Genomic DNA, 56,021 nt, shown 5'->3' on the forward strand with positions numbered 1-56,021 from the left:
ACTTTCCAGCAGAACAGCAGGTGGGCGTGACGGGACAGACAAGGGGACATCCTCCAGGGATTGAGAGCTGGGCTACAGGGAGCGGCGCAAATCGCCCGAAGCATACCCGCCGCAGATGGGGGATGTCATGGGCTGGTGAAGTCCCCGGCGTGGGAACAGACACGGCGCGGCAGAGTGTCCGGTTGATTTGGACATCAGGCCACCGCAGACACACGCACTAGCATGCCCCCATGACTGTAGACGCCGTGATCGTCGGCGCGGGCCAGGGTGGTCTGTCAGCGGCCCTGACCCTGGCCCGCGCCGGACTGCGGGTGCAGGTGCTCGAAGCCCATGAAACCGTGGGCGGCGGCATGCGCAGCCTGCCACTCACGCTTCCCGGCTTCGTGCACGACTACGGCAGCGCCATCCACCCGCTGACGGCCGCCAGCCCCGCCTTCCGCAAGTGGCCGTTGCACGCCTTCGGCCTGGACTGGGTCCACCCCGACGCGCCCGTCACGCATCCACTGGGGCGCGGGTCGGTCACGCTGGAGCGCAACCTGGAGGCCACCGCCGACGCCCTGGGCGTGGATGGCGCCACCTGGACAGCCCTGATGCGTCCGCTCCTGAACGACTGGGAGGGCCTGCTGCACGACATCCTCCGCCCACTGCCGCGCGTGCCGTCGCATTTCTTCACGCTGGCGCGCTTTGGCATCCGGGGGTTGCCGCCCGCCCAAGGACTGGGCAAGCTGCTGTTCCGCACGCCGCAGGCCCGCGCGCTGTGGGGCGGGCTGGCCGCGCACAGCGTGCTGCCCTTCTCGGCTCCGGGCACCTCGGCCATGACGCTGGTGCTGGCGCTGCTGGCGCACGCGGTGGGCTGGCCCTTTCCGCGTGGTGGGGCGCAGGCCATTCCGGACGCCATGCGCGCGTATCTGGAATTTCTGGGGGGTGAGGTCATCACGGGCGTACACGTGACTTCCGCCGCCGACCTCCCCCCTGCCCGCGTGACGCTGGTGGACAGCAGCCCCGCCGTGTTGCTCGATCTGCTGGGTGACCGTGCCCCCAACTCCTACCGCGCCGCGCTGAAGAGCTACCGTTACGGCCCCGGCATTCAGAAACTGGACTACGCCCTGGGTGGCCCGGTGCCATGGACAGACCCGCGTGTGGCGCGTGGCGCAACCGTGCATCTCGGCGGCACGCTGGACGAGGTGGCCCGTTCAGAGGCCGCCGCCCCCACCCACGTCGCGGAGCGGCCCTACGTCCTGGCCGCCCAGCACACCCTGTTTGACGCCAGCCGAGCGCCCATCGGACAGCACACCTTCTGGGCCTACTCGCACGTTCCCAATGGCAGCGACGAGGATATTGGCCGCCGCATGGAGGAGCAGATTGAACGCTATGCGCCGGGCTTCGGCGATCTGGTGCTGGCCCGTCACCGCACCACCGCCCCCATGCTCCAGTCCTACAGCCCGGTGTTCGGCGGCGGCGACGTGAACGGCGGCAAGGGCGATCTGTGGGGACTGCTGGCCCGACCGGTGCTGGGTTCCACCCCATACCGTACCCCGGTCAGAGGCTTTTACCTGTGTTCCAGCAGCACGCCCCCAGGCGGCGGCATTCACGGGATGGCCGGCTATCACGCCGCGCTGGCCGCCCTAAAGGACGAGTTCGGGATTCAGGATTCGGAGGACTGAAAAGAGCGGTCTAGCCTCAGCTGACTTTGGCGGCTCCTGACGATGGCACGCGGTCAGGCGAAGGCGCTTCAGAAAGCCTGGTCCAGCACAGGTCAAATGGGCGAGGAGATGGGAGGAACCGGGCTTTAGCCTCCGCGTGGGCGGCTCAGCGCAGTCAGATCCTCCAGCAGGATGGCCGCCGCTTTCTCGCCGCTTTCCATGGCGCCCTGGATGCCGCTCATGGAGGTGGCTTCCGAGGCCAGCAGGACGCCGGGCAGATTCGTGGCATGACCAGGCAGCGTGGCGGCGTAACCGGGCGGCTGCGGATACTGCGCGTGTGGGATCCGCTCCACGGCCAGCGTCCGCAACCCCGCCACTGCCGCCCCGCCGTACCACGTTTCCAGCTCGCGGCGCACGCTGGCATCCAGCCCGGCGTCATCCTCCGGGGGCAGGCCCAGCACCGTCACTGTCAGCAGATGTTGCCCGGGCGGCACCCGTCCCGGCAGAACGTTGCTCAGCCACTGGGCGTTGTTGATCAGGCCTGTCTCGGCATTCAGCAGCAGCCGGGGCTGGTCATCGACCCGGCGTTCCGAGGCGTAATACAGGTACGTGCTGCCCAGGCTCCCACGTGAAACGTCCTGGCCCAGCAAGGCCGCCGCCGTGTTCGGATCAGTGGCGACGATCACGCTGCGGGCGTCCAACTCACCGTTCGAGGTCTGCAGCGTGACGTGTGACCCATGCGCCCTCAGACCGGTGACGCGCACGCCGACCTGAATGTCCAGCCCTGCGGCCAACTGGGCCGGAATGGCGCCCATGCCCGCGCGGGGCAGGGCCGCGCCGCCGTCGATCAGCATGCGGAAGTAATAGCGGAACAGCCGCGCGGAGGTGTCCAGGTCTCGCCGCAGGAAGATCCCGCCGAAGAAGGGGCGGAAAAAGTTGGTCAGGGCCGCCTCGCTGAAACCCTGCCCCCGCAGGTAGCTCTCGGTGGTCTCATCGGGGCCAGCCAGCAGGGTGTGCGGGGGCAGGGTCAGCACTTCCAGGGCCAGTTTGCCCACCCGCAGCTTGTCATCCACACCCAGCACGCCCGTCGTCAGGGTGCTGGGCAGCGCCGCCAGATCGCGCCGGGGGTCGCCCAGCACGTCCTCTCGCTCGCCACGCCGCACCGCGGCCGATGGGGCAATGGCCACCAGATCGAGAGCATTCAGATCGAGGTGACGTTTCACCGCCGGGTAACTGGGAAACAGCACCTGATACCCGGCGTCCAGCGTGAAGCCGTCCAGCACGCGTGAGCGCACCCGCCCGCCCACTGCGCCGGAGGCCTCCAGCACCCGCACCCGCCGCCCGGCCCGGCTCAAGATTCGCGCCGACGTCAGCCCCGCGAGGCCCGCGCCCACCACCACTGTGTCGTGCATGGGCAACAGGGTACGGGAAAACCGCTGCGGCGGACCGAAAGAAAAGCCCCAGCCAATGCCGGGGCTTTTCTTGTGTCCCTCCCTCGCTGTTCAGTCCGTTGCCTGGGCCCTGCGCTGGTTCTCACCCTTCGCCGCCAGTTGTGTCTGGCGGTCCAGCAAGGGGCGCTCGGGCAGCAGCAGCGCAGTGATGAAGGCCAGCGCCACCAGAATGGCCGACACCAGGAAGACCTCGTCAATCGCGCCCACCATGACATTCCTCAGGGCCGCCGTGATCTGGGCCAGCAGTTCCGGCTGCCCCAGCTTCTGCAACGCCCCGCCCAGTTGCGCGCTGGCCTCCGGGCTGGTGAGCAGGTTGGGGCTGGCGATGGCCTCCTGCAAAGGCGCGGGCAGGGTCCGGGCGGCAGCGGGAAGCTGCGCGCCCAGCTTGCCTGCCAGCTGCGCGTTGACCAGCGCCCCGAACAGGCTGACCGCCAGCGTGCCGCCAATCTGCCGGAAGAACTGGTTGCCGCTGGTGGCACTGCCCAGCTTCTCGCGGGGGGAGGCGTTCTGCACGGCCAGGGTGAGCTGGCTGTTGACCGGCCCCAGGCCAATGCCCAGCAAGACCATGGTGCCCACCGCCAGCCAGATCGGGGTGCTCAGGCTCAGGGTGGAGGCCAGCACCAAGGCGGCGGCGGCCACGAAAGCCCCGGCGACGATCAGTTTCTTGTAGCGCCCGGTCCGGCTCACCAGCTGGCCCGACAGCGTGCTGGTCAGGATCATGCCGCCCATCAGCGGCGCCAGGGCCAGACCGCTACCCGACGCAGAGCTGCCCCGCACGCCCTGCATGTACAGCGGCAGGTACAGGATCGCGGCGTACATGCCCGCGCTCACCAGGAAGCCCGCCAGCGAGGCAGTCGCGATGCCCCGGTCCTTCAGCAGCCCCAGATCGAGAATGGGCTGCGCCTGACGGTTGCTGTGGAAGGCGTAGCCCACGCCCAGCACCAGCGCCCCGGCCAGCAGGCCCAGAATGGGGGCGCTGGTCCAGGCATACGTGCCTCCGCCCCAGGACATCGCCAGCGTCAGCGTGGTAACCGCGCCGGCCAGCAGCGTGGCCCCCAGGGTGTCAAAGCTGCGGCCCGTGCCAGGGAGCTGTGCGGGCTTGGGCAAGCGGAAGAAGCGCCAGATGAAGTACGCCGCCAGCAGCGCGAAGGGCAGGTTGACGAAGAACACGCTCCGCCAGCCCAGGTGATCGGTCAGGAAGCCGCCCACCAATGGCCCCACCACGGAGCTCACGCCCCACACGGCGCCCGTGTAACCCTGGTACCGCCCACGCTCGATGGGCGTGAAGAGGTCTGCAATGGCCGTGAAGCTCATTGCCATCAGGGTGCCGCCGCCGATGCCCTGCACGGCCCGCAGGATGATCAGTTGCTCCATGCTGTGCGCGAAGCCCAGACCCACGCTGCCCAGCGCAAACACCGCGATGCCCAGCAGAATCAGCGGGCGGCGGCCCACGCGGTCACTGATGGTGCCCACCACCGGAATGGTGATGGTGGTGGCCAGCGAGTACGCCGTGAAGGCCCAGGCGTACAGGTGAAAGCCGCCGAGATCGCTGATCACGCGCGGCATGGCACTGCCCACCACGGTCAGGTTGAGGCTGGCCAGAAAGAGGACGGTCAGGATGCCGACAAAGGCCATTACCTTGTCGCGCTCATTGAGGCCGGAGTGGTTCTGAACCGGTGGACTCGTCACTGGGGTACTCATGCGTTGACCTCTTCGGCGGTTGAATGTTCGGACTGGGCCTGTGCAGACCGCGGTTCTTCAGGCAGGGGGGCGTTCAGGGCGTCGTGCAGATCCTGCATGGCCTTCAGGGCGGCGTGAACCCGCTGGGGCGGCAGGTGGCCGAAGTGCGAGGCGACGATCGCCTGTCCCGTCTCGCGGGTGCGGGCGCGGGTGGCCTCGCCCTGGGGCGTCAACCGCAACTGGAAGCAGCGCAGATCGGCCGGATCGCTGACCCGTTCCACTAGGCCCGCCGCCACCTGTTTGGACACGATGCGCGTCACCGTGGGGGCGGGCAGATTCTGCTTGCTGGCAATCCGGCCCGGTGTCTGTGCTCCGTCCATGATGGACGCCAGCACCAGCAGTTCCTTGGTGTTGAGCCCCAGCGCGGTGGCCAGCGGCTCGTCCAGCGCCTGCCGGAAGCGCCGCGACAGCCGCAGGGTCAGGCGGATTAGGTCATACAGCTCGGTGCTCTGCAATTCTGAAGAGGGGGAAGGAGGTAGATTCATTTCATCTGGAAGTATTTCAGATGAAAGAGAATGGGGCAAGCATATTCTGTCCCTTGGCGGGGAACATGATGGAAGCCCCAAGGCCGGCGGTTAGGGGTTAGGGGGAGAGGATCCGCACCCCGGCGACCCCGTCCAGTTGCTCGGTCAGCCACGCGCCGCGCGTCAGATGGGCTTCGAGCACGTCCGGCAGCCACGGCAAGCAGTCGCCCGGCAGGGCATTGGGAGCGAACCAGCCCACTTCCGAAGTGTGATCTAGCGGTGTCGGTGCGCCGGCCCACACGTGGGTCAGGAACAGGAAGTCGGTGCCCTGCATTCCATCAATGTCGAAGCGGGACACCCCCAGAGGCCTCAGAGAGTCAGGCTCCACCCGCAGCCCCAGTTCTTCCTGCACCTCGCGCACGGCGGCCGACATCAGTGCCTCGCCGCGTTCCACGCGTCCGCCCGGCAGACCCCACAGCCCGCTCATGTAGCCGGTGCCGTCGCGGCGGCCCAGCAGCACGCGCCCGGATTCGTCCTGCACGACAAGCCAGACGATCAGATAAAAGGTAGCGGTCATGGCGCAGTCTAGGCACGGGGCAGGGGTGCGAAATCCGGCGGAGGCTCGCCCCCCTCATCCTTGAGCGTCACCCCACTGAGTTCCCGGCGTAGCGCTTGCCGGATCAGATGTGCCAGCCGCCACGCGGCCACCCGCACACTCAGCCCCGCCGGGCGAATGTTGGACACACAGTTGCGGGCAGAGTCACGCGTCAGCAGCTGGGGAGCGAAGGTCAAGTAGGCGCCCAGGCTGTCCGGGCTGCTCAGTCCGGGGCGTTCGCCGATCAGAACCAGGACGAGTCTTGCGCCCAGGGCCAGCGCCACCGGGTCCCCCAGGGCCACCCGTGCCTGCCGGGCCAGGACGACGGGACCGACGCTCAGGCCTGCCGAGCGCAGTTCGGGCAGGAGCAGCGCCAGCAGAGGCGGCACATGCGCCAGCGCCCCCGCCGAGAGGCCATCGGCCACGACAACCACGACATCGCTGGCGACTTGCCCTTCCAGCGCCGCCAGCGATTCGGGGGCCAGCGTGCGCCCCAGATCAGGGCGGCGCAGGTATTCGGCACGGTCTGCGGCACGGCTGTGCACGTTCAGAACCACCTCTCCACGGGCGGAAAGGACTGCAGCCAGGGTCTCAAAATCGGCGGGAGCGTGAACCGCGTCCCGCGCCGCCGCGTGCGCGGCATTGAATCTCAGGAGTTCCCGTGTCGGCAGCGAGGTTCCTGCCCGGCCCAGCGCGATGCGGGCGTCGGTGAAGTGCCTTAGCGAGGACCACGGAGTCAGATCGTCCGGGTTCAGGCCGTCCGTCATCCGCCCAGCCTCGCCGTCGCCATCAGCTCGCGCAGTTGCGCCCGGCCCGGCAGCGTCAACCCTCCATCCTGGCTCAGCCCTGCGGATTCCAGCCACGCGGCGAACTCTGGCGCGGGGGGGCGGTCAAACATCCGGCGCAGGTACCACGCGTCGTGAAAGCTGGTGCTCTGATAGTTCAGCATGATGTCGTCGGCCCCCGGTACACCCATGATGAACGTCACGCCCGCCGCGCCCAGCAGGGTCAGCAGGGTGTCGGTGTCATCGCCATCGGCCTCGGCGTGGTTGGTGTAGCAGATGTCGCAACCCATCGGCAGACCCAGCAGCTTGCCGCAGAAATGATCCTCCAGCCCCGCCCGGATGATCTGTTTGCCGTCATAGAGGTATTCGGGGCCGATAAAGCCAACCACCGTGTTGACCAGCAGCGGGCGGTAGCGCCGCGCCACCGCGTAGGCGCGGGCCTCCAGCGTGCCCTGATCGACACCGTGGTGCGCGTCCGCCGACAGCGCGCTGCCCTGCCCCGTCTCGAAGTACATCACGTTGTCGCCGAAACCGCCGTCCAGTGCCGCACCACGCCGCAAGGCCAGCGCCGCCGCGTGCGCCGTATCCAGCAGGTCCAGATTGATGCCGAACCCGCTGTTGGCCGCCTGCGTCCCCGCCACGCTCTGAAACACCAGATCCACCGGAGCGCCGCGCTCCAGCGCCTCCAGCGTGTTGGTCACGTGGGTCAGCACGCAGCTCTGCGTAGGCACGCCCGTCCGCTGGCGGAACTCGTCCAGCAAGCTCAGCAGGTCCACGCAACTGTCCACGCTGTCCAGCGCGGGATTGACCCCGATCACCGCGTCGCCGCAGCCGAACATCAGGCCATCCAGAGTGCTGGCCAGAATGCCGCGCGGATCGTCAGTGGGGTGGTTGGGCTGCAGGCGCGTACTGAAGCGTCCACGCAACCCCAGCGTGGTGCGAAAGCGCGTGATGACCTCCACCTTGGAAGCGACCAACACCAGATCCTGCACCCGCATCAGTTTGCTGACGGCGGCCACCATCTCCGGTGTCAGGCCGGGGGCTAGGGCCGAGAGCACTTGCGGGGTGGCCTCGTCGCCCAGCAGCCAGTCCCGGAATTCACCCACGCTCAGGTTCGAGACGGGCGAGAAGGCCGCCGCGTCGTGGCTGTCCACGATCAGGCGCGTCACCTCGTCGGCCTCGTAGGGAATGAGGAGTTCCTCTAAAAAGAGACTTAGGGGCAGGTCGGCCAAGAGCTGGCGTGCCGCCTCGCGCTCCTGGGCGCTGCCCGCCGCCAGCCCCGCCAGTTCATCGCCGGCTTTGGCTGGACTGGCACAGGCCATCACCCGCCTCAGATCGGGGAAGCTGAAGTGCGAGTGACCCAGCGTCAGGTGGTACGTGGGCGGCTCCGGCACGAGGAGAGGGGCATGCACCAGTTTAAGGGGACGGGAGAGGCGGGGATGGGCGTGCGCCCTCCAGCCCCAGCCATACACAGCAGCTTCCGGAACCTTGTCGGTCCCCAGATCCCCCCTGTGCCCCCAATTCAACGGCTGGTCAGCCAGAAAGTATTAGTGAATAATGGCTCAGAAATGAAAAAAATGATGAAGATGGTCCTTTCCACGGCGGTAGCCGGCCTCCTGACTTCGGCGCTGGCCACCGCTGTGGTGTCCGAATCCAATCTGACTGGCCTCAAGCTCCCCAAAGGCGCGATCGAAGTGACCGATCAGAAGGCCATCGCGGACATGGCCGAATACATCGAGGAAGTGGCCGGTGGCATGGGGGGCACTTGCGAATACTCGGAGTTCTTGGTGTGGTTGGACAGCGATCCGGATGCCATCGCCGATGCGCTGGGCCAGACCATTGTGGCGGCCAAATTCAAGATTGAAGACATCGATGCCGGCGAGATTTCCAAGGGCAGCACCTATGAGGAATTCTCCATGGTCAGCAGCAAGGAGAAGTACGCCGCCGTCTGGGTGGACAGCCCCGACAGCGTGGTTCTGGGCTGGTGCAACGTCGTGAAGTGATTCAGTTGGGGCGACAGGAGGGCCAGCGTGGGAAACCGCGTCTGGCCCTTTTTATGTTCTGGTGATTCGCTCCCGGCGACAGCGGGGACTGGCATGGGGAAGGTTCATGGGTCTGCCCCTCAGGGCCACATGCCCACAGCTCCGCGACGGTGTAAGCGCAACGCTCTCAAGCAATTGCCGCCCCGATCTTCTGCAGGAACGCTCAGGTTCCCGGTCTGTTTCCTCGCCCAGCCGCCACTCCGGTGACCAGCACCACCGCCGTCATGACCAGCAGGAACAGCAACGGCACCTGCCAGTCGCCCGTCCAGTCATGCAGCGCCCCGAAGATAAAAGGGCCGGAGGCCGCTAGGGCGTAGCCGAAGCCCTGGGCCATCGCCGAGAGTTGGGGCACCTGCGCCACGTGGGCGGCCCGCACCGCAATGAACATCAGCGCCAGCGGAAACATGCTGCCCGCGCCCGCGCCCATCATGAACAGCCACGGCAGCGGCGTCAGCGGAGACAGCAGCAGGCCCGCGATTCCCGCCCCACTGAGCAGCGCCGTGCCCACCGCCAGTGGGACCAACAGCCGGGGCCGCGCCGCCAGGACCGGCACTGCCAGCGTGAAGGGCAGTTGCACCACGTTGGCAAAGGCCAGCAGCAGCCCGGCCTGCGCCGCCGTGAAGCCCTCATCCTGCAAGACCTTGGGCAACCACGTCAGCCACGTGAAGAACACCAGAGATTGAAAGCCCATGTACAGCGTCACCGACAGAGCGTAGGGGTTGCGCCACACTGACGGCCCTTCCTTCGCGGGCGCGCGAGCGTGCGTCTGCCGCCCGGAGACCGTGGGAAGCCACGCCAGCACCCCCAGCACCGCCAGCCCGATCCACACGCCCACTGATGAGCGCCACGCGCCGCCCAGCGCAGTCATTAGCGGCACGGCCACGCCCGAGGCCAGCGCCGCGCCGCCCACCACCGCCAGGGTGTACAGCCCAGTCATGAGACCCACGCGCGTGGGGTAATCGCGCCGGATCAGGCTGGGCAGCAGCACATTGTTCAGGGCGATGCCCGCTCCCACCAGCACCGTGCCGGTCAGGATGATGGGCAGCGTCGCCCCGAGCCGCAGCACGCTCCCCAGGCCGATCACGGCGGTGGACCACAGGATGATGGTCTCGTTGCTGTAGCGGCGGCTCAGCAGCGGCGCAAGCGGGGCCAGCACGCCCCAGCACAGCAGCGGCAGGGTGGTCAGCAGGCTCAGGGTGGCCGCACTGACCCCCAGCTCGGCCTGGATCTGCGACAGCAGCGGCCCGAACCCGGCAATGGGCGGACGCAGATTGAGCGCCACCACAACCAGCCCCAGGATCAGCAGCGGGGCGGCGATGGGTTTGCGCTGCTTCGTGGTCCCCCGTGTCCCGTCCAACGGCTCGGGGGCAGCGAGATCAGGACGGCTCATGTGCCAAACCTAGCGCGTCCACTCACCACTGCGGCTGCGCCAGTCAACAGGCATGAAGATCACAACCCAGGGCAAGGCACGCTCAGGGCTGGGCAACTCTGCTACCTTGGCCCTGCGTCACCGGGGGTGCCTGCCGTTTACGGGCGGGCTGAGAAATACCCCAACGAACCTGATCCGGGTCATACCGGCGGAGGGAGCGTGACCGGACAGCCTCAGAGGATCTGCGGATCTGTCCACCGCTTCCCCTCGTGACGCGAGGGGGCTTTTTTATGCGTATACAAGGTGTTTTGACGGCAGCTTTGCTTCTAACGGGTGCGGCCAGTGCCCAGACCAGAGGGGCACCCACCCCCCTGACGGTCATCACCCACGATTCCTTCGACGTGGACAAGAAACTGGTGGCGTCCTTCGAGACGGCGAACAACGCCAGAGTGCGCTTCGTGAAGGGCGGTGACGCCGGGGAACTGCTGAACCGCCTGATCCTGACCCGCCGCGCTCCGCTGGCCGATGTCGTATACGGCCTGGACAACAGCCTGCTGGCCCGCGCCCGCAGCGCCGACCTGTTGCAGCCGTACAAGTCGCCCGCACTGGCCAGGGTTCCCGCCGCCTATCGTCTGGACGACGCAGGTCTGCTGAACACCGTGGATTACGGTTTCGTGGCCCTCAACTATGACCGTGAGTACTTCCGGAAGGCGGGCCTGGCGCTGCCGAAATCGCTGGACGAGCTGAAGACTCCGCAGTACGCCAGATTGACTGTGGTAGCCAGTCCGGCCACCAGCAGCCCCGGCCTGGCCTTCCTGCTGGCGACGGTCAACCACTACGGCGAGGCCGGAGCGTGGCAGTGGTGGCGCGAAGCCCGTCTCAACGGTCTGAAGGTCACGCGCGGTTGGAGCGACGCCTACAACAAGGAGTTCACGCGCAACGGGGGCCGTTATCCCATCGTGCTGTCGTACGCCAGCAGCCCCGCCGCCGAGGTGTTCTACGCCGACAACTACGACGCCAGCAAGCTACCCGCACAGGCCCCCACGGGCAACCTGTTCCTTCCAGGCAGCACATGGCTGCAGCTGGAGGGGGTGGGCATCCTGAAAGGGGCCAAACAGCCTGCCCTGGCCCGCAAATTCGTGGATTTCATGCTTGACAAGGGTGTGCAGGCCGACATCCCTACCCGCATGTGGATCTACCCGGCGGTGGGCGGCACCCCCCTGGATCCCGTCTTCAAGTTCGCCACCCAGCCGGAACTGGCAGCGGTCAAACCCGGCCTGACCGCCAATCCGCAGCGTCTGGTGGATGCCTGGGTAACCCAGGTATTGCGGGCGCGGTAGCCGGTCTCACCTGAGCAGGCTTGACCCTCCTGCAACAGAGGGGGTCAAGCCTGCTCTGTCCGGTGAGAAGAAGGGCTCAGCGTTTCGTGGGGACCCGCAGGGTGATGTAGTACATCCCGAACAGGCCAACAAGCACCCAGCCCACCTGCCCGATCAACACAGGAATGCGACCCAGACTGAATCCCACCGCCACGGCGATGCAGATGCAGGCGATCCACTTGGCGCGCAGCGGCATACCCCTGCCCTCGCGGTAGTCGCGCACCAGCTGGCCCACCACCGGGCGCGACAGCAGCCACGCCTCCCAGCGCGGATCGCCACGCGCGAAACTGGCGGCGGCCAGCACGAACCACACGGTGCCTGGAAAGCCGGGCAGCACCAGCCCCACGAAACCAAGCGCGCACAGCACGAACCCCAGCGCCACCCACAGCGGCTTGACCGGGCGGGCCTGAACGTGGGCCGAGGAGGGCGAGGTAGGCGGCGGCATATGCGCCAGGGTAGTTCGTCAGGCCGTGTTTTTTCAGGGCTCTCATCACTTATGCATCCTTCACCCGTGTCTGTTTGGGGCGTAGGTCAGGAGGAGAATGGCCCGTGACCCGTCCATGACCGCCAGTGCCGCCGCCCACTTCACGCGCCACGGTCTGAGCGCCGCTGGCCTGCAGCGTGCCGGGACAGGCTTTTCCAACGAGGTCTGGCTGACCGAGACGGCTGTGCTGCGCCTTAGCCCACACGAGAACCATGCACGTGAAGCGGCTATTGCCCTGGGCGCGCTGGCAGCGGGAGTGCAGACGGCCAGACCCCTGTTCTGGGGGTCTGGCTACAGCCTGTGGCAACGGCTGCCCGGCGAGATGCCCACACCCGCCCAGCTCACCCCTACTTTCTGGAATGCCGTGCTGGATGATCTGGAACGGCTCCACACCGCACCACCCGAACCGCCCAGCCCCCGCCCATCGGAGTGGTGGGTGGGCGATGCCGGGTTGGTGGCCGCAAGTCACGCGGACTGGACGCCCGCCGAACAGGACGCACTGGAACGAATGCTCTCCACGCCCTATGGGCTGACCGCGCCCGTCTTCGTTCACGGCGACGTGTATCGCCACAACCTGTTGGCCGCCCCAGGGGGCCACTACGCCGGGCTGCTGGACTGGGGCAACGCGGGCTGGGCTACCCTGGAACACGAATGCGCCGTGCTGGATGAGGTTGAACCTGCCCTGAGGCGCTGGGCCGCACGGATCGATCCTGGGCTGCTGTGGCGGCTGCGACTGGAGTTGCTGCTGAGGGTCGTGGGGGCGGGCCGCCTTCCGCCCCAGGCGGTGCGCGAGGCCCTGGCCCGATGCGAGCAATTCCAGGGGTGACTGAGCCCGGCAATCTTTTCCCCTGAATCTGCGCTGACGCTGTAGGAACAGGATGCGCGCTGGACGAACTGATTAACCGTTTCCTTTCGGTGGGCCTCATGACGGCGCCAGGACAGAATCGTTAAACTTTGTCTCCAACACAATCCCTCGCCCTTTTCCCAATTCCCACGGAGTTGCCATGACCATGAAGTTTTTGCAAGGCGGCGCACTGCTGCTTGGCCTGACCGCGCTGCTGGCCGGCTGTAATACCCCCAATCCCACGCCGCCCTCGCCCACCTACGAGTGTCCGGTGGGCGCTGAGATCACGCCGATTTCCAGCATTCAGGGCAACGGGGCCGCCAGTCCGCTGGTGAATAAGGTGGTGACGCTACGCGGCGTGGTCACGCAGGATGCCCAGGCGGGCCTCAGCGGCTTTTTCGTGCAGGATGTGACGCCGGACAGCGATCCGCAGACCAGCGAGGGGCTGTTCGTGTACACCGCTACCAAACCCGAGACCGTCACGGTGGGGCAGGTGCTGGAGATCAGCGGCACGGTCAAGGAGTTCTCGGGGGGCACCCAGCTCGACACTGTCACCACCGTGACCTCCTGCGGGGAGACGACGCTGCCCACCCCCACGAAGCTGACCTACCCGCTGGACGCGCCGGACGCACTGGAACGTGTGGAGGGCATGCTGGTCACCGTCACCAACACCATGACCGTGACCAACACCTTTACGCTGGGCCGTTACGGCGAGCTGGGCCTGTCCAGCAACGGACGGCTGTTCAATCCCACCAACGGGAATGAGGAGAGCGGCAGCGTGGCCAAGAATGCGCTGCGGACGCTGGTGCTGGACGACGGCAGCAGCAAGCAGAACCCGGCCACCATCCCCTACCTGAACGCGGAAAAAACGCGCCGTGCCGGGGATACCGTGAGCGGCCTGGAAGGCGTGATGCACTTCGCCAACGGCAACTACAAGCTGGAACCCACCAAAGCGCCTGTCTTCGCCAACACCAACCCCCGCACCGCCGCCCCGAAGCCGGTGGGCGGCACCCTGAAGGTGGCGGGCGCGAACGTCCTGAACTACTTCACCACGCTGGGCGACGCCGGACGTGGAGCGGACAGTCAGATCGAGTTTGACCGCCAGAAGGCCAAGATCGTGGCCGAGCTGCGCGCGCTGGACGCCGACGTGATCACCCTAATGGAGATCGAGAACAACGACGAAACGGCGCTGGATGATCTGGTGGCCGCCCTGAACAGTGCCGCTGGGAAGATTGAATACGCCAGCGTGAAGACGGGGAAGGTGGGCACCGACGCGATCCGTGTTGCCATTATCTACCGGCCCGGTAAGGTGGAGCCGGTGGGCAACGCCCGCATCGACACCAACCCCGTCTTTGACATGGCCCGCCGCCCCGTCGCCCAGACCTTCCGCGATATTGCTGGGAGGGGCGTGTTCACAGTGGTCGCCAACCATTTCAAGAGCAAGGGCTGTGGAGATGCAACAGGCACTAATCTCGACACTGGTCAGGGCTGCTGGAATGCGCTGCGCGTGGACCAAGCCAAAGCTGTGCTGGCCTTCGCCGACAAGCTGAAAGTGACCGATCCCGACGTGCTGCTGATGGGTGACCTGAACTCCTACGGTGAGGAAGACCCGATCAAGGCGCTGGAGACGGGCGGCTTTGTGAGCCTCAACAAGGCGTTTATTCCGAAAGAGGACCGTTACTCCTACCAGTTCGACGGCCAGTTCGGCTATCTGGACCACGCCCTGGCCAGTGCAGCCTTGAAGGGTCAGGTCACGGGCATCACCGAGTGGCACATCAACGCCGATGAACCGATCTTCCTGGACTACAACGTGGAGTTCAAGACGCCCGCCCAGATCACTGACCTCTACGCCCCCACCCCCTACCGCAGCAGCGACCATGACCCGGTGGTGGTGGGCCTGAACCTGAATCCAGATGGAGCGGTCACTATTCCGCTAACCGTCGGTGTGACCGGACCAGCCACCGCCACCGTAAATCAGACTTACACCATCAACGTGACCACCAGCGGCTCCCCCACCACGCTGGTGGCCGACTGGGGTGACGGTGGCGGCTTCGAGCGCCTGATTCCTATTGCCCCCAGCGGCCCCCATATCCATACGTACAAGAGGGCTGGAAGCTTCGTCATCACCGTGAAGGCCGGACGCAACGGCGACCAGGAAGTGGAGACGGCGACTCTAGCCATCACCGCAAAATGATCGCCCGCGTAGCGCCGCTGACATGGAGAACTTGACTACCGCGCCACAACGTCTCGCCCAAGAACGTCTGCCCCTGAACTGAGCCGAAGCTCCTCAAATGCCCGGACTGCCACTGTGCGGTCCGGGTTTTTGCTGGCTCGCTTACACTGGCCCTCCGTATTGGAAGCTTTCGCCTGCGCCCTTTTCTGACATGCGCTAGACTTGAGGGCGTGTTTTTCTTTGCGGTGGGTGCCAGTGGCCTGTGGTCTGTGCGTCAGGTGACGGCATGAAGCTCAGTCGCCTGCCGCCCGGCTTCGGCCTGGACACGGCGGCGCAGGGACTGGCACTGCGACAGGAAGCGGTGCAGAACGTGCGCCGCGAGTGGACAGATCTGGGCTGGCGGGCGCAGGGCACCGTGACCGAGAACGGGGTGGCCTACGAGGCGTCGGTGGAACTGCTACCGCCCCCGGATCCTCAGCTGCGGGCGTCGTCGTGTACCTGTGGGCGCTACCGCTGCCGCCACGTCGCCGCACTGGTGCTGGCGACGGACCCGCCGGACGGCCCACGGCCCATGGCCACACCCGCTGCCGGGCCGCCTCAGACCGAGGAAGCCCTGGACGCCCGGACGCAGCAGTGGCTGGCCGGATTCGGTGCGCCGGGCCACAGCACGTCACGCGGGCGGCAGTTCGAGTTGCGTTACGTGCTGCGTCTGCTCCCGCCATCCAACGGCACGTCCTCGGCCCGGCGCGTGGCGCTGCGGCTGATGCGGCTCCCGGTGCGCGGCGAGGTGCCCGATCTACGCGCCGCCGAGACGTACAGCGTGCCGCGCAGCCTGTCCACGGCCCCCTCATTCGTGCGCCGCGACGCCGATCTGCTGCGGCTGCTGGAGCTGGCCACCACCCCCGCCCGTGAACCGGGGCGTTACGCCGAGGAGTTACATGCGCTTGGCGGTCACCCGGCAGGCGACCTGCTAATCGAGTCGCTGCTGGACAGCGGACGGCTGTGCTGGGACCGTCCCGAACGCCCCCTGTCGCGCGGTCCTGAACTGCGGGGCACCCTGAGCTGGACCTCCGACGAGCGCGGGGCGCAGTCGCCGTCGCTTGAAATTGCAGACGTGCCCGACGCGGTGTTGCTGCCCACCCCCAAGCCCTGGGCCGTGCAGCCCAACGCTGGCCTGATGTCGCGGGTGGTGGCCGACGCCCCACCGGAACAGACCGCCCGGTTTCTGTCCGGCCCCACGCTGCAGCCCTCCCAGGCCACGGCGCTGGCGCACGCCATCACTGCCTCGGGGCTGGGGCTGCCGATTCCGCAGACGGTCAGGGTACGCGAGGAAGCCCTGCCCTACACGCCGCAACTACACCTGATGGGCCGCGTCGCAACCGTGACGGTCCCGGACCGCTGGATGATGCGCGAGGAACAGCAGACCCTGGCGGTGGCCGAGCTGAAGCACGCTTACGGCGGCCTGCTGGTCCCGGACGCCCCGGGCAGTCTGTCCGAGACCCCCAACCCCACTGTCTACCGTGACGGCGTGCTGACCCGTATCCCGCGTGACCGCGCACAGGAGCTTCAGGCCGAGCGCGCCTTGGGCCGGGCGGGCTTTGACACGGTGGCCGCCACGTTCGACGAATACGCCTTCCCCGCCGAACTGCAGGACCTGCTGACGCTGGGGGATGAGGAATCCTGGATGGATTTCATGCGCGGCGGACGCGCGGAGCTTGAAGCCGAGGGCTTCACCCTGCACATCCATCCCGACTTTCCCCTCAACTTCGCCGAGATCAGCGACTGGTACGGCGAGGCCGACGACTCCTTCGGCGGCTGGTTCACGCTGGACCTCGGGATCGTGGTGGACGGCGAGCGGGTCAGCCTGATTCCGGTTCTGGCCGACCTGATCGCCCGCCAGCCCGAACTGTTCTCGCCCGAGGCGCTGGCCGCGCTGGAAGACGACGAGACCCTGTTCGCCGCGCTGGGCGATGGCCGCCGCGTGGCGCTGCCTGCCGGGCGCATCCGGGCCATCCTGGGCGTTCTGGTAGAACTGAACCTGCGTGATCTGCCGGCTGGTCCGCTGAGGCTGCCCCTGCTGGACGCCGCCCGACTGGCCGAGTTGGAGGGAGCTCTGAAGGCCCGCTGGGTAGGCGCAGAGCGCTTGCTGGAACTGGGGCGTAAGTTGCGCGACTTCGGGGGGGTTCAGCCGGTGGCCGCGCCCAAGGGCCTGAACGCCGAACTGCGTCCCTACCAGTTGCAGGGCCTGGCATGGTTGCAGTTCCTGCGCGAGTACGAGCTGGGCGGCATTCTGGCCGACGACATGGGGCTGGGCAAGACGGTGCAGACCCTGGCCCACCTGCTGACCGAGAAGAATGCGGGCCGCGCGGATCGGCCCAGCCTGGTCATCGCGCCCACCTCGGTAATTGGCAACTGGGAGGCGGAGGCGGAGAAATTTGCGCCGGGCCTGAAAGTGCTGACACTGCACGGCAAGGAAAGGCGCGAACTGTTCGGCGAGATCGGGGACCATGACCTGATCCTCAGCACCTACCCGCTGCTGCCACGCGACCTAGATGAGCTGCGCCAGTTTCCCTATCACCTGCTGATTCTGGATGAGGCGCAGAACATCAAGAACAACAAGACGGCGGCGGCCAAGGCGGCGGGCAGCCTGGACGCCCGGCACCGCCTGTGCCTGACCGGCACGCCGCTGGAAAACCATCTGGGCGAGCTGTGGTCCCAGTTCAATTTCCTGTCGCCGGGCCTGCTGCACGACGAGAAGACCTTCCGCGAGCTGTACCGCACCCCCATCGAGAAACGTGGGGACGCCTCGCGCCGCGCCGCGCTGGCCGCCCGCGTGCGCCCCTTCATCTTGCGCCGCGAGAAGCGTGACGTGGCCCGCGAACTGCCGCCCAAGACCGAGATCCCGGTGCGCGTGACCCTGGACGGCGATCAGCGTGACCTGTATGAAACGGTGCGCGTCACGATGGAAAGTCGCGTCCGTGAGGAGTTGCAGGCGCGTGGACTGGCCCGCAGCACCATCGCGATCCTCGACGCCCTGCTGAAGCTGCGCCAGGCGGTCACCGATCCGCGCCTGGTCAAGCTGGAGGCGGCCCGTAAAGTGCAGGGCAATGCGAAGTTCGACTGGTTGCAGGGCAACCTGCCGCAGATGATTGAGGAGGGCCGCCGGGTGCTGATCTTCAGTGGTTTTGCCACCCTGCTGGGCCATCTGGAAACGTGGCTTGAGGAACAGGGCATCCCATACTCGATGATCACCGGGCAGACCCAGGACCGGCAGTCGCAGATCGACGCCTTCCAGCGCGGCGATACGCATGTCTTTCTGATCACCCTCAAGGCCGGGGGCGTGGGGCTGAACCTCACGGCAGCCGACACCGTGATCCATTACGATCCTTGGTGGAACCCCGCCGCCGAGGACCAGGCCACGGACCGCGCCTACCGCATCGGGCAGGACAAGCCGGTGTTCGTATACAAGCTGATCGCCGCAGGCAGCGTGGAGGAGCGCATTCTGGAATTGCAGGCCCGCAAGGCCAGCTTGGCGCGCGGCATTCTGGACGGTGGCCTGAGTGAGGCAACGCAGCTCACCGCCCACGATCTGGACCGCCTGTTCGCTCCGCTGGAAAACGAGGAGGAAGAGGAGGGCGTGGAGGCGTAGGCAGGTTCCCCTCCCCCACTTCCTAGGCGCCTCGCTCCGGGACGTCGAGTGGCTGGCCTAAACGGTCGGAGTGGCTGCAACGATCTGCCTGAGCGTAAGCGAAAAACCCCTCAGCTCAATGCTGGTGGTCCATCTCCATTCCATCCATTCCCTGCGGTGCGGGCAACGGCGCGGCCCCGCGCTCTTTGAGCAGTTCGGTCATGGTCCTGATCTCGGCCCCCTGGGAGCTTTCAATCTGCCGGGCCAGCGCCTGCACTTCCGGGCGCACGTCTGTGTCCGCGTTGAGCACAGGTTTCGCCATCATCAGCGCCCCCTGATGGTGGCGGGTCATCAGTTGCAGAAAGGTGGTCTCGGCCTGTGCGGGGGGCAGGGTATTCAGCCCTTTTACCTGTTGCGGGGTTGCCATGCCCATGCTGCGGGCGTGGGCTTCCGACATCCCCGGCCCTCCCCAGGGACGCTTCCACAGGGTCAGCCAACCGTGCATCTGCCCGATCTGCTCTTGCTGAGAGAGCAGGATGTCCAGCGCTAGCGTACGGATGGCGGGATCGGTGCCCCGTTCGCGAATGCGAGTGGCCAGATCCACGGCCTGGGTGTGGTGCTGGATCATCTCACGCACGAAGCGGACCTCCGTGCTGCCCTCGGCGGGACCGCTGTCCCCTGACAGGTTCAGGCGAGGCACGAGCAATAGGGCGGCAAGAGCCACCGCCAGCAGCAGGAGGATGGACAGAAGCACCCGGCGATGCGTGTTGCTGGGCGCGTTCAGACGGGACATGGCGGGCAGTATACGGGCGCCCTCCGGTCCCGGGTGTCCCACCGTAAACTGTGGGCGATGGCGAATGAAGTCGACACCTCCCGCCTGCTGGGCGTGGACACCATCTCCGGCACGGTGATCAAGGCCTGGAACGACGCCGTGCAATCCGCCGCAGAGTACGGCCCGTCGCTGCTGCTGGCGCTGGCGCTGGCCGCGCTGTACACGCTGGTGTTCTGGGGGATCTCACGCGCCCTGCACAGCGTGGTCAGACGCATCGTACCGCCCGAGGCCCAGCCCGTGACGCACCGCATTCTGCGGCTGGTGCTGCGCCTGACCCTGTTGATGCTGGTGCTGATCTCGGCCTCGGCGCTCTTTCCTCTGCTGGCAAAGTATGGCCCGGCCATCTTCCGGGTCTACGCCCTGCTTCTGCTGCTGTACGTGGGCTGGACCCTGCTGGATTTCGTGCTGCACCGCCAGACCCGGCGCTGGGGTCTGGACGCCAGCCTGAACCTGCTGATGACAAATGTCGTGCGGGTGGTCTGGGCAACGAGCGGCATCTACCTGATCTTCCAGCAGTTCAACGTCAACCTGCTGCCCATCCTGGGCGGTCTGGGGGTGCTGGGACTGGCGGTGGGTTTTGCCGCGCAGGACATCCTTGCCAACCTGATCAGCGGCGTGACCCTGCTGCTGGACCGGCCTTTCCGGATTGGTGACTGGATTCGCGTGAAGGATCAGGAGGGCCAGGTCAGCGGCCTGACCCTGCGGACCACCCGCATCCGCACCCGCGACAACGAATTCGTGTCCATTCCCAACAAGGACGTGGCCGGTGCCGTGGTGGTCAACCTCACGGCGGGCGGTCCGCTCCGGTTGAACGTGCAGATCGGCGTGGAGTACCGCGAGCGGGTAGAGGACGTGCGCCGCATTCTGCTGGAGGTGATGGCCGCGCATCCCAGGGTCGAGAAAAGCCCGGCCCCGCTGCTGCTGGTCAGAGAACTGAGCGCGTCCAGCGTGGACGTGATCATGCGTTTCTGGGTCAGCGAGGCCAACATTGCCTCCTACCCGGTTATCTCCATGCAGATGCTGGAGGCGGCCAAGGAAGCCTTGCAGGCCAGCGGTATGAACATTCCCTTTCCGCACCTTCAGCTCCATATCGACGGGGCGAAGGGATTGGAGACGCTGTTGCCCGCCGCATTGGACCGTCCGGCCCGGCCCCAGCGTGAGGAGCATTGACCCACCCTGTTCCGCCCCACAACCGTCCCAGCTCGCGTTCTGTCTGGCGCCGCGTGCTGGGTGGCGCGGCGATCGGCGCGGCGCTGAGCACACTGGCCGCGTTCCTGGGCGAGGTCCGCGCACCCGAAGGCCTCCTGCTGTTCCTGATCATGGCCGGGGGCCTAGCCGGAGCCTTCGCCGTCAGCCGCCGCATCCTGTATCTGGGTGCTGGAGCTCTGTCGCTGCTCCTGGCGCTGTGCCTGCTGACGCCCGTGTTGCGCGTCCCCCTTGACGCCCTGACCCTGTCGCAACCCCCGCAGAAAGCCGACGCCATCGTGATTCTGGGGGGCGGCGTGCAATGCGGCACCCGGGGGCTGGAAAGCAGCAGTCAGACGCGCCTGCTGGCAGGGCTGGCCCTGTGGCGGGCCGGATATGCCCCCGTCGTTACCGTGTCCGAGCAATCGGATCTGTTCTCGTCCACCTGCCCCAAGATGAGCGCCATCGAGCGCGAGGTTATCCGGGCGCTGTACCCGCTGGGCGGGCCAGATGTCGTGACCCTCGGCAACGTCACCACCACCCGCGACGAGGCGGCCCGCGTGCGCGATCTCGCCGGAGACCGCAACTGGAAACAGATTCTTCTGGTGACCAGTCCCAGTCATTCGCGCCGCGCAACAGGCATCTTCGCCGCCCAGTTGGAAGCCGGGGGGGTCAGTGTCGTCAGCGTTCCGGCCCCCGAAACCCGTTTCGATGCCACGCTGCCGCTGCCCTCAGACCGGCTGTACGCGCTGCGAACGGTGCTGTACGAAGGGCTCTCGCGGGTCAAGCTGATTGTGGGTGGAACGCCGGAGCGGTAGAGGTTCGGGGGCGCCTCTTCTGGGTTCAGGAAAGTGAGCCTGAAAGGGTGATTCATGCCTCCAGAAAGTCCGTCACCACGCGGTTGAGCACCCACCAGCCCGCAGGCGTGGCCCGCAGGTATGCGCCGTCCAGTGCCAGCCAGCCGCGCTGCACCTGAGCGGCGATGACTTGCGCGTAGCGTGCCCGCACGTCCAGCCCACTGCGCCTTGAGAGGTCATTCAGATTCAGACCCGCCCGAAGCCGCAGCCCCATGAACAGCGCGTCGGTAACGTACTCCTCGGCATCAATGGGCTCGGGCTCGCCCTGCTCGCCAGTCAGCCAGGTGTGCAGATGGGGATTGGTGCGTCTCGATGTCAGCGTTCCCCCGGACTTCGGAGCCAGCGGGTACTGTCCCGCCGCCCCCGGCCCCAACCCCAGGTAGGTCCGGTTGTTCCAGTACGCGAGGTTGTGGCGCGATTCCTGACCGGGGCGCGCGTAGTTGCTGATCTCATAGCGGGCAAAACCGTGGGCAGTCAGCAGCGCCTCAGTGCGCTCGAAGCCCGCACGCTCGTCGTCCTCGTGTACCGTCACGCCGCGCCGGGCGAACTCGGTGCCGGGTTCGACCGTCAGGGTATACGCGCTGATGTGGTCCACGCCTAAGTCCACCAGGCCGTGAACGTCGCTGTCCAGTGGCTGCCCGGGCACGGCGGTGATCAGATCCCCGGACACCCGGAAGCCCGCGCCGATCAGAGTGGTCACGGCCTCCCGTGCCCCAGCCGCGTCGTGCTGGCGGCCCAGGAACTTCAGGGTGGCGTCGTCCAGACTCTGCACGCCCACACTGGCCCGGTCAAAACCCAGTTCTCGCCACAGCGCTGCCCTGGCCGGGCTGACCGTGCCAGGGTTGATCTCCAGCGTGTTCTCCGCTGCTCCCCAGCCCAGGTGACGGCGAACGCTGCCCACCAGCGCCCCGATCTCGGCGTCGCGCAGAAAACTGGGGGTACCGCCGCCCAGGTATACGGTGTCCAGATCGATGTCGTACTGGGAGGCCAGCCACGCCGCCTCGGCCTCCAACCGCTCCAGGTACTTCTCCACCTGCCCGCTCTTTCGCGTTAGCACATGAAAATCGCAATACGGGCAGATGCTTGGGCAGAAGGGAACGTGGACGTACAGGTGGCGCACCGTGCCATCAAGGATGGGGGCGTTCAGCGTGGGGAAAGGGGGGACAGGACGGCTCACTGCATGGAGTCTATGCGCGGGCAGAGTTCGGGACCGTGAGGCCTGGCGGCGGGGCTTGAATTGCTCAGCGTCCGTGCGGCGTGCTGTCCATCCAGTCCTCCAAGGTCCTCTGCACGGTGGCTGCCGTGGTCACCACCACCGGCACGTCCAGTGAGGCCACTGCCGAGGCCGCCGCATTCTGCCCCTTACGCTTGCCCGTCTTGAGTTCTGTGGACGCGGCCCAGGCTGGAAAAGTGCCGCCCTCGGCGTATTCCACACCGCCCGCGTCGGAGATCAGGGTTTCAGGCACCGTCACTTCCGGCCCGGAGGCCAGTGCCTGTTTGCCGATGATCAAGACGCCGCGCGGCGTCACTTCCTTCAGAGCAGCCAACAACGGGGTCAGGCCGTCGTGGACGATCAGTTCCACGGTTCCCTTGCCGTCCACAGCTGCCAGAGCGGCGGGCAGATCGGCGGCCAATTCGGCAGGCGCGGCCACCAGCCAGGGGTGCCCTCCGGCGCGGCCCTCGAAGCTGGCGTGGGCGCTGCGGTAAATGTCGGTCCAGGTGCGGGTGTGCTGCATGACGCCCAGAATAGGCGGATTACCCGCCCTGCTCCTCCTCTCCCACTGCCACAGGCCGCGCGTCGTCGCTGACCCAGTCGCTCCATGATCCAGCGTATAGACGGTTATCCGGTCCCAGCGGCACGCCTGCCAGCTCCCGGGCCAGCAGGTTGGGGGTGGCGCTCACGCCACTGCCACAATACGTGATGGTGGAAGATTCGTCCGTCTCCAGCCGCGCGGCCTGCCGTTCACCGTCGTGCCAGCGCCCTGCACTGTCCAGCGCGCCGCTCCAGTCGCGATTGACCGCTCCCGGAATATGTCCGGCTTTCCGGTCAAGGGGTTCAGTCTCGCCTCGGTAACGGGCCGGAGCGCGCGAATCGATCAGCAGCGTGTTGGGAGCGCGGTTGGCCACCTCGTCTGCATCGGCCACCATGCCGGGTTGTACGTCCGGAGCAAAGGAGACGGGTGCGTATTCGGCATCCGCCGTGTCCACCCTACCGCCCGCCGACAGATAAGCGGGCCAGCCGCCGTCCAGCACGTAGACCTGCGCGTGCCCCAGCCAGCGCAGCAGCCACCATGCGCGGGCGGCGTAAAAACCTTGGCCGGTTGCCGGATCGTCGTAGGCCACCACCACTCTGTCATTGCCGATCCCCACACTTCCCAGCCACTCTGCCAGCGCCGCTGGATCGGGCAACGGGTGACGTCCGCCCGCGCCGTCCTCGCGCACGGGTCCGCTCAGGTCCGTTTCCAGATCGGCGTAGATAGCTCCGGGAATGTGGCCCTCTAGATAGGCGATGCGACCCACCAGCGGATCGCTCAGGGCGTAGCGACAATCCAGCAAGCGCAGATTGGAATCCTGCACATGCTCCACCAGCCATTCGGCAGATTTCAGAGGCGAGTCGGGTTGGGTCATGAGCGCAGGCTACACTGTCGGCCCAGCAGTGCCTCGAAAGGGTATAAAACAAAAAACCCGCCCTTCGCGGACGGTTATAATCAAAAGATAGCGTGCAATACAGGCGGTGTCAAATCCATTCATTGGGCCTCAAAACCCCTTGTCACATGGCGGTTAATTGGCCCATCTAGCGGTGTGGCTGCATAGAAGGCTCGTGTTGCCTCAACTCAGGGTCCGATTTATGCCTCAAGTGTTGCCTTCCCCGGCAGGCAGACCCTGGGTGATGTGGGGTGTCAGGACAACAGCGGCGCAACGTCACTCATGCCAGCAGCTTTACCGATACGCACGCGCGAACCGACGACTGTCAGCACAATGACTTCGGCGACCACAAAGTCACCTTGACCAACGCCGTCCTAATGAGCAAGCCAAGCGTCCTAGCAGTCGATCCGGTAGATAGTTTGCCGCCCCTGCCAAGGGGCAGACTGAACATCTGGCCCATGCGTATCTGATGGCAATGAAAGGAGATCTGTAGGAGGAGATCAAGTCTAAACGCAAGAAAAAGACTGCCGGGTGGGGGAAATAGTGGAAATGAACTATACGCTTTTCGCCCTTGCCTGATAGACTATGGCTGTCGGTGAAAGCCGATACAACACTTTTGGGGGTGACCCGGTTTCGACAGGGGAACTGAAGGTGATGTTGCGTGTCGAGGATACCGTTGGCCTCGTAAAAAAACGGTAAAGCCATTAACTGGCAACCAGAACGAATTCGCTTACGCTGCTTAAGCTAAGCCAGTGACCGTGAAGCCCCGCCTTTGGCGTCGCGCGAGCTGAAACAAAAGAAGGCTAGCCCAGGCAAGACCTCATAGCTGACGGCGAAAATAAGTGAGGATAAGGAAGGGGGAAACCCGCCCGCTGGTGGCCCCTGACCCGACAATTAAACAGCGGGATACACACGTAGACGCACGCTGGACGAACTTTTGGACGGCGGTTCGACTCCGCCCACCTCCACCAGACCGAGAAGACCCTGCCACCCCCGGCGGGGTTTTTCTCTATATTGAATGTGCCTGCAAAGGCCTGGGCCGGGATGGCGGAAGGGTAGACGCATTCGACTTAAAATCGAACGGGAAACCGTGCGGGTTCAAGTCCCGCTCTCGGCACCAGATAGAAAAAGCCCCGCGTGATGCGGGGCTTTTTCTATTCCTATCGCTGAAAGTCACCCCTGATCAATATCGAGAGTCTTGGTGCCGTTTTAATGACATGATCCAGAGAACGGCGAACGAGTTGGCAGCCGTGATCGACGCAGTTCATGCGATTGAGCGGCTCACGGCGCGCCACGGGGAGGTGCGGATCAGTCTGCTGGTCCTGAACGCTTGCCTGGAGGTCTCGTCAACGCCACCGTTCTGGCAAGCCGTAAACGTGCCACAGGGTGTCCACCCGGTCCACCACCGCCGGGTCCATCGTGATCTTGGGGGGCCAGGGGCGCACAAAGCCTTCCTGAGGCAGCTTGCGCGCGCCGTCCCAGGCGAGCAGGCCGCCGTGCTGAACCACATCCCGCTCCGGATCAATGTTGTTGAGGATCGTCCACCACACGTCCTGGATGTTGTTGACATCGGTGAATTCGTCGCAGATCAGCAGATGACGCACTCCTGCGGCGGCGGGATGGGCGGCGAAGGCACCCGCCAGTTCCTCGGCCTGACCGGGGCGGGTTTTCTTCAGGGCCACCAGCCAGTAGCCATCCGTGGTCTGGCGCTGCGCCACCACGCCCTCGAAGTCCGGCAATTCGGCGGCGACGTGCGGCCTGAACACCGTTTCGTGCGCCAGATCGCCTGCCTGAAGATCACGACTGGATTCGGCCCCGCCGATCTCCTCGGGGCGCTTGGTGGTGGCGTCGATGATCAGTTTGCCCCCGTAGCCCCAGCCTCGGCTGCTGTGATCCAGCACGTCGATGGGGCCGCGCGTGGTCAGGGTATCGCGGCCCGGCACGGCTCTGGCGGCCACCTCGCGCCAGACCGCCTCGAAATCATTGACCTGGATCTCCTCGTCCAGCACGACGATCACCTTGGCGAACATCATCTGCCCCAGGCCGAACAGGCCGTTGGCCACCTTGTACGCCTGGCCCGGATAACTCTTCTTGATGCTCACGAACACCAGATTGTGGGCCACCCCAGCGGGCGGCATGTGGTAATCCACGATCTCGGGAATGATCAGTTGGGCAGCGGGCAGGAACAGCCGCTCGGAGGCCTCGATCAGGTAGGCGTCCTCCATCGGCGGGCGCCCCACGATGGTGGCGGGGTACACGGGCTGCTGCCGCATGGTCACGGCGGTGACGTGGAACAGCGGATACAGGTCAGGCAGCGTGTAGAAACCGGTGTGATCGCCAAACGGCCCCTCCATCACCCAGTCCTCAGAGGGATCGACGTAGCCTTCCAGAATGAATTCGGCGTTGGCGGGCACGTCCAGATCGACCGTGATCCCCCTGGTCACCGGGTAGCGTTGCCCGCGCAGGTAACCGGCCAGCGCGAACTCGTCCAGGCCGGGAATAGGGGGCAAAGGCGCGGTCGCCGCGTAGATCAGTGCCGGATCGCCGCCGATGGCAACGGCCACCTCCAACTTCTGCCCCAGCTGCCTGGCCTTCTCCAGATGCTTCGTGCCGGTCTTGTGACGCTGCCAGTGCATGCCCGTCGTGTTCCTGCCCATGACCTGCATGCGGTACATGCCCATGTTGCGCTCCCCAGTTTCGGGATCGCGGGTGATCACCAGGGGCAGAGTGACGAACGGTCCACCATCCAGCGGCCAGCACTTCAGGATCGGAATGCGCGACAGGTCCACCTCGTCGCCGCGCCACACCACTTCCTGCACCGGACCAGTCTTGACCCGCCTGGGAGGCAGGTTCATGGCGTCCTTGAGCTTGGTCACGTTACTCAGCAGGCCCAGCTTGCTCCCGCCGCCGCTCAGATCGATCAAGGCCCGCACCCTGGCCGCCAGCTCGTCCAGGTCACCCACGCCCAGGGCCAGGGCGGTGCGCTCGCGGGTGCCCATCAGGCCGATCACCACGGGGTGGTCGCTGCCACGAACGTTCTCGAACAGCACTGCCGGGCCGCCGGACTTCACCAGACGGTCGGCGATCTCGGTGATTTCCAGCTCGTGACTGACGGGCACCGAGACGCGCAGCAGTTCGCCACGTTCTTCCAGCAGGCGCATGAAGCTCTGGATGTCGGGAAAGGCCATGTGGGGCAGCATAGGGCGGCGGGGGCGGGTCAACCGTACCGGAAGGCGGGATGGGGCCAGGGCCGAAGATAACGATTTGATCAAGATCAGCCGTGCATAGACACGCCTAATCAGTTGACCTTTCTTGTAAACTAGGATGTTGCTCGGAAAGGGCCTTGTCCCTTCGCAATGTGCTGTCCTCTCAACCCCCCAAGGAGTTCTATGAAGCACCTCTTCCTAATGACCGCCCTCGTTCTCGCTTCCAGCAGTCTTGCCGCCACGACACCCAGCACCCTGACCAAGGGCGTGCTGAAAATTGGGATGGAGGGCACCTACGCGCCTTTCACCTATAAGGACGACAAGGGCAACCTGACTGGCTTCGACGTCGATATCGCGAAGGCAGTGGCGGCCAAGCTGGGTCTGAAGCCCGAGTTCGTCTTGACCGAATGGAGCGGCATTCTGGCGGGACTGCAGGCCAATAAATACGACGTGATCGTCAACCAGGTGGGGATCACGCCGGAGCGGGAAAAGGCCATCGGCTTCAGCGCGCCCTACGCGTACTCCTCGCCGCAGATCATCGTGAAGAAGACGGGCAACTTCGCGCCCAAAACGCTGGCGGACCTGAAAGGCAAGCGCGTGGGCGTGGGCCTGGGCAGCAACTTCGAAAAACAGCTCCGTGACGCCAGCGGTATCAACGTGGTGACCTACCCCGGCGCCCCCGAATACCTGGCGGATCTGGCTGCTGGCCGTCTGGACGCGGCCTACAATGACCGCCTGCTGGTGGGTTACCTGATCAAGAAAGAAGGGCTGCCAGTGCGCGGCGCGGGCGTGATCGGCCAGCCGGAAGCGGTGGGCATTGCCGTGAAAAAGACCAACACCGGGCTGAAGGCGGCCATTGACAAGGCGCTGCTGCAACTCAAGGCCGACGGCACCTACGCCAAGATCAGTCGCCAGTGGTTCGGGCAGGACGTCAGCAAGCCCTGAAGCCCCTCTGCACTGCAGCGCCGCCCCCTCCATTTTGCGGGCGGCGCTGTTCATGTTGATGGACTCTAGACTGGGGAGATGAGGCAGCATGTCCAGTTTGTGGTGATCGGGGCGGGGGCGGCAGGTAGCGCGGCGGCCTATGCGCTGGCCAGACGTAGGCAGGACGTGCTGCTGCTGGAACAGTTCCATGTCGGCCACGAGCGCGGCTCAAGCTTCGGGCCGTCGCGGATCTTCCGGCTGGCCTACGAGGAACCGGATTATGCCGGACTGGCGCAGGCAGCGCTGGCGTCATGGCGGGCGTTGGAACGCGAGTCGGGCCAGCAACTGTACTGGCAGACTGGGGGACTGGATCTCGGCCCTGCCGGAACGCCCAGTCTGGAAGCGGTTTACGCTTCCTTGAGCACGTTGGAGGTGTCTCCACAACGCATAAGCCGCCGTGAACTGGCCCGGCGCTACCCGCAGTGGCAGGTGCCCTCCGACTGGGAAGCGGTGTACTCGCCCGAGGCGGGCATCGTCAGTCCGCAACGGACCCTGAGGACGCTGACGGACCTCGCGCGCCACCACGGGGCACAGGTCAAGGAAGGCGTGCTGGCGCTGGAGATCGAACCGGGCCAGCGCCCCACCGTCGTGACGAGCGCGGGCGTGGTGACCTGTGATCACCTGATCGTGGCGGCGGGGGCGTGGTTGCCGAGCCTGGTGCCGGAGTTACAGGCTGTGCTGAGCGTAACGCTGGCGGCCTCCAGCTTCTACCGCCCGGACAACCTGAGCGCCTTTGGGCCGGAACGTTTTCCGGTGTTCATCACCCACGACGAATTTCAGGCGTACGGCTTTCCAGCATTCGACGTCCCCGGCGTGAAGCTGGGCGTGGACGTGGTGCGCCCCGTCACCACTGGCGAGACCCGCACCTTTGAGGTCCCCGCGCGGGTCATCGAGGCGTCCGACACGTTCATGCGGCGCTTTTTGCCAGGCGCCAGCGCCGTCATGGAACGCCAGACCTGCCTGATCACCCGCGTGCCGGGGGGCGATTTTATTCTCGCGCCGCATCCGGACTGCCCACAGGTCACGCTGGCCTCGCCGTGTTCGGGCCACGGTTTCAAGTTCACGCCGCTGCTGGGCGAGTTGCTGGCAGCTCAGGCGCTGGGCGAGCGACATCCCTGGCACCTGCCGCGCTTCGCGCTGCCCTCCGGGGCTGGATGGCAGACCGCGAGGGAACAGCCCCTGACAGGAGGCTTATAGTAAGACCCATTCCTTTCCTGTCCTGCCAGTGAAGCTGTCCTCCGCCCCTCTCAGCGGTCCTAACAGTAGGCCGTCATCAAGGAGAAACCATGCGCGCACTCCGTTCCACGGTCGTTCTGGGCACCGCTCTGATCTTCGGGATCGCCACGTCCTCGCTGGCCCAGACCGCGCCCACGCTCACCAAAGGCGTGCTGAAGATCGCCGTGGAAGGCACCTACGCGCCGTTTACCTTCAAGGACGACAAGGGTAATCTGACTGGCTTTGACGTGGATGTGGCGCGGGCGCTGGCGGCCAAGCTGGGCCTCAAGCCCGAATTTGTGCTGACCGAGTGGAGCGGCATCCTGGCAGGATTGCAGGCCAATAAATACGACGTGATCATCAACCAGGTGGGCATCACCGCCGAGCGGCAGAAGAGCATCGCCTTCAGCGATCCCTACGTCTTCAGCCGCCCGCAGATCGCCGTCCACAGCACCAGGGGACAGGAGTACAAGACGCTGGCGGACCTCAAGGGCAAGCGGGTGGGCGTCGGGCTGGGCACCGTGTTCGAGAAGGACCTGCGCGACGCGGGCGGCATCACCGTGGTGACGTACCCTGGCACCCCGGAGTACCTGGCAGACCTGGCCAGTGGCCGCCTGGACGCCATTTACAACGACCGCCTGCTGATCGGCTACCTGGCCAAATCGCAGGGCCTGCCCATCAAGGGTGTCGGCGACGCCGGTTCGGTGGACAGCATGGGCATAGCGATGAAGAAGACCAACACGGGACTCAAGGCGGCGGTAGACGCCGCGCTCAAGAGCATGAAAGCCGACGGCACGCTGGCAAAGATCGGTCAGCAGTGGTTCGGGCAGGACGTCAGCAAACCCTGAAGTTCCGACCTGCAGAAAACCTCGCCCCTCCCCGTCAGACTGGGAGGGGCTTGCGCTGGGGGAATAAGGGTCAACGGGAAGCCGCCTCCTTACGGTCTGACCGTCCCACTTTCCAGCCCTGAACCGGACCACAGAAGGAGCCGCTCCATTGAACACCGAACAACTACAACTGATTCTTCAAAGTGCCTGGGCCGCCGTGCCCACACTGCTCGTCGGAGCGCAGCTCACCATCGGCTTCGCGCTGGCGGCGATGGTGCTGGGCCTGCCGCTGGGCCTGATCGTGACGCTGCTGCGGCTGTACGCGCCGGGACCGGTGCGCGGACTGGCGTCGCTGTACGTGTCGTTCATCCGCGGCACGCCGCTGCTGGTGCAGATCTTCGTGATCTACTACGGGCTGCCCAGCCTGGGGATCACCCTCAGTCCGGTGGTGGGCGGAGTCCTGGCCCTGACCCTGAACGCCGCTGCCTACCTGTCGGAGACCATGCGCGCCGCCATCCTGAGCATTCCCAGGGGCCAGCGCGAGGCCGCCTACAGCCTGGGCCTGAGCCGCGCGCAAACCATGCGGCTGGTGATCCTGCCGCAGGCGGCGCGGGTGGCGCTGCCCAGTCTCGGCAACAGCCTGATCGGGCTGGTCAAGGACACCTCGCTGGTGTCGGTGATCACGGTGGTGGAACTGCTGCGCAGCGCGCAACTGGTGATCGCCCGCACCTTCGAGCCGTTCGGTCCGTACCTGGCTGCCGCGCTGATCTACTGGGCCATCTCCAGCGCGCTGGAAGTGGTGCAGCGGCGGCTGGAACGGCGCTTCTCGCGGGGAAGCTAACGGGTCAGGGTCAGGCTGCCCGCGCCCGCCTGACTCTCCCCTGCTTCAGTGCTTTCTCGCTCTCCAGCAGCCGTTTCAAGGCTGCCTCGCTGCGGCTCAGGCCTTCGAGTTCCGCGGGGAGGCGTCCGGCACGGGGTTCGTAGTCGTCCAGCACCTTGCCCTCCAGATAACGGTCAAAGATCACCGGGCAGATGTAGCTGCCGCGCGTGACGGCAGGCGTGTTGCCCAGATCCTCGGCCACATGCTTGACGCACTCCACCAGCACCTTGCGGGCCGCGCGCTCGGTCTCCGCCACGCCAGCCTCGGCCAGATACTCGGCCGCCAGCAGCGTGCCGCCCCAGGTGCGGAAGTCCTTGGCCGTGAAAGGGCCGATCACCTCTTTCAGGTAATTGTTCAGCTCCGGGGCGTGGACGCGGCGTCGGCTCTCCTCTGCTACCGTCTGGAACAGCCACGGGCCGGGCAGTTCCAGGAGTTTCCCGATGTTGTTCGCCAGCGTGGCGTTGCGCGTGGCCTTGTGCTGCTCGATGCCGTGCTTGCCCCGGAAGTGGAAGGTGACCAGGCTGCCCTCCACCGTGACGTGCTGCTGGCGCAAGGTGCTGAGGCCATAGGTCTTGTGCCGCCGGGCGTAGGCGTCGCTGCCCACCCGGAAATGCGCGACATGCAGCAGCCGGGTCATCAGGGCCATCACCTTGCGCGGCGGGAGGCCCTGGAGGCGCAGGTCGCCGGTGGTCACCTCGCGAAGCGTCGGCAGCGCGGTGGCAAAACGCGTCAGCCGCTGCCACTTCTTCAGGGCCCCGGCCTGCACGAAATCGGGATGGTAGCGGTATTGCAGCCGTCCGGCGGCGTCCCGGCCAAAGGCCTGCAACTCGGCGTCGGCGTCGGGCGAGACAAACACGTCGGTGTAGGCGGGCGGCACGGCCAGGCTGGCGATGCGCGAGATCCCGTCCTCATCCTGGTAGGGCGTTCCATCTGGCCAGAAGTACTTAAATTTTTTCGGATCGTTGCCCTCGCGGCGCAGGTACTCCTCCTGCAGGAGGTCGGTACGGCCCGGCATCACTCCTCCGCCTGCATGGGGAGTTGCCAGTCGATCGGCGTTTCCCCGGCCTCCTCCAGTGCGGCGTTCACCCGGCTGAAGGGCCTGGTGCCCATGAATTTGGTAACGCTCAGCGGGCTGGGGTGAGCGGATTCCACGATGACGTGCTGGGGGTTGGTAATCAGTTTGGCCTTCTTGCGGGCGTACGCGCCCCACAGCACAAAGACCACCCGCTCCTCCCTGGCGTTCACCGCCTGGATCACCGCGTCGGTAAACCCCTCCCAGCCCTTGTTGGCGTGGCTGTTGGCCTGCCCGGCGCGGACGGTTAGCACGGCGTTCAGCAGCAGCACCCCCTGCTCGGCCCAGGCCCGCAGGTAACCGTGGCGCGGCGGCGTAAAGCCGGGAATGTCGGTTTGCAGCTCCTTGTAGATGTTCTGGAGGCTGGGGGGCACGCGCACGCCGGGCCGCACGCTGAAACTCAGGCCGTGCGCCTGACCGGGGCCGTGGTAGGGGTCCTGGCCCAGGATGAAGACCTTGACCCGATCCAGCGGCGTGAAACGCAGCGCATTGAACACGTCGGCGGCGGGCGGGTAAATAGTGTGCGTTGCGCGTTCCTCCACCAGAAAGTCCTTGAGTTCGTGAAAGTACGGCGCGGCGAACTCAGCGGCCAGCGCGCCCTTCCACGACTGCGGCAGTCCGGCAGGAATGATGGGCTTGGCGGCGTCTGGTGTGTTTCCGAAAAGGTCAGGCTGATCGCTCATGGGGAGTCTCCTGGGGGTGGGAATTTTGGCAGAGGTCTTTTTTTGCGGCGTGGGGGGCAGGCCCTGTGCGATCCGTTCGGCGCGGATGACCGCTTTCTTGCGGCTGCCATGCTTGAGGTAGATACGCCGGGCCTCGGCCTCGAATTCGGGAGAGGCCCGGGCGGCGGCAATCCGGGCGCGGGCCAGCCTCCCCGCCCTGTTCTCGTCCACCACCGGGGGGGGATAGTTCAGGCGAGCCGCCCCGCTCCACTCCCACGGTGCGTGCAGAAAGTCACCCGGCGCGTCCGCCAGTTCCGGCACCCAGCGGCGGATGAATATGCCCTCCGGGTCCTGCTCCCTGGCCTGCCGGGTGGGGCTGTAGATGCGGACACGGTTGATACCCACGGTTGAACTCTGCATCTGCATCTGGGACCAGTGGATCCCGGGCTCGTTGTCCAGCCATTGCCGCGCCAGGAACAGCCCGGGCTGCCGCCAGTGCAGCCACAGGTGCTGGCTGGCGAAAGACACCAGCATGGCCCGCATGCGGAAATTGAGCCAGCCCGTCTGGCGCAGCATCCGCATGCAGGCGTCGATCAGCGGGTAGCCGGTCTGCCCGTGGGTCCAGCGATCGAAGAACTCTGGATTCCAGTCGTCCTCACGAAGACCGTCCAGGGCGCGGTTGAGGTTGCGATACTCCATCCCCGGCTCGGATTCCAGCCGCTGCATAAAGTGGCAATGCCAGTGCAGACGGCTCTCGTAACTGCGCAGGGAGCGCAGCCAGCGCGGGTCAGCCCAGCTGTCGCCGCGCACGGCAGCCAGCCGTTGCCGGGTGGCCCCCACCACGGTCCGCAGGGACACCGTGCCAAAGGCCAGCGGCGCACTCAGGCGCGAACAGCTTTCCTCCGCGCTCAGGGGACTGCTCATCTCCTGCATGTAGTTCACGCCGCGCACGGTCAGGAAGGAATGGAGGATGGAGCGGCCCACCGACTCGCCGCCGGGAGGAATCCTTTTGTCGTTCGGTTCCACCCCCAGTTCGGCGTGCGACAGGATGCGGCAGGGCGGAATGGCGATGCCACGTAGTCCCTCCAGGGCGGGCAGGGGCGGCGTGCCCAGCCGCTCCTCCCAGGCATCGGCCCAACCGTCGCGGTTCTTCAAGCCGCGCACCACGCCGTTCTGCGGCAGCTCGGTCAGCGGCAGACCGCGCGCCCGCGCCCAGCGCCGCACGCGACGGTCCCGCGCGAAGGACACACCGTTGCCGGTTTCCTGGTGCGCCCAGAGGCCAGCCAGGAGCACCTCACGGCTCAGGCTCTCCAGAACGTCGACCACCTCGCCGTGCCGCAGGACCAAGGGCGTTCCCAGGCCGCGCAGATTGGCGTCCAGTTCCCGCAGACAATCATTCAGGTAGGTCAGGTGCGAGCCGGCAAATTCCTCGTGCCCAAGCTGCTCCGGCTCATAGACAAACACCGGCAGGACTGGGCCGCGCGCCGCCGCCTCACGCAACGGCGCATGGTCAGCCACGCGCAGGTCCTTCTTGAACCATACGAGCTGAACAGGACCGGAATGTGCGGAGAGAGGCACGCCGCAGTCTTGTGCACGGTTGCAACAGGGACGGTAAGAAGACACCGGTTGGGGCTTAGCCAAATCTGAAGGCGGACCACCCCTCCTGGGGCAGCCCACCCTGACAGAGCAACCTACCTGACCCTGACCCGGAAACCCAGCTTCACGGTCTCATCTTTTTTCAAATCGGTGACCGTCCAGCGCACGTTCGTGTAGGTTTCCGGCGGCGCGGGCTGCTGCCGCGTAATGCCCGTACCGTTTTCGGTGACGGTCACGCCCCGCGTCGGTTTCGGGCTGTACGTGCGGCCTCCGTCCACGCTGTAGGCCACCGTCCAGCGCGCGCTGTCCGGGGTCACCCCACCGCTGAGGACGGTTTCGCGGGGAATGGGAACCCCCACCGTGACCTGGGCAATCGCCTTGCCCCGGACATTCCGCACGGTAATCTCCTCACGCAGGATGTCGCCGGACTGCACGGCGCGGGGACTCTGGATGAACTGCTCCACGCGCTTGCCGCCCTGCAGGCTGACCTTGACCAGATCCTGCGCCATGACGAAGCTCACACCGTTCCTGATGACTGGCGCTGGTCCAGGGGCCGACTGGGCCAGCGTCAGCCCAGCCAGCCCCAGTCCGGTCAGCAGGACACGCGGGGCCACGCCCATGCCTGGCTCAGACCCCCAGCCGTCCGGTCAGCGCCTTCTCGACGGGGCTGCCCGTCGTGCCGTCGAAGGCGTCGATTTCCTCGATAAAGCGGTCAAACAGATAACGGCTGTCGTGTGGCCCCGGCGAGGCCTCGGGGTGGTACTGCACGGAGAAGACCGGGTAGCGGCTGTGGGCCATCCCCTCCAGCGTGCCGTCGTTGAGGTTGATGTGGGTGGCGACGAAGGCCCCGTTAGGGACACTGTCCAGATCCACAGCGTACCCGTGGTTCTGGGCGGTGATCTCCACATTGCCGGTCAGCAGGTTCTTGACCGGCTGGTTGCCCCCCCGGTGGCCGAATTTCATCTTGAAGGTCTGGCCGCCTGCCGCCAGGCCCAGGATCTGGTGGCCCAGACAGATGCCGAAGGTGGGCAGCAGACCCATCAGTTCCCAGGCCGTTTTGTGCGCGTACTCCAGCGGGGCCGGATCGCCGGGGCCGTTGCTCAGGAAGAGGCCGTGCGGTTGCAGCGCCATCACCTGCGCCGGGGTGGTGTGCGCCGGCACGACGATAGGTTCGATGCCCACCTCCGAGAGCCGCTCAATGATGGTGTGCTTGATCCCGAAATCCATCAACACCACGCGCTTGCCGTGCCGCAATGTAGGAAAGGCGTAGGGCAGGGCGGTGGTCACGTCCTTGGTCATGTCGTGGCCATCGATGTCCTGATGATCCAGGGCGCGCTGAACGTAGACCTGCTCCTCCGCCGGGGAGAACTCGCCGTAGGGGTCTGAGGGATGGGTGTACGAGCGGTGGGCGATCACGCCCTTGACCACGCCGCCGGTCCGCAGGCGGCGCACCAGCGCGCGGGTGTCGATGCCCTGGATGCTCACGACGCCGTACTGCTGCATGAACGCCTCCAGCGACTGCTGGGCGCGGTAGTTGCTGTACTCGCCGGAGAACTCGCGGGAGATGAAGCCGCGCACGTACGGCTTGTTGCTCTCCATGTCGTAGATCGCCACACCGTAGTTGCCGACGTGTGGGTACGTGATGGTCACGATCTGCCCGTTGTAGCTGGGATCGGTCATGATTTCCTGGTAGCCGGTCATGGAGGTGTTGAAGACCACCTCGCCTACGGTCTCACCCCGGTGGCCGAAAGCGTAGCCCCGGTAGACCGTGCCGTCTTCCAGCGCCAGAATCGCGCGTTCTTTTCTGATCATGGTTCTCCCTTCCATTCGCGCCTCACAGGACGCACTTCATGGCGTGTGCAGTGCATGGTGCGGAGCGTAGGACACGCCCAGCGTCCCCCGGCCCGGTTGCCTATTATCCACGCTCGGCGCAGGGCGACGCCCGCCCCGGCTCACGTTCTGCCGGGGCGGGCGCTGGGCGGAGCAGTTTACCAGCGGTACAACACGCTGGATTTGCTGGTGATCACGTTGCCCTGCACGGTACGCTGCACCGTCTGGCCGTCGTAGCGATTGATCAGGTCCGCCATCAGATCGCTGACCCCGCCGATCATGCCCGACATCATCTCGCCGTCGCTCAGTCCCTCATCCTCGAACATCATGTCCGCATCCATGTCGTCCGTGCTGTTCGTCCCGGTGGAGACCGCCCGGCCCTTGCCCGAGCGGCTGGGAGCCGCCGGAACGTCCGCAACGGCGGGAGCTTCCGGCATCTGTGCCGCATCGTCATCCGCTCTGTCCATCTCGTCCAGCATTTCGCCGCTCCCCAGACCACTCAGCATGAGTTTCGAGATTTCCTCGCCGCTGACGTCCTGTGGATTGGGGGCGTAGGTCCAGCCGGCGGAAGAACGCGGGTTGATGCCAGCCGCAATAAAGCCCGCGTCCTGGGCCAGCGCCCCGGCACTTTCGTCCAGGGCAGCCTCCAGGGCGGTCTGGCTGAAGGCGGTGATCAGGTAGTCGCCCCGGAAGGCGTAGACCATGTTCAGCTGTCCCAGCAGGTCATCCACCATCTTCAGGCTGCTGCTGGCCGCCGCACCCATCCCGTCAGGCATGGACCGGCCCACGCTGCCCAGCGCGTCGTCCTTGATGATGCCCTTCAGGCTGTCAGACACGCCCGCGATGGCCGCGTTCACGCTGCTGGCGTATGCGGGCATCTGCGCCTTTGCGGCGTCCATATCCGCAACACGCTGGTAGGTCACGCTGTACTTCAGACCCGACAGCGGGTCGCTGGCCGTCAGCCCGGACTTGAGGCCCCCCGCCAGCGTGACCTGCGCGCACTCGTGGCCCAGCCACGCCGCCGAGCGTTCCAGGTGGCTGGCGAGCTGGCTGTCGGTCAGGAATCCCAGCGGATCGAGCAGATCCACGCGGGTCAGCCAGCGCCCCAGGTACGCGCCGGACTCGCGGTGACAGGCCGAGGCCACCACGTTCTCGGCGTCGGCGGGAATGATGTCCTGTACAGCGAAATCGGTACTGTCGGTCAAGATGCGGTACAGCGGCTGGTCCTTGCCCTGCGCGTTGGCGGCGTGCGCCGAGGTGGCCGTCAGCCCTCCGGCCCTGGTGGTGAAGCCCGCCACGTACTGTCCGAGCGTGTCCAGCGCATCCACGACCGGCGACAGCAGGCGCGGCAGCATGGTGGCCTTGCCCAGCGCGCCGCGAATGACCTTGGCGGTGGCCGAGAAGTTGAGAAAGAGCGACAGTTCCTGCTGGCCCAGCGCCCGCTGGGGCACGGTGTAGGCCGCCGAATTCATCAGCCGGGGGGCCGCCTTGCCGCTCAGGCGGCCCAGGTAGCCCATCAGCAGATCCTTGTTGGTGGAGACGTAGACCAGCCCATTGGACATCCCGGCAAAGGTCTCGCCCTGCCGCGAAAAGGTGTAGTTGCCCACCCGCGCACCCCTCGTGGGTTCCATCAGGCTGGAGAAGAACTCGCCGGACAGCCTGTCCACGCGCGAGACTGCGAGCAGTTCTGGCGAGAAGACACTGCCGGCGTTGCCCACGGAGAAGACGCCCGCCACAGCTTCCTGACCCAGCGAGCCTTTCACGATCTGCTGAAAGCCAGCGATCATCTGGCCGCCTTCCTCGCCCCCGGTCATGCTGTTGGCCGCCGAGGCCAGCAACCCGGCAAAACGGTCAATGGCCCCGCCCGCATTCTTCGTCTCCAGCGTGAGGAGCGCCCCGGCGGGCAACTGCTCGGAAAGGGAGGCGGCCCGCGCCGTGGTGGCTGTACCGAGTAGAAGGGCCGTCAGGATCAGAGCGTTTCTCATGGCAACATCATAAGGAACTCAAGAGCGCAACGAATCACAAATTAGGTGGAGCTGGGGTGGCCCCCGAAAATCAATAAACGCCATTCGCCCCTGGTTCGTCTGGCCATTCTCAGGTGGAAAGACCATCGCGACCGCTCTGTCGGGCAGCAACGCGGCCCGGACCAGGCGGCGGCCGACAACCCTGGCGCTGGAAGGCGGGCAAGACCCTGAGCGACTCCAGGAAGAGCGTCCGCTAGAGGTACGCTGCCTTCTGTTCGTCGCTGCGCGGATCGGCGGCGATCACACTGACGTGTTCGGCGATCCCTCAGTCAGCATCCTGTTTTCCCTCACACCGTCGTCAGAGGTCAGGGCAACCGCGTGTCCTCTGCGATGGCGGCGAGGTCAACGGGCGTCTCAAAACGCGGCTGTTCATTTTGGTGTAATCGGCAGATAGTTCAGCAGGTCCAGGAACGGTGGTTTGATCCCCGAGAGGCGCAGCATCACGCCGATCTGGGCGGTGTGGCGCATCTCGTGAATCAGGACGTGCCACACCAAGCCGTCCAGCACGGCAGCATCTTTGCCGTCTGAACCGCCCAGCGTCACCATGCGCCCCAGCTCTGGCGCAGACAGGCTCGGGAGATAGCGCTGGGTGCTGGCCTCCACGGCTCTCCAATAGTCCAACAGGGTCGCCAGGGGAAACTCGGCGAAGAAGGGGCCGTCGCCCGCCTGCTCCAGGGCCGGGTACGCGGCCCAGATGGGGGTATCGCGCAGGAAATCCTCGTGAATCCAGGAATCCTCGACCATGGGGATATGGAGGATCAGGTCCTTGACGCAGTGGAAGCGCTGGCCGTCCAACATGGGCCTGGACAGCACCTCGTCCGGCACTCCTTCCAGCACGGCCCACAGGTCACGCCGGGCACGGATGAGATAGGCATAGGTTTCAGGAATATTCACGGCAGCACGATCCGGGGTTCAGGCCCCTTGCCGCGGGCCAGACGCTGGGCCTCACGTAGGGTGGCCTCACCGTCGACCTGGACACCGTGCTTGCGAAAGGAAGTGGCCAGACTGTGGGCGTCGCGTCGCAGCAGTTCCTGAAAGTGGGGATTCTGGCGCGTGGTCAGTTGTGGAAAGTCGATCATGATCACCTTGTTCTCCCACCACAACAGGTTGTAGGTGCTGTAGTCGCCGTGGGCGTAACCCAGTCGCAGCAGATCGGCCAGGCCCTGCACAGCTTGCTGCCAAGCGCTCTGCGCTTCTTCCGGAGTTAGCCGGGCCTCGCTCAGGCGCGGGGCCACGTGGTCCTCGGTGCCGATCAGACGCATCAGCACGGCGGGGGTGGTGGCGTCGTAGTCGAACGGAAAGGGGCCAACCAGCGGTTCAGGCACGTTCAGCCCTGCCCGCCACAGCGTCCACAGATGGGCATACTCGGCGCTGACCCAGCCCGCCTGAAGCATCTCCAGCCCCTTGCGGCTGCGGGCCCCCATGGCGCGAGCGGCGCGTTCGTCCAGAATGACCTGGCCTTCGCGGTACACGGCGTCGTTCTTGAAACTGCGGGCTTCCAGTTCGCGGTACAACTTGACCAGCACGCTGCCGCGCGGGCCCCGGGCCACGTAGGCGGTGGCCTCCTTGCCGCTCTTGAGTTCGGCCACGATCTCGGTGATGTGGCCCAGATCGATCAGTCGGCGAATGGTGTCATCCGCGATCCTGTCGGGATCCTCGGCGGTCAGGTCATCGAGCCTGCGGCGGCCCAGCAGCTTCTTTTTCTTGGACGTTCCGCGGCGCTGCGGCGCGCGGTCGGCATCCTCCAGCTCGGCATCGAGCCAGCGGGCATTCATGGATGCCTCTGGGGATCAGGCCAACGTGGGACCAACGTCAGAGGCAGCGACAAAACTTGAATCAGCAAAATAGCTCCAATTTGCGGGAGTGAGGATTCCTATGCTTCGGGCCATCGGAAAACCAGTGATGTTGATTTCAGTCATATGCGCACCTCCTTGATTGGTGATGCCAGGAGCGTAGCAGGGAATCGGCTAGAGCGAAATGGGGATAGGCCATCATGCCTAATGGGGTAAACGTCACGTTCCGGCCCTGGCAGGCACACACGACGAAGCCGCGCCCCACAATCACTGGGGGCGCGGCTTGTTTTGGCGCTGCTCTGATCTTTGGTACTGGGAAGGCGAGGCTTCCTCCGGGCTGGATTGCGAACACACCGTTGGCGTTCCCATTCCGGTAGGAACAGAATACGCCAGACGCGTAATTTTGTCAATCACCTCTGTGTATGGTGCTCGAGTATAAGTTGAACTGGATACAGGAATTTCTCGTTGAGTGACTACAATCACTATCATTCATCCGACGCATATGCATGGACTGCGCCATTTGGCTTAGCCGAGCCATTCGCTCTGGGCCTCGCCTGACACCCAGGATGAAGCGATGACTGATTCCCACACACATAGTGCAGCAGGCACTTTCACGTTACGCCCTTTCCAGAACGCCGATGCCCCCGCCGTCGCCAGGATCGTTACAGACGGCGTGCGTGGCCAATGGGCCGCCCTCCCGGAACACTTCTGGGAAACAGCCGATCCGCTGCGCCGCCGCCTCGTCGCCTCGAGCGGTTCCGAGGTCGTCGCCACCGCCCACCTGCTGCCTTTTGCAGAGGGCACGCCGGATGCCCTGCGCCTGGATCTCGCCGGAGACGGGGCAGCCTTCACACCGCTCTATCTGGCGCTGCTGGCTGACCTTCCCCCCGGTTTCTCGCGGCTGCTGGGCGTCACGCGTGAGGATTTTGGCGAGCAGATGGATTTTTTCGGGGCGGCGGGCTTCCGCAACGCCTGGCAATCCTGGGGCGCCCACCTGGACTTGAGCAGCTTCGACTTCGCCGCCTTCCGACCGTTGGAAGAATGCCTTTTCCTGAGCGGCTACGAGGTAGAGCGTCTGTCAAAGGACGCCCCCGAAGCTGACTGGTCAGCCCTGTACGCCCTGCACGAACGCGGGCTGGCCGACGCTCCGCGCAATCCCACCACCACGCCGGACCCTCTGAGCGCCGCCGACTTACGCCAGATGATCATGCGTGAGGAAGCCGCGTTCGTGATGCGCTGGCGCGGCGAGATCGTCGCCCTGACCCGATTGACCCCACGTGGAGACAAGATTGACAGCGAGAACACCGTCACTCACCCCCACCACCGCTCCCGCGGGCTGGCGACGCTGGTCAAGGCGCATGCACTGGAGTGGGCCAGGGCGACACGTCACACCCATGCTGGGACCGGCGGCACCGTGCTGAATCTGCCAATGCTGCGGGTCAATTCCCGGCTGGGCTACCGCGTGGAGCGCCTGTAGATCACCTGGGAGCGGGTGCTGACGTAATCGCTGCGGCCCCACAACTTAATGAGAATAGAATTTGTGGCAAATATAGTAGCGGTCATCAAACCGCTCATTTAGCATGCACTATGCCAGAGAACACCCTGCGCGAACGGAGGCTGGAGGCCACGCGCCGGCGGGGCTATCTGGTGCTGTGCGCGTGTTCGGTGGCTGTTCACGCGGCCATTGCTGCCGGGGAACTGCCGCAGGGCAACTGGCGGGCCGCGCTGGTGGCCGTCCTCAGCGCCGCGCTGTTGCCCGCCGTCCTGAGCCGCAGCGTCTCGGCACAGCGGCTGGACACGCTGGTGGTGTGGTGCGCCAATATCGGGGCCACCTACTTTCTGTGGGATTTCTACGGACGTGGTCTGGCACTGGGGGCTCGGGAGTCACTGACTGTGACCCTGTTTTTCGTGGTCTGGTTTGGCCTGCTGTCTCTGGAGCAGGCCGCAATGCGGGGCGGCCTGCTCTACGCGGCACTGATCGCCCTGGTGCTCGGCCACGGACTGGGCGATCCGGTGCCGCTGCTGTATACCGGATTTCTGCTGTTCCTGATCGGGCAGATGGCGGTCGCCGGACGGCAAATGCAGCAGGAACTGTCCCGCACAGCGCTATACGCGGACCTGGCCCTGACTGACCCACTGACCGGCCTGCCCAACCGTCGCTCGCTGGAAGAGCGGCTTGCGAATCATTACGGCAATCCGGCCGGGGCTGGACAGTCCTCCCCGTCAGTCACGCCCATTGGGGTGTTGCTGGTCGACATCGATCTGTTCAAGACGGTCAACGACACCTACGGCCACGAGGTCGGTGACCGGGTGCTGGTGGCGCTGGGCAAGACCCTGCGCGCCTGTGTCCGCTCCGATGATCTGGTGGCCCGCTGGGGCGGCGAGGAATTCGTGCTGCTGATCTCGCAGGGCGAACGCGCCAGACTGGAGCAACTGGGCAGGCACATTCAGCGGGCACTGAACGATCGAAATCGTCCAGAGGGGCTGCCCCACGTGACCGTCAGCATTGGCGCGGCCCTGTCGAGCGAGGCTGGGGACGCCCTGGGACTGCTGAATCTGGCAGACCGACGCCTGTACCGGGCCAAGCACGCGGGACGCAACCGCATGAACATGGACGAACTGCGGGAAACTGGAGGGGGTGTCGCCGCGCCGCCGGGCGAGACCCTGGCCGCCCACGCTCCAGCGCTGGACCTGCTCGGCTCGAACTAACCCGGCCCCGGTCTGCCTCGTCGTGGTGTCAACGATCCACGGTCCTGATGGGCCCGGAACGGGGGGACAATTCAGCCCCCACGCGTGATCTAGACTGCAGCCGTCGCTGGCAGACGGTCCCTGTGTCATCCGCTGCCCCCATTCACAAGGAGTTGCCATGTCCCACCTAACCTCCCGCCGAATGTTGATCGGCGCGACCTTCCTGACGACCCTGGGCCTGTCAGCACTCGCCCAGCACATGACCCATACCATGCCTTCGCAGAGCACCACGGCGCAGCAATCTCCAACCCATAAAGCCACCGGAACATTGCCTCTGAAGGCGGTGAACGCCACGGTGGTCGCGGTGCCGCCGATGATCAAGGAGACCAGCATCTTCGGCACGCTTCTGAACAACGGCAAGACCCCGGTCGTCCTGAACAGCGTGCAGACCGCTGTGGCCCAGCACGGCATGCTGATGGTCACGACGAAATCGTCCGGCGGCATGCAGGGCATGGGCATGGCCGAAACCCTGACCATCCCCGCCGGGGGCAGACTGGTCCTGAGCGACACGGGCGACCACCTGATGCTGATGAAACTCAGGCGGGCGCTGAAAGTGGGCGAGCAAGTCAAGGTGACCCTGAGCGCCGCGGATGGGCGGACCTTTACTTTCAAAGCCACCGTCAAGAAGCCCTGAGCCTATGACCGAACTGCCTGCATCCTCTGGAATCCAGGGTCAGAGCGCACCCCCCCAGCGCCCGTGGTACGTCTCGGCGCTGATGGCCGTGGTGGCTGTGGCGCTGCTGCTGGGCGCGGCCTGGCTCTTTGCACGCGTCAAGAGTCCTTACCCCTTCTACGGCACGGCTTACAACGGCAATACGGTGGCGGCAGGCTTCACTGGCACGGATCAGAACGGTCAGCCCTACGCCTTCGTGCCGGGACAGGGCAACAAGGTCACGGCGCTGTTCTTCGGCTTTACCCACTGTCCCAACATCTGCCCCCTGACGCTGGCGTACCTCGACAAGGTCAAGGCCGCCCTGCCCGCCGAGGAGCGTGACCGCTTTCAGACCGTGCTGGTCAGCGTGGACCCGGCCCGCGACACCCCAGAGCGCCTTAAGGAATACGTGGAGTATTTCGGCAAAGCCACGGGGGTCCGCGTGCCCGAACCCCGACTGGGCCAGGTCGCCAGCAATTACGGCGTGGGCTACCAGCGCGTGGAGGTCAAGGGCGCGGACTACCAGATCAACCACACCACCGCGACGTACCTGATCGACGCCTCCGGCAAGTTGCGCGTGCTGTGGGACTACACGCAGTTGCCCCAGGTGGACCGTGTAGTGGCCGACGTGCGTCAGGTGCTGGAGACTTCACCGTGAGGCTGACCCTGTGAGGAGAAGACCGTGAGGACCCCTGCCCCCGTCAATCTTGACCCCACGTTGCTCGATCTGCTGATCCCGGCCCCGGATCTGCTGTTCCTGATTCCCACGCTGCTGGTGGCCGGGTTCTACCTGTGGCGCTTCATCATCTCCCGCCGCACCCTGGAAGACCGCGCCCGCTGGCCGATCTGGCGGGCCGTGATGTTCGGTCTGGGCATTGTGCTGCTGCTGATCACCACCCAGAGCCGCGCCGCCACCCTGACGGGCAGCAGCATGGCACTGTACATGGGCCGCCTGATGCTGCTGGCCGAGATCGTGCCGCCGCTGCTGGTGCTGGGCATCCCACGCACCGTGAAGCTCGATCCACGCGGCGCGTCAGCCCGCATCCTGGGCGTTTTGCTCGATCCCTGGGTGGCCCTGGCGGTGTGGGCCGCCGTGATCATCTTCTGGAACGTACCCGCCGGCTTCAACGCCAGCGTGGTGACCAACACCGCCGCCGCGCTCCTGCCCGCGCTGTACCTGCTGAGCAGCCTGCTGGTCTGGAGCGTGATCTTGCGCCCGCTGCCCAATGTGCAGCCTGCCGGAATGGGCTCACGCGGGGGGTTCGGCCTGCTGGCCGCCATTCCCATGATGGCCGTCGCGTCGGTGTGGCTGTACGCGCCACAGGTGCTGTATACGCCCTATGTGAATGCGCTGTGCCTGTGGAACCTCTCGCCGCTGCAAAACCAGCAGCTGTCCGGCTGGATCATGATGCTGGCGGGCCTGCCAGCGCTGGCGCTGGCCTTTATCCAGCTGTTCCAGTGGCTGGTAGAACTGACCGGGGGTAACGAGGCCACGCCGCCCACCTGAATCACGGGCAACCGAGAACAACCGCCCTCTCCCCCATCCAGGCGCCCAACGAATCGGCAGCGGGGTGGGGATTTTCATGTGGCGCGCCATGAGGTCAGTCCAAGGCAATGTCCTCCGGGTCATGCTGGTGGTCTAGGTAAACAGGAGAAGCCCCGTCCCTGCCCACAGGGGGTGGAACTGAACCGTACGGGGACTATTGTGGAATGCGACATCGGCGCAGGCTCATTATGCAAGTGCGAATCCGCTTGAGGCGGCATCGCCTTGCCAAAAGGTTTCCGGGTGAACGGCGGCAAGCAGACGGGCCTGAGCGTAGCGGCCACTAGAGTTGGTGGTGGCTCAGCGTGCCATTTCGCCGGCCTGATCGGCCCGCGCCCGCAGCCACTCCAGCGCCGCCTCGCCAGATCCCAGGACCGAGATGTGGCCGTCTTCCGGGCAACGCCACAACTCTGAGGTGGGGACATGGGCCAGAAGCCACTCGCCATGAGAAGGCGGCACCACCCGGTCCTGTCCGCCGTGCAACAGCAGGACCGGCGCTTCGATCTGCGCCGGATTGAAACCCCACGGCGAGACGTAGGCCAGATCGTCGGCGATCAAGCCGCCGGGACCATTGTTCATGGCTGGCCCCACCACGCTGTTCAGCCAGTTCCACGCGCCGGAAAGGGCAGCGTGGTCGGCGGGTGTGAACATTTCCGGGTCAAACTCGGGGGCTGAAGCCTCGTGGGCCTCTTTCGCCAGACGGCCTGCCACAGCTGCGCGTAAGGACGCTGCGCCGGAAGGGGTCATGCCGCCGAAGTAATCGAGCCCAGGCACGCCATATGGGGCCGGGGCCGCCACGCTGACCACGCCCAACACCCGCCCGGGCAGCAACGCAGCGCAGGCCAGGGCGTGCGGCCCTCCGCCGGAATGACCCATGACCGCAAATTTGCCGACGTCCAGCGCGTCCGCGACCTGCCGCACGTCGTGAGCTGCGGAGGCCACGTTCCGGTCCGGCAGTGGAGACGAGCCGCCGTACCCGGGCCGGTCATGCGACACCCAGCGGATGTTCAGGCGCCGCGCCGCCCCGAACAGTGGCTGCGGTGGCGCACCGACGTTGGGCGTGCCGTGGTGCCAGAACACGGTCAGCGGGTTCTTTGACCCCTCCGCGCCGGTGTCGTAGACATGCAGGGTACGGCCATCGTCAAGGGTCAGATCGGTCTCGATCATGGGTGGACCTCCTTATGCGTGACACAACTTTACACTTAGGTTCTGTCCTGGGATAAGTCGATTCGAGGAACGCGGGTCTCGGTCCTCTTTGAGCCCATGCCCCGGCGCTATCCTCTTCCGCATGTCTCAAGTGGCCCAGGCTTACGCGGTGGTGATCGGGTTGGAAGTTCACCTGCAACTGCGGACGCGCAGCAAGATTTTCAGCGACTGTCCCGCCGACTACCACGGCGCAGCCCCCAACACCTTTACCGATCCCCTGACGCTGGGCCTGCCCGGCACGCTGCCCACCCTGAACCGCGAGGCTGTGGAACTGGGCCTGATGTTCGGTCTGGGCCTGAATTGCGACGTGTCGGGCTTTACGCAGTTTCACCGCAAGAACTACTTCTACCCCGACGCGCCCAAGAACTTTCAGCTGTCTCAATACGACCGCCCGATTGCGCGCGACGGCTTTCTGGATATCGGCGGCACGCGCGTGCGGATCAAGCGCGCCCACCTGGAGGACGACGCGGGCAAGCTGATGCACCCGGCATACGCGCCCTACAGCCTGCTGGATCTCAATCGCGCCGGAACGCCGCTGATCGAGATGGTCACCGAGGCCGACATCACAGGGGCCGCTCAGGCCCGCGCGTTCCTGGAGACCGTGCAGGCCATCGCGCAGGCGCTGGGCGTCAGCGACGCCACCCCTGAAGAAGGCAAGATGCGCTGCGACGTGAACCTCAGCGTTCACAAACCCGGCGAGCCGTGGGGCACCAAGTGCGAGGTCAAGAACCTCAACTCTTTCCGCAGCGTGGAGCGGGCCATCGAGTACGAGACGGCGCGGCAGGCCCGCGTGCTGGAGGCGGGCGGGCGCATCACCCAGGACACGCTGGGCTGGGACGAGGGCGGCGGCAAGACCTTCCTGATGCGGACCAAGGAGGGCGAGGCCGACTACCGCTACTTTCCCGAGCCGGACCTGCCGCCACTGGACATCACCCCCGAGTGGATCGAGCGGGTGCGGGCGCGAATGCCCGAACTGCCCGCGCAGAAGCTGGAGCGCTACCTGGCGGCGGGCGTGCGCGTAGGCGACGCCAGCACCCTGAGCCTGAATGTGGGCCTATCGCGCTTCTACGACGAGGCGCTGACCGCCGGGGCCGATGCACAGGGAGTGGCTGCCCAAGGAATAGACGCCCAGAAACTCGCCAACTGGCTGCTGACTGATGTGACGGGAGCGCTGGCGGCCACCGAGCAGAGCCTGGCGCAGTCCTCGTTGCGCCCCGCCCATCTCGCCTCGCTGGTGCGGCTGATCGACGCCGGGACCATCAGCGGCAAGATCGCCAAGGAACTGCTGCCCGATGTACTGGCAGGCGCTGACCCGGCGGCGCTGGTGCAGGAGCGCGGCCTGAGCGTGGTTACCGATACGGACGCCATTGACGCGGCCATCGACGTCGCCATGGCCAGTGATCCGGCCACGGTGGATAAGGTGCGCGGCGGCAATGCCAAGGCGATGAACGCGCTGTTCGGCCCGGTGATGAAGGCGATGGGCGGCAAGGCCAAGCCTGAAGTGGTGCGCGAACGCCTGACGCACAAGCTGGGCCTGTGAAGGCCGGAACGATGGGGCTGGGACAGTGAACCTGCTGCCCAGGCTGCCGGCTACGCGCTGGCGGGGACTGGCGCTGGGCTTTCTGTGGGCCGAGGTGGTGGCGGTGTTCGGCACGGCGGCCTTCGCGCTGTGGCGCGACGACTTCGGGACGCAGGGCTGGCTGAACGCGGCGGACGCTTTTCTGGCTGGCCTGGTGCTGACGTGGTGGACCCTGATCTTCACTCAGCTGAGCACCGGAAGGGCCACCACGCCGGGCAACGGGACGCTGCGCGCCCTGGCCGTGGCGTTTCCGTGGCTCACCTCCTTCCGGGCCGCGCTGTGGGGGATCACGCTGCTGATGCTAGTCACGGGCGGCGCGGCAGAGGCCAATTCGGTGGCCCTGACCGCCCTGATGACCGTCTGGGGCGCGGCCATTCTGGCCAGCAACGCGGTTAACGGTTCGCTGGTGCGCCTGGCGCCGGAACCGCAGAACCCGGCCAACCGCAAACGGCTCATGGACTGGCTCAACCTCTCGGCGGCGCTGGCGCTGGGAATGACCGTGCTGAATGTAGTCCCGATAGCGGGATTCTCGGGCGAGGTGGCCTTGAGTGCCCAACTGGTCTACGGCGTGAGCGGGCTGCTGGACGTGATCGCCACCGTGCTGGCGCTGTGGGCGCTGCAGGCGCGCTTCGGTTCACCCCGGAGCGCGCAAAAGTAAGACCCAGCCGCCCGCTCACGGCCAGTTCAACAACCCGCTCAGCCCCCCGCGTCGTCCCCCGGTACGTCGGGCGTCAGGCCCAATCGCAGCAGATAGCGGTCAGGGCCCTGCCGGGCGGCGTAGCGGGCATGCAGTTCGCTCATTTCGCGCTGCAGGGCCTTGGCGTCCGCCGGGCTCAGGTGCAGGGTTCCCCAATTCAGCAGCAGGGCCGGGCGATCCGGGCGCAGCAATTCGGCGGACTGGAAGGCCCCGGCGGTGGGGGTCACGTCAAAACACACCTCACCGTTTTCCAGAAAGACGCGCAGGCCGACGTCGCGCTCATTGCTGACCAGGGGGGCCGCGGCCTGCACCACAGCGTGCAGGAACCGGGCCGTGAAGTCCCGCTCCTGCACGCCGACAAGCTCCTCCGGGGACCCCAGCGGCGTGGCGTGGTACGGCACCAGATACGCCTGCGAACTGGCCCGGTAATGGCGGACCGGGCGGCCCCGACGCGCCTCCTGCCGCATTTCATGCACCAGCCCCAGCCGCAGCAGACGGCGCACCCGGTGATGCGTGGCGTTCAGCGGCAGGTGCAGCGTGGCAGAGAGCGGCGCCACCGCCCACTCGCCCGCCATAAGGGCCGCCAGCACGGGCAGATCACGCCCCGACAGGAAGACCTTGACGGCGTCCGGATTCGTCACCTGCTGCCAGGATTGGGCCACACGTCAGGCTACTCGATTCAGTGGGTTGAGCGTCGAGTAGAGAAAGGCGCAGGCTACAGCATGACTCCTTCTGCCCCCATGACCGAGGCCCGCGCCGCCGCTGTCGGCAGCGCCATCAATGCCCTGTGGGAGCCGGGCTCTCTGGCCAATCCCTACCCCGGCTACGAGCGGGTCCGGGCACTGAGCGAGAACGGCGTGCTGGAGGCACAGTTCCCCGACTGGCGCGCGCTGTTCCTGAGCGGACATGCGGCCTGCTCGGCGGTGCTGCGCTCCCCGCATGCCATCAGCGGCAACGGCATTCAGAACCTGAATGGCGAGGCATCGGAGGGGGTGCGGCTGCTGCAATCCATGATGCTGTTCCACAACGGCATGTCGCACCAGCGGCTGCGCGGACTGGTGAGCGCGGCCTTCACGCCCAGGGTGGTCGAGGAGCAGCGCGAACTGGTGCGCTCATTGCTGGACAGCCTGCTGGACGACATGGCCGCGCGTGGCGGCGGGGACATCGTGGCCGATCTGTCCAACCCGCTGCCCGCCCGCGTGATCATGGGCATGCTGGGCTTAAAGGGAGACGATGAGGCCCGCTTCGTGGGGTGGACGCAGAGCGTGGCCGATCTGCTGGGGGGCATGAACCAGTCGCCCGAACTGATGGGCCGCATTGACGCCGACGCCCGCGAGATGCGCGCCTTCTTCCAAGATCTGGCCGAGGAACTGCGCGCCCACCCCCAGCCGGGCCTGCTGAGCGCCATGAGCGCCGCACAGGACGGAGGCGAGCGCCTAAGCGGTGACGAGTTGCTGTCCAACGCCGTGCTGCTGCTTGCCGCCGGGCACGAGACCACCAGCAACCTGATTCCCGGCGGCCTGCTGGAACTGTCCCGCCAGCCTGAGGCCTGGGCCGCGCTGGTGGAAAATCCCCGCCGCCCCAACGTGGCCGACGAGCTGCTGCGGGTGGTCTCCCCGGTGCAATTCGATGGCCGCACGCTGGGCGCGGACGTGAGCGTGGGGGACGTGACCCTACCCGGCGGCAGTTTCACCCAGATCATGCTGGGGGCCGCCAACCGTGATCCGCAGGTGTTCGCCGATCCTGACCGTATCGACTGGGAACGCCCTAACAGTGGCCGCCACCTGGCCTTCGCCGCCGGGCCGCACTACTGCCTAGGGGCCAGCCTGGCACGGCTGGAGATCAGCGAAACCTTTGCGGCCATCGCCACGCGCTTTCCCAGTCTGCGCGTCACGGACAGCAATCCGCTCTTCAAGCCCAACCCGGTGCTGCGCGGTGTTCAGCGCCTGGACGTGACGGTGAGTTGAGGATCACGCTGGAGACGCCCGAGCGCCCCGGCCACCCACCACTCCGTCTTGTCAATGCTGCGTGTCCAGCTATTCCGGCAGGTTACTGACGCGCCTCCAGACGGACGTTAGACTGCCCCTATGACCAAACAGATGGATTTCGATGTACTGGTGATCGGCGCTGGTCCCGGCGGCTACCACGCGGCCATCCGCGCCGCGCAGCTGGGCCTGAAAGTCGCCTGCGCTGAGCGCGAGTACCTGGGCGGCGTGTGCCTGAACGTGGGCTGCATTCCCACCAAGGCCATGCTGCACGCGGGCGAGCAGATCGCCGCCGCCCGCCACGCCGCCGACTTCGGCCTGACCTTCGGCGAGCAGAATCTGGACATCGCCAAGCTCAACGGCTGGAAGGACGGCATCGTCAAGCGGTTGACCGGCGGGGTGGGAGCGCTGTTCAAGGCCAACAAGGTCACGCACCTGATCGGCGAGGCCAGCTTCGTCGATGCCCACACCGTCAAGGTGGGCGACAAGACCTACACCGCCTCTAACTTCATCATCGCCACCGGTTCCGAGCCCGCCAAGCTGCCGGGGCTGGAGGTGGACCAGCAGGTCATCGTGGACAGCACCGGCGCGCTGATGATGCCGGACCCGGTGCCCGCGCGGATGCTGTGTGTGGGGGGCGGCGTGATCGGCTTCGAGTTCTCGCACGTCTACAACAACATGGGCAGCAAGGTGAAGGTCATCGAGTTCCTGCCCAGCATCATCCCCGGCGCGGACGCCGACGCGGTCAAGGAATTCGCCAAGATCATGAAGAAGCAGGGCATTGAGATCGCCACGGAAACGAAGGCGAACAAGGCCGAGAAGAAAAGTGACGGCGTGCATGTGGAGCTGGAGAACGTCAAGACCGGCGAGAAGACCACGGAAGTCTTCGACCGCGTGCTGGTGGCCGTGGGCCGCCGCCCACGTACCGATGGCCTGAACATCCAGGCGACGGGCGCAACGGTCACTGACCGCGGCTTTGTGCCCGCCAACACCCGCCAGCAGACCGATGTGCCGCACATCTACAGCATCGGCGACGTGGCTGGAAACCCGATGCTGGCGCACAAAGCCATGAAGGAAGGGCTGGTGGCCGCCGAGGTCATCGCAGGCAAACCCGCCGAGCAGGACGCCGTGGCGATTCCCGGCGTGGTCTACACCAGCCCCGAACTGGCCTGGGTGGGCCTGACCGAGGCCGAGGCGAAGGAGAAGGGCTACGAGGTCAAGACCGGCGTGTTCCCCATGAGCGCCTCGGGCCGCGCCATGACCCTCCAATCCACCGACGGCTTCGTGAAAATGGTGGTGGAAAAGGACACCGACCTGCTGCTGGGCGTGCACATCGTGGCCCCACACGCCTCTGACATGCTGGGCGAAGCGGGTCTGGCGCTGGAAATGGCCGCCACCGCCAGCGACATCGCCCTGACCATCCACGCGCACCCCACCCTGGGCGAGACCGTGCTGGAAGCGGCGGAGGCCGTACACAAGCAGGCCATCCACATCATGAACCGGTAATTTTCGTCCGCAGCGCCGGGTGAAATAAGAGAACCCCCAGTCTGACCTGGGGGTTCTGCTGTGTTTTTACCGTGTCATAGAGGCACTGCTTGGAAAGGGTTGAAAACATCTGCAAATCCGAGCGGAGCGCGTGCAATGGGCGCGGGACGGAGAGTGGAGCACCTTAGCAGCCCCACTCTGTCCACGAAACAACGAAACCGGTCTCAGGACAAAATGTCCCGCCCCTGCTCTTACTCCAGGTAGGCCACCAGCAGGTCCACGCCGGCCCTCAGATCGTCAACGTGCACGGACTCCACGACGCTGTGGATGTAACGGGTCGGCAGGCTGAGGGTCAACGTCGGCACGCCCGTACGGCTGCGCTGAATGGCGGCGCCGTCCGTGCCACCCTGAGCCAGCACTTCCATCTGCGCGCGGATGCCCTGGCCCTCGGCCAGATCGTAGAACTCATCTACCAGGCTGCGGGTGGAGATCATGCTGGAGTCGAACACCTTGATACCGATCCCCTCCCCCATGCGCGTGACCGCCTCGTCCGGGCCGACGCCGGGGGTGTCCACCGCCAGGGTCACGTCCAGGCCGATGCCCACGGTGGGCTCAACGCCGTAGGCCGCCGTGTGCGCCCCGCGCAGGCCCACTTCCTCCTGCACCGAGAAGACGGCGACCAGATCATGCCTGGGCGGCGTCTTGCGGAAGTAACGCAGGACTTCCAGCAGCATAAACACCGAGGCGCGGTCATCCATCGCCTTGCCGCAGACCAGCGAGCCCACGCGGCGAGCCGTGTGATCCAGGGTCACCATGTCACCCACGCGCACGCGGCGCTTGACCTCAGCCTCGTCCAGCCCCAGGTCAATAAAGAACTCCTTGACCTCGGGAATCTTCTTGCGCTCCTCGGCACTCGCGATGTGTACCGGCTTGCCGCCCGGCGTCAGGATGCCCGGCAGTGTGCCGCCGCGCGCATGCACGGTCACGTCCCGCGCAAACAGGTTGCGGGTGTCGAAGCCGCCCAGCGCCTGCACCCGCAGGAAGCCCTTGTCGTCAATGAAGCGCACCAGGAAGCCGATCTCGTCCATGTGCGCGCTGACCATTACGCGCTCGCGGCGGTCCTTCTTCTTGCCGCTGCCCTTTCCACTGCCCGTGCGGGTGGCGATCACGTTGCCCAGCGCGTCCACGCGCACGTCGTCGGCCAATCCTTCCAGCTCGGACAGCACGAAGTCGCGCACGGCGTCTTCCTGGCCGGGCACGCCGGGAAGGTTGGACAGGTGCATCAGGACATCGAGCCGCAGCTCCGCATCGGTTGAGGACACGGAGGCGGGGACGGAAACAGTCTTGGATTTTGCCATGTGGCTCAGGGTACGCCCTAAGTGGGTTTTGCCTATGCCTCTGCGTCTTGAGGTTCGCTTTCGCTGGACACTGAGTGACTGGACCCTGGCTGGCTGGCCACCGGGGCCGGGGGCACGGGCCGGGGCCGCAGATCGGTGCCGTTGAACCCGCCCTGCGCCTCCGCCAGCCCCTGGGCCGCCCAGACCTCGACCGCATTCGCGCCCAGGCGCACCAGCTCAGCCAGGGTGGCGGCCTCGTCAGGGTGCCACTTGCTCAGGACCCAGTCTGCCGGATCACGGCCAGCAGGGGGACGGGAAATCCCGATCTTCAGACGCGCAAAGGCCTCCGAACCCAGCAGCCGGATGATGTCGCGCACACCGTTCTGGCCGCCGTGCCGCCCGCCCATCCGGAACTTGAGCAGGCCAAAGGGACTGTCGAGATCATCCTGTACCGCCAGCACGTCGCCCAGATCCAGTTTGTAGAAGGAGAACAGCGGCGCAACCGCTTTGCCCGACGCGTTCATGAACGTCTGGGGCTTGACCAGCAGCACCTTCTCGCCTGGCGCGGGACCGAGACGGACCTCGCAGACCTCTGCGTCCTTCGCCTTCAACCACGCGGCCCCGGCGCGGCGGGCCACCTCATCCACCACCAGCCAGCCGACGTTGTGACGGGTCTGGGCGTACTTGAGGCCAGGATTTCCAAGTCCCACCACCAGCTTCATTCAGGCTTCCAGGCTGTTCAGCACTTCACGCCATTTCGCCTCGGTCTCGCGCACACGGTGGTCCGTCTTCGCACGGGCGTATCCGGCACGGAAGTCCGCAAAGCGGGTGTCGCTGTCCGAGAACAGCAGGCCCAACGCGCCGCGCACATCGCTCACGTTCTGCTCGGTCAACGTTTTGTCCTTGGCGTCCAGAACCTCATCCAATGTCGCCATTAGGCCCGACAGCGGGCGCAACCACTGGAAATCGGGGTTGTTCATGACCAGCGAGTACAGCTCGAATGGGCTGCCCACCGGGCCGTGCAGGAACTCGTATTCACCCTTGGCGAAGTCCAGCAGCGCAGAATGAAAATGGCGCAGCGCCGGAACCAGGGCGTCGAGGCGGGTGCGGATGGAAGCGTCGGTCATACCTTCAGGGTAGCAAGGCCGGTGGAGGGGGGCCGTTGGCAGAAGGCTGATCAAGGAAGGCAGCCACACCCACTCAGAGGCTTTACCAGCCCATTGTCCCCGGCCCTCCCTTGAATGGCCCGGCGACATCCTCCGTGATCCAGCCGCCATAGAAGTTACCGGGCTGCGGGGTGACCGTCTCGCCGTCCACGCGGCATTCGTCCATGCGGCCCGGATAGACGGCAACAAACCCGGCCATCTCGCGGAAGGCAGGCGTTGGAGCTTCGTAGCTCCAGCCCGCCGCCTCGGCCACCTTGCCGCCCGCCGAGAGCGTCCAGTACGTTGCCGCGCCCTTGAACTCGCACATGCTGCTGCCCCTGGCGCGGCTCAACACGCCCGGTCTGAAGGCTTCGGGGGGCAGGTAGTAGCCGGGCGGGTGGCTGGTTTCCAGCACGCGGTATGCCCCCGTGGTGTCGGCGATCTTCTCGCCGCCCAGCCAGATTTCAAGGCGTTTGTGCGTACGCTCCAGCCGGGGCGGGCGCGGATAGTCCCACACGCTCTCCTGTCCGGCGCGCGGTGGTTCAGGTCTGGGTCTGGAACGAAACATGGAGGCAGCATCGCGGGAACCGATCCTGGGCGCTGTCAGGGGAGTTACGGAGAGGCAAGGGCTGCGTCCTGTTCCAGCCCACGCCCCAGGTGGAAACCCGGTACAGGGCTTTTCTCCTGGCCCTTTTGCATCGAGCACTTGCTACCCTGCGCCATGACCTCTAGCCTCCCCACGGCGGAACAGCTCCAGGCGCTGGAGCGGGCCGTCAACCTGCCCGAAATCGAGGCGCTGGGCTGCGCCCGGTTGGATCAGAACGCGCTGGAGTACTACGCCAGCGGCGCGAATGACGGCCACACCCACCGCGCCAACCGGGAAGACTTCGCGCGCATCCACCTGCGCCCGCGTCTGCTGGTGGACGTGTCGGACGTTCAGACGAAGACCTCCGTGCTGGGCCTTGATCTGGATTTTCCGGTGGGCATCGCGCCCAGCGCTTTTCATGGCCTGGCCCACCCGGACGCGGAGCAGGCCACCGCGCGGGCCGCCGCCGGACTGGGCAGCGTGATGACCCTCAGCACCTTTTCCAACACGCCCCTTGAGGACGTGGCGCAGGCAGCGGCAGGACGACTGTGGTTTCAGCTCTACCTGTACAGGGACCGCGAGGTTTCTGCGGGTCTGGTGCGCCGGGCAGAGGCGGCGGGCGCACGGGCGCTGGTGCTGACGGTGGACACACCCTTCGTGGGACGCCGTGAGGCCAATGAGCGGAACCGTTTCAATCTGCCGCCGCATCTTCAGGTGCCGAATGCCGGATCGCGTGAGGCGCTGGCAGGACTGGAGACCCAGAGCGGCTCCCAGCTGGTCAGGCATTTCCAGGGACTGGTGGACCCCAGCCTGAACTGGCGCGATCTGGAGTGGCTGCGCTCCCTGAGCAGG

At 65.9% G+C, this 56,021-nt stretch carries 50 protein-coding genes, 1 tRNA gene, 1 other RNA gene and 1 riboswitch (2 of these 53 only partly in view); of the genes, 24 read left to right on the forward strand and 28 right to left on the reverse strand.

The genetic code is table 11. The features are described 5' to 3' along the window. A protein-coding gene (locus HNQ08_RS11200; protein ID WP_425321344.1) for a ribose-phosphate diphosphokinase crosses the window boundary here: on the reverse strand, positions 1-42 show its 5' end (the start). It extends 954 nt beyond the left edge of the window; the window shows 42 of its 996 coding nt (coding positions 1-42); the start codon lies at positions 40-42; the stop codon falls past the left edge of the window. 188 nt (positions 43-230) lie between these two features. Between HNQ08_RS11200 and HNQ08_RS11205 the strand changes: the two genes are divergently transcribed. After that, a complete protein-coding gene (locus HNQ08_RS11205; protein WP_184131687.1) occupies positions 231-1,664 on the forward strand; it encodes a phytoene desaturase family protein in 1,434 nt (477 codons plus the stop codon). 125 nt (positions 1,665-1,789) lie between these two features. Here HNQ08_RS11205 and HNQ08_RS11210 read toward each other — a convergent pair whose 3' ends face one another. The 6 genes from HNQ08_RS11210 to HNQ08_RS11235 all read right to left on the reverse strand — a co-directional run bounded on the left by HNQ08_RS11210 (position 1,790) and on the right by HNQ08_RS11235 (position 8,090). Beyond that, the gene (locus HNQ08_RS11210; RefSeq protein WP_184131689.1) at positions 1,790-3,055 is read right to left on the reverse strand and encodes an NAD(P)/FAD-dependent oxidoreductase; all 1,266 of its coding nucleotides are present in this window, start codon (positions 3,053-3,055) and stop codon (positions 1,790-1,792) included. A gap of 90 nt (positions 3,056-3,145) precedes the next feature. Next, complete coding sequence (locus tag HNQ08_RS11215; RefSeq protein WP_184131692.1) at positions 3,146-4,795, reverse strand: MDR family MFS transporter; 1,650 nt, start codon at positions 4,793-4,795, stop codon at positions 3,146-3,148. After that, the gene (locus HNQ08_RS11220; RefSeq protein ID WP_184131695.1) at positions 4,792-5,319 is read right to left on the reverse strand and encodes a MarR family winged helix-turn-helix transcriptional regulator; all 528 of its coding nucleotides are present in this window, start codon (positions 5,317-5,319) and stop codon (positions 4,792-4,794) included. The genes HNQ08_RS11215 and HNQ08_RS11220 overlap by 4 nt, the downstream gene beginning before the upstream one ends. A gap of 97 nt (positions 5,320-5,416) precedes the next feature. Beyond that, positions 5,417-5,875: an NUDIX domain-containing protein gene (locus tag HNQ08_RS11225; RefSeq protein WP_184131699.1), complete on the reverse strand. Its 459-nt coding sequence runs from the start codon at positions 5,873-5,875 to the stop codon at positions 5,417-5,419. An 8-nt stretch (positions 5,876-5,883) separates the two neighbouring features. Next, positions 5,884-6,660, reverse strand: coding sequence for an ethanolamine ammonia-lyase subunit EutC (gene eutC / locus HNQ08_RS11230; protein WP_184131702.1), 777 nt, complete (start codon positions 6,658-6,660; stop codon positions 5,884-5,886). Further along, positions 6,657-8,090, reverse strand: a complete 1,434-nt coding sequence (locus HNQ08_RS11235; RefSeq protein WP_229789958.1) for an ethanolamine ammonia-lyase subunit EutB — start codon at positions 8,088-8,090, stop codon at positions 6,657-6,659. The genes eutC and HNQ08_RS11235 overlap by 4 nt, the downstream gene beginning before the upstream one ends. Positions 8,091-8,246: 156 nt before the next feature. Here HNQ08_RS11235 and HNQ08_RS11240 point away from each other — a divergent pair, with 156 nt between their 5' ends. Further along, entirely contained in the window at positions 8,247-8,681 is a 435-nt protein-coding gene (locus HNQ08_RS11240; RefSeq protein WP_184131705.1) for a hypothetical protein, read from the forward strand. A 202-nt stretch (positions 8,682-8,883) separates the two neighbouring features. Here HNQ08_RS11240 and HNQ08_RS11245 read toward each other — a convergent pair whose 3' ends face one another. Continuing rightward, positions 8,884-10,110: a CynX/NimT family MFS transporter gene (locus HNQ08_RS11245; protein WP_184131709.1), complete on the reverse strand. Its 1,227-nt coding sequence runs from the start codon at positions 10,108-10,110 to the stop codon at positions 8,884-8,886. Between the two features lie 112 nt (positions 10,111-10,222). Beyond that, a riboswitch (TPP riboswitch) is annotated at positions 10,223-10,324 on the forward strand. A gap of 55 nt (positions 10,325-10,379) precedes the next feature. Between HNQ08_RS11245 and HNQ08_RS11250 the strand changes: the two genes are divergently transcribed. Further along, positions 10,380-11,429 carry a thiamine ABC transporter substrate-binding protein gene (locus tag HNQ08_RS11250; protein WP_221284138.1) on the forward strand — a complete coding sequence of 350 codons (1,050 nt, stop codon included), beginning with the start codon at positions 10,380-10,382 and terminating at the stop codon, positions 11,427-11,429. 76 nt (positions 11,430-11,505) lie between these two features. Here HNQ08_RS11250 and HNQ08_RS11255 read toward each other — a convergent pair whose 3' ends face one another. After that, the gene (locus HNQ08_RS11255) at positions 11,506-11,913 is read right to left on the reverse strand and encodes a YbaN family protein (RefSeq protein ID WP_184131712.1); all 408 of its coding nucleotides are present in this window, start codon (positions 11,911-11,913) and stop codon (positions 11,506-11,508) included. 97 nt (positions 11,914-12,010) lie between these two features. On the opposite strand from HNQ08_RS11255, the gene HNQ08_RS11260 reads away from it, so the two are divergent. The 3 genes from HNQ08_RS11260 (at position 12,011) to HNQ08_RS11270 (ending at position 18,618) form a co-directional block, all read left to right on the forward strand. Beyond that, entirely contained in the window at positions 12,011-12,778 is a 768-nt protein-coding gene (locus HNQ08_RS11260) for a phosphotransferase (protein WP_184131715.1), read from the forward strand. 178 nt (positions 12,779-12,956) lie between these two features. Then, positions 12,957-14,990 carry an ExeM/NucH family extracellular endonuclease gene (locus tag HNQ08_RS11265; RefSeq protein ID WP_184131718.1) on the forward strand — a complete coding sequence of 678 codons (2,034 nt, stop codon included), beginning with the start codon at positions 12,957-12,959 and terminating at the stop codon, positions 14,988-14,990. Positions 14,991-15,255: 265 nt separating this feature from the next. After that, the gene (locus tag HNQ08_RS11270; protein WP_184131721.1) at positions 15,256-18,618 is read left to right on the forward strand and encodes a DEAD/DEAH box helicase; all 3,363 of its coding nucleotides are present in this window, start codon (positions 15,256-15,258) and stop codon (positions 18,616-18,618) included. A gap of 115 nt (positions 18,619-18,733) precedes the next feature. Here HNQ08_RS11270 and HNQ08_RS11275 read toward each other — a convergent pair whose 3' ends face one another. Then, complete coding sequence (locus HNQ08_RS11275; RefSeq protein ID WP_184131724.1) at positions 18,734-19,390, reverse strand: DUF305 domain-containing protein; 657 nt, start codon at positions 19,388-19,390, stop codon at positions 18,734-18,736. Between the two features lie 57 nt (positions 19,391-19,447). Between HNQ08_RS11275 and HNQ08_RS11280 the strand changes: the two genes are divergently transcribed. After that, positions 19,448-20,599: a mechanosensitive ion channel family protein gene (locus tag HNQ08_RS11280; RefSeq protein WP_184131727.1), complete on the forward strand. Its 1,152-nt coding sequence runs from the start codon at positions 19,448-19,450 to the stop codon at positions 20,597-20,599. Next, positions 20,596-21,432: a YdcF family protein gene (locus HNQ08_RS11285; RefSeq protein ID WP_229789956.1), complete on the forward strand. Its 837-nt coding sequence runs from the start codon at positions 20,596-20,598 to the stop codon at positions 21,430-21,432. Before HNQ08_RS11280 ends, HNQ08_RS11285 begins: the two co-directional genes overlap by 4 nt. 52 nt (positions 21,433-21,484) lie before the next feature. On the opposite strand, the gene hemW is transcribed toward HNQ08_RS11285, so the two are convergent. The 3 genes from hemW to HNQ08_RS11300 form a co-directional block, all read right to left on the reverse strand. Then, positions 21,485-22,648 (reverse strand): radical SAM family heme chaperone HemW, encoded by a 1,164-nt coding sequence (gene hemW, locus HNQ08_RS11290; protein ID WP_229789954.1) that lies wholly within the window; start codon positions 22,646-22,648, stop codon positions 21,485-21,487. A 64-nt stretch (positions 22,649-22,712) separates the two neighbouring features. Next, entirely contained in the window at positions 22,713-23,207 is a 495-nt protein-coding gene (locus HNQ08_RS11295; protein WP_184131728.1) for a hypothetical protein, read from the reverse strand. Between the two features lie 19 nt (positions 23,208-23,226). Next, positions 23,227-24,099, reverse strand: a complete 873-nt coding sequence (locus HNQ08_RS11300; RefSeq protein ID WP_184131731.1) for a sulfurtransferase — start codon at positions 24,097-24,099, stop codon at positions 23,227-23,229. A gap of 636 nt (positions 24,100-24,735) precedes the next feature. Here HNQ08_RS11300 and ssrA point away from each other — a divergent pair. Beyond that, positions 24,736-25,088: a transfer-messenger RNA gene (gene ssrA, locus HNQ08_RS11305) on the forward strand. Positions 25,089-25,155: 67 nt separating this feature from the next. Next, positions 25,156-25,237 (forward strand) — tRNA-Leu (locus HNQ08_RS11310). A 226-nt stretch (positions 25,238-25,463) separates the two neighbouring features. Here HNQ08_RS11310 and HNQ08_RS11315 read toward each other — a convergent pair. After that, on the reverse strand, positions 25,464-27,305 hold the full coding sequence (locus HNQ08_RS11315) for a menaquinone biosynthesis decarboxylase (protein WP_184131734.1): 1,842 nt from the start codon (positions 27,303-27,305) through the stop codon (positions 25,464-25,466). Positions 27,306-27,506: 201 nt separating this feature from the next. Between HNQ08_RS11315 and HNQ08_RS11320 the strand changes: the two genes are divergently transcribed. From HNQ08_RS11320 to HNQ08_RS11335, 4 genes are all read left to right on the forward strand, one after another. Continuing rightward, complete coding sequence (locus HNQ08_RS11320; protein ID WP_184131737.1) at positions 27,507-28,268, forward strand: transporter substrate-binding domain-containing protein; 762 nt, start codon at positions 27,507-27,509, stop codon at positions 28,266-28,268. A gap of 78 nt (positions 28,269-28,346) precedes the next feature. Beyond that, positions 28,347-29,504: an N-methyl-L-tryptophan oxidase gene (gene solA, locus HNQ08_RS11325; protein WP_184131740.1), complete on the forward strand. Its 1,158-nt coding sequence runs from the start codon at positions 28,347-28,349 to the stop codon at positions 29,502-29,504. Positions 29,505-29,593: 89 nt separating this feature from the next. Then, positions 29,594-30,370, forward strand: coding sequence for a transporter substrate-binding domain-containing protein (locus HNQ08_RS11330; RefSeq protein WP_184131744.1), 777 nt, complete (start codon positions 29,594-29,596; stop codon positions 30,368-30,370). Positions 30,371-30,518: 148 nt separating this feature from the next. After that, entirely contained in the window at positions 30,519-31,190 is a 672-nt protein-coding gene (locus tag HNQ08_RS11335) for an amino acid ABC transporter permease (RefSeq protein ID WP_184131746.1), read from the forward strand. Between the two features lie 10 nt (positions 31,191-31,200). Here the strand turns inward: HNQ08_RS11335 and HNQ08_RS11340 are convergent, their stop codons facing one another. The 8 genes from HNQ08_RS11340 to HNQ08_RS27885 all read right to left on the reverse strand — a co-directional run bounded on the left by HNQ08_RS11340 (position 31,201) and on the right by HNQ08_RS27885 (position 40,332). Then, positions 31,201-32,244, reverse strand: coding sequence for a DNA topoisomerase IB (locus HNQ08_RS11340; RefSeq protein WP_184131749.1), 1,044 nt, complete (start codon positions 32,242-32,244; stop codon positions 31,201-31,203). Then, positions 32,244-34,541 (reverse strand): uracil-DNA glycosylase, encoded by a 2,298-nt coding sequence (ung, locus tag HNQ08_RS11345; protein WP_184131752.1) that lies wholly within the window; start codon positions 34,539-34,541, stop codon positions 32,244-32,246. Before ung ends, HNQ08_RS11340 begins: the two co-directional genes overlap by 1 nt. 113 nt (positions 34,542-34,654) lie before the next feature. Further along, positions 34,655-35,179, reverse strand: a complete 525-nt coding sequence (locus HNQ08_RS11350; RefSeq protein WP_184131755.1) for a hypothetical protein — start codon at positions 35,177-35,179, stop codon at positions 34,655-34,657. A 7-nt stretch (positions 35,180-35,186) separates the two neighbouring features. Beyond that, positions 35,187-36,371 (reverse strand): glutamine-hydrolyzing carbamoyl-phosphate synthase small subunit, encoded by a 1,185-nt coding sequence (carA, locus tag HNQ08_RS11355; RefSeq protein WP_184131758.1) that lies wholly within the window; start codon positions 36,369-36,371, stop codon positions 35,187-35,189. A 176-nt stretch (positions 36,372-36,547) separates the two neighbouring features. Beyond that, a complete protein-coding gene (locus HNQ08_RS11360) occupies positions 36,548-38,374 on the reverse strand; it encodes a hypothetical protein (RefSeq protein ID WP_184131761.1) in 1,827 nt (608 codons plus the stop codon). Positions 38,375-38,782: 408 nt separating this feature from the next. Continuing rightward, entirely contained in the window at positions 38,783-39,307 is a 525-nt protein-coding gene (locus tag HNQ08_RS11365; RefSeq protein WP_184131764.1) for a DinB family protein, read from the reverse strand. Then, the gene (locus HNQ08_RS11370) at positions 39,304-40,188 is read right to left on the reverse strand and encodes an RIO1 family regulatory kinase/ATPase domain-containing protein (RefSeq protein WP_184131767.1); all 885 of its coding nucleotides are present in this window, start codon (positions 40,186-40,188) and stop codon (positions 39,304-39,306) included. The genes HNQ08_RS11365 and HNQ08_RS11370 overlap by 4 nt, the downstream gene beginning before the upstream one ends. 15 nt (positions 40,189-40,203) lie before the next feature. Beyond that, positions 40,204-40,332, reverse strand: a complete 129-nt coding sequence (locus HNQ08_RS27885; protein ID WP_268240006.1) for a hypothetical protein — start codon at positions 40,330-40,332, stop codon at positions 40,204-40,206. Between the two features lie 448 nt (positions 40,333-40,780). On the opposite strand from HNQ08_RS27885, the gene HNQ08_RS11375 reads away from it, so the two are divergent. The 5 genes from HNQ08_RS11375 to HNQ08_RS11395 all read left to right on the forward strand — a co-directional run bounded on the left by HNQ08_RS11375 (position 40,781) and on the right by HNQ08_RS11395 (position 45,113). Next, positions 40,781-41,683 carry a GNAT family N-acetyltransferase gene (locus tag HNQ08_RS11375; RefSeq protein ID WP_184131770.1) on the forward strand — a complete coding sequence of 301 codons (903 nt, stop codon included), beginning with the start codon at positions 40,781-40,783 and terminating at the stop codon, positions 41,681-41,683. 110 nt (positions 41,684-41,793) lie between these two features. Further along, positions 41,794-42,915 carry a GGDEF domain-containing protein gene (locus tag HNQ08_RS27890; protein WP_184131774.1) on the forward strand — a complete coding sequence of 374 codons (1,122 nt, stop codon included), beginning with the start codon at positions 41,794-41,796 and terminating at the stop codon, positions 42,913-42,915. 157 nt (positions 42,916-43,072) lie between these two features. After that, on the forward strand, positions 43,073-43,588 hold the full coding sequence (locus HNQ08_RS11385; RefSeq protein ID WP_229789947.1) for a copper chaperone PCu(A)C: 516 nt from the start codon (positions 43,073-43,075) through the stop codon (positions 43,586-43,588). Positions 43,589-43,592: 4 nt separating this feature from the next. Then, positions 43,593-44,264: an SCO family protein gene (locus tag HNQ08_RS11390; RefSeq protein WP_184131777.1), complete on the forward strand. Its 672-nt coding sequence runs from the start codon at positions 43,593-43,595 to the stop codon at positions 44,262-44,264. Positions 44,265-44,288: 24 nt separating this feature from the next. After that, entirely contained in the window at positions 44,289-45,113 is an 825-nt protein-coding gene (locus HNQ08_RS11395; RefSeq protein ID WP_184131781.1) for a cytochrome c oxidase assembly protein, read from the forward strand. Between the two features lie 336 nt (positions 45,114-45,449). Here HNQ08_RS11395 and HNQ08_RS11400 read toward each other — a convergent pair whose 3' ends face one another. Beyond that, positions 45,450-46,316 (reverse strand): alpha/beta fold hydrolase, encoded by an 867-nt coding sequence (locus HNQ08_RS11400; RefSeq protein ID WP_184131784.1) that lies wholly within the window; start codon positions 46,314-46,316, stop codon positions 45,450-45,452. Between the two features lie 121 nt (positions 46,317-46,437). Between HNQ08_RS11400 and gatB the strand changes: the two genes are divergently transcribed. Both gatB and HNQ08_RS11410 read left to right on the forward strand, forming a co-directional pair. Then, positions 46,438-47,895, forward strand: coding sequence for an Asp-tRNA(Asn)/Glu-tRNA(Gln) amidotransferase subunit GatB (gene gatB / locus HNQ08_RS11405; RefSeq protein ID WP_184131787.1), 1,458 nt, complete (start codon positions 46,438-46,440; stop codon positions 47,893-47,895). A gap of 25 nt (positions 47,896-47,920) precedes the next feature. Beyond that, entirely contained in the window at positions 47,921-48,592 is a 672-nt protein-coding gene (locus HNQ08_RS11410) for a hypothetical protein (RefSeq protein WP_229789945.1), read from the forward strand. Between the two features lie 38 nt (positions 48,593-48,630). Here HNQ08_RS11410 and HNQ08_RS11415 read toward each other — a convergent pair whose 3' ends face one another. After that, complete coding sequence (locus tag HNQ08_RS11415) at positions 48,631-49,293, reverse strand: hypothetical protein (RefSeq protein ID WP_184131790.1); 663 nt, start codon at positions 49,291-49,293, stop codon at positions 48,631-48,633. A 60-nt stretch (positions 49,294-49,353) separates the two neighbouring features. Here HNQ08_RS11415 and HNQ08_RS11420 point away from each other — a divergent pair, with 60 nt between their 5' ends. Both HNQ08_RS11420 and lpdA read left to right on the forward strand, forming a co-directional pair. Continuing rightward, entirely contained in the window at positions 49,354-50,598 is a 1,245-nt protein-coding gene (locus HNQ08_RS11420) for a cytochrome P450 (protein WP_184131793.1), read from the forward strand. Between the two features lie 120 nt (positions 50,599-50,718). After that, positions 50,719-52,122 carry a dihydrolipoyl dehydrogenase gene (lpdA, locus tag HNQ08_RS11425; RefSeq protein WP_184131796.1) on the forward strand — a complete coding sequence of 468 codons (1,404 nt, stop codon included), beginning with the start codon at positions 50,719-50,721 and terminating at the stop codon, positions 52,120-52,122. 230 nt (positions 52,123-52,352) lie between these two features. Here lpdA and HNQ08_RS11430 read toward each other — a convergent pair whose 3' ends face one another. The 4 genes from HNQ08_RS11430 to HNQ08_RS11445 all read right to left on the reverse strand — a co-directional run bounded on the left by HNQ08_RS11430 (position 52,353) and on the right by HNQ08_RS11445 (position 55,151). Beyond that, positions 52,353-53,459, reverse strand: a complete 1,107-nt coding sequence (locus HNQ08_RS11430; protein WP_229789933.1) for a M42 family metallopeptidase — start codon at positions 53,457-53,459, stop codon at positions 52,353-52,355. Between the two features lie 32 nt (positions 53,460-53,491). After that, a complete protein-coding gene (gene pth, locus HNQ08_RS11435) occupies positions 53,492-54,160 on the reverse strand; it encodes an aminoacyl-tRNA hydrolase (RefSeq protein ID WP_184131799.1) in 669 nt (222 codons plus the stop codon). Continuing rightward, positions 54,161-54,565 (reverse strand): hypothetical protein, encoded by a 405-nt coding sequence (locus tag HNQ08_RS11440; protein WP_184131802.1) that lies wholly within the window; start codon positions 54,563-54,565, stop codon positions 54,161-54,163. It abuts the gene before it with no gap. An 82-nt stretch (positions 54,566-54,647) separates the two neighbouring features. Beyond that, positions 54,648-55,151 (reverse strand): DUF427 domain-containing protein, encoded by a 504-nt coding sequence (locus HNQ08_RS11445; RefSeq protein ID WP_184131805.1) that lies wholly within the window; start codon positions 55,149-55,151, stop codon positions 54,648-54,650. A gap of 153 nt (positions 55,152-55,304) precedes the next feature. On the opposite strand from HNQ08_RS11445, the gene HNQ08_RS11450 reads away from it, so the two are divergent. Beyond that, positions 55,305-56,021 carry the 5' portion of an alpha-hydroxy acid oxidase gene (locus tag HNQ08_RS11450; RefSeq protein WP_184131808.1) on the forward strand. 396 nt of this gene lie beyond the right edge of the window, so the window shows 717 of its 1,113 coding nt (coding positions 1-717); its start codon is at positions 55,305-55,307; its stop codon lies beyond the right edge, outside the window.

The organism is Deinococcus humi (assembly GCF_014201875.1).
GTDB lineage: Bacteria > Deinococcota > Deinococci > Deinococcales > Deinococcaceae > Deinococcus > Deinococcus humi.

Excerpts from the sequence above, each read along its gene's own strand:
- gatB (WP_184131787.1), top strand. The coding sequence starts at position 46,438 with ATGTCTCAAGTGGCCCAGGCTTACGCGGTGGTGATCGGGTTGGAAGTT.
- HNQ08_RS11275 (WP_184131724.1), bottom strand. The coding sequence starts at position 19,390 with ATGTCCCGTCTGAACGCGCCCAGCAACACGCATCGCCGGGTGCTTCTG.
- HNQ08_RS11260 (WP_184131715.1), top strand. The coding sequence starts at position 12,011 with ATGGCCCGTGACCCGTCCATGACCGCCAGTGCCGCCGCCCACTTCACG.
- HNQ08_RS11210 (WP_184131689.1), bottom strand. The coding sequence starts at position 3,055 with ATGCACGACACAGTGGTGGTGGGCGCGGGCCTCGCGGGGCTGACGTCG.
- eutC (WP_184131702.1), bottom strand. The coding sequence starts at position 6,660 with ATGACGGACGGCCTGAACCCGGACGATCTGACTCCGTGGTCCTCGCTA.
- carA (WP_184131758.1), bottom strand. The coding sequence starts at position 36,371 with ATGATCAGAAAAGAACGCGCGATTCTGGCGCTGGAAGACGGCACGGTC.
- HNQ08_RS11440 (WP_184131802.1), bottom strand. The coding sequence starts at position 54,565 with ATGACCGACGCTTCCATCCGCACCCGCCTCGACGCCCTGGTTCCGGCG.
- HNQ08_RS11315 (WP_184131734.1), bottom strand. The coding sequence starts at position 27,305 with ATGGCCTTTCCCGACATCCAGAGCTTCATGCGCCTGCTGGAAGAACGT.
- HNQ08_RS11375 (WP_184131770.1), top strand. The coding sequence starts at position 40,781 with ATGACTGATTCCCACACACATAGTGCAGCAGGCACTTTCACGTTACGC.
- HNQ08_RS11280 (WP_184131727.1), top strand. The coding sequence starts at position 19,448 with ATGGCGAATGAAGTCGACACCTCCCGCCTGCTGGGCGTGGACACCATC.
- HNQ08_RS11215 (WP_184131692.1), bottom strand. The coding sequence starts at position 4,795 with ATGAGTACCCCAGTGACGAGTCCACCGGTTCAGAACCACTCCGGCCTC.
- HNQ08_RS11265 (WP_184131718.1), top strand. The coding sequence starts at position 12,957 with ATGACCATGAAGTTTTTGCAAGGCGGCGCACTGCTGCTTGGCCTGACC.
- HNQ08_RS11330 (WP_184131744.1), top strand. The coding sequence starts at position 29,594 with ATGCGCGCACTCCGTTCCACGGTCGTTCTGGGCACCGCTCTGATCTTC.
- HNQ08_RS11250 (WP_221284138.1), top strand. The coding sequence starts at position 10,380 with ATGCGTATACAAGGTGTTTTGACGGCAGCTTTGCTTCTAACGGGTGCG.
- HNQ08_RS11270 (WP_184131721.1), top strand. The coding sequence starts at position 15,256 with ATGAAGCTCAGTCGCCTGCCGCCCGGCTTCGGCCTGGACACGGCGGCG.
- HNQ08_RS11320 (WP_184131737.1), top strand. The coding sequence starts at position 27,507 with ATGAAGCACCTCTTCCTAATGACCGCCCTCGTTCTCGCTTCCAGCAGT.
- HNQ08_RS11220 (WP_184131695.1), bottom strand. The coding sequence starts at position 5,319 with ATGAATCTACCTCCTTCCCCCTCTTCAGAATTGCAGAGCACCGAGCTG.
- pth (WP_184131799.1), bottom strand. The coding sequence starts at position 54,160 with ATGAAGCTGGTGGTGGGACTTGGAAATCCTGGCCTCAAGTACGCCCAG.
- HNQ08_RS11420 (WP_184131793.1), top strand. The coding sequence starts at position 49,354 with ATGACTCCTTCTGCCCCCATGACCGAGGCCCGCGCCGCCGCTGTCGGC.
- HNQ08_RS11300 (WP_184131731.1), bottom strand. The coding sequence starts at position 24,099 with ATGACCCAACCCGACTCGCCTCTGAAATCTGCCGAATGGCTGGTGGAG.
- HNQ08_RS11340 (WP_184131749.1), bottom strand. The coding sequence starts at position 32,244 with ATGCCGGGCCGTACCGACCTCCTGCAGGAGGAGTACCTGCGCCGCGAG.
- HNQ08_RS11370 (WP_184131767.1), bottom strand. The coding sequence starts at position 40,188 with ATGAATGCCCGCTGGCTCGATGCCGAGCTGGAGGATGCCGACCGCGCG.
- HNQ08_RS11390 (WP_184131777.1), top strand. The coding sequence starts at position 43,593 with ATGACCGAACTGCCTGCATCCTCTGGAATCCAGGGTCAGAGCGCACCC.
- HNQ08_RS11295 (WP_184131728.1), bottom strand. The coding sequence starts at position 23,207 with ATGCAGCACACCCGCACCTGGACCGACATTTACCGCAGCGCCCACGCC.
- lpdA (WP_184131796.1), top strand. The coding sequence starts at position 50,719 with ATGACCAAACAGATGGATTTCGATGTACTGGTGATCGGCGCTGGTCCC.
- HNQ08_RS11360 (WP_184131761.1), bottom strand. The coding sequence starts at position 38,374 with ATGAGAAACGCTCTGATCCTGACGGCCCTTCTACTCGGTACAGCCACC.
- HNQ08_RS27890 (WP_184131774.1), top strand. The coding sequence starts at position 41,794 with ATGCCAGAGAACACCCTGCGCGAACGGAGGCTGGAGGCCACGCGCCGG.
- HNQ08_RS11385 (WP_229789947.1), top strand. The coding sequence starts at position 43,073 with ATGTCCCACCTAACCTCCCGCCGAATGTTGATCGGCGCGACCTTCCTG.
- HNQ08_RS11245 (WP_184131709.1), bottom strand. The coding sequence starts at position 10,110 with ATGAGCCGTCCTGATCTCGCTGCCCCCGAGCCGTTGGACGGGACACGG.
- HNQ08_RS11350 (WP_184131755.1), bottom strand. The coding sequence starts at position 35,179 with ATGGGCGTGGCCCCGCGTGTCCTGCTGACCGGACTGGGGCTGGCTGGG.
- HNQ08_RS11205 (WP_184131687.1), top strand. The coding sequence starts at position 231 with ATGACTGTAGACGCCGTGATCGTCGGCGCGGGCCAGGGTGGTCTGTCA.
- HNQ08_RS27885 (WP_268240006.1), bottom strand. The coding sequence starts at position 40,332 with ATGACTGAAATCAACATCACTGGTTTTCCGATGGCCCGAAGCATAGGA.
- HNQ08_RS11240 (WP_184131705.1), top strand. The coding sequence starts at position 8,247 with ATGAAAAAAATGATGAAGATGGTCCTTTCCACGGCGGTAGCCGGCCTC.
- HNQ08_RS11430 (WP_229789933.1), bottom strand. The coding sequence starts at position 53,459 with ATGGCAAAATCCAAGACTGTTTCCGTCCCCGCCTCCGTGTCCTCAACC.
- HNQ08_RS11400 (WP_184131784.1), bottom strand. The coding sequence starts at position 46,316 with ATGATCGAGACCGATCTGACCCTTGACGATGGCCGTACCCTGCATGTC.
- HNQ08_RS11445 (WP_184131805.1), bottom strand. The coding sequence starts at position 55,151 with ATGTTTCGTTCCAGACCCAGACCTGAACCACCGCGCGCCGGACAGGAG.
- solA (WP_184131740.1), top strand. The coding sequence starts at position 28,347 with ATGAGGCAGCATGTCCAGTTTGTGGTGATCGGGGCGGGGGCGGCAGGT.
- HNQ08_RS11225 (WP_184131699.1), bottom strand. The coding sequence starts at position 5,875 with ATGACCGCTACCTTTTATCTGATCGTCTGGCTTGTCGTGCAGGACGAA.
- HNQ08_RS11255 (WP_184131712.1), bottom strand. The coding sequence starts at position 11,913 with ATGCCGCCGCCTACCTCGCCCTCCTCGGCCCACGTTCAGGCCCGCCCG.